Genomic DNA, 54,876 nt, shown 5'->3' with positions numbered 1-54,876 from the left:
GGTGCGACTGCATGCCCCTAGGGCAGCCAGATGAGTCGCGCCCGCAAACAAAGGGACCGCGACCGGACAAGAAGAGGAGAGACCGATGAATCCAGCCAATGAGCCGAGTTTCCGCGACAGTGTGGACCTGATGTTCAATCGCGCGGTCGCGCTGATGGATTTGCCGCCCGGTCTCGAAGAGAAAATCCGCGTTTGCAACGCCACCTACACGGTGCGTTTCGGCGTGCGTCTGCGGGGTCGGATGCATACGTTCACCGGCTACCGTTCGGTCCATTCCGAACATATGGAGCCTGTGAAGGGCGGTATCCGCTATTCCATGGCCGTGAACCAGAACGAGGTCGAAGCGCTGGCCGCGCTGATGACCTATAAATGCGCCTTGGTAGAGGCGCCCTTCGGCGGCTCCAAAGGCGGGCTCTGCATCGATCCGCGCGACTACGATGAACATGAGCTTGAACTGATCACCCGGCGTTTCGCCTATGAGCTGATCAAACGCGACATGATCCACCCCGCGCAGAACGTGCCCGCGCCCGACATGGGCACCGGCGAGCGTGAGATGGCTTGGATCGCGGACCAGTACAAACGCATGAACACCACCGACATCAACGGTGTGGCCTGTGTCACCGGCAAGCCCATCAACGCGGGCGGCATCCAAGGCCGGACCGAGGCGACAGGCCGGGGCGTGCAATATGCGCTCCAAGCCTTCTTCCGCGATCCCGAGGGGCTGAAGAAAGCGGGCCTTTCCGGCAAGCTCGACGGCAAGCGGGTCATCATTCAGGGTCTCGGCAACGTGGGCTATCACGCCGCCAAGTTCCTCAGCGAAGAGGATGGCGCGAAGATCACCGCGATCATCGAACGCGACGGTGCGCTGCACAGCGAAGACGGGCTGAACGTCGAGGCGGTGCATAAGTGGATCGAAAAGCACGGCACGATCAAAGGCTATGCCGATGCGAAGTTCGAAGAGGATGGCGCCAAGTTTCTGGAAGCGGATTGCGATATCCTGATCCCCGCCGCGCTTGAGGGGGTGATCAACCTTACCAATGCCGAGCGTATCAAGGCGCCCCTGATCATCGAGGCCGCGAACGGTCCGGTGACCGCCGGGGCGGATGAGGTGCTGCGCAAGAAGGGCACGGTCATCGTGCCGGATATGTATGCCAACGCGGGCGGTGTGACGGTGTCTTACTTCGAGTGGGTCAAGAACCTCAGCCACATCCGCTTTGGCCGTATGCAGCGCCGCGCCGAGGAATCGCGTCACCAACTGGTGGTGGATGAGCTTGAGCGGCTGAGCGCGGACAAGCAACTGGGTTGGACGCTGAGCCCGAACTTCAAAGAGAAGTACCTGCGCGGCGCAGGCGAGTTGGAGCTGGTCCGCTCTGGCTTGGACGACACGATGCGCACGGCCTACGAGGCGATGGCGCATGTCTGGCACAGCCGCGACGATGTCGATGACCTGCGCACGGCCGCCTATCTGGTCTCGATTGAAAAGGTCGCGGCAAGCTATCACGCCAAGGGGCTTTGAGGGGGCGTATTTCCCTTTAAGTGAACGAAAAAGGGGCGCAGTGCGCCCCTTTTTGCTGACCGGGCCCACGATGGGGGCAGAGGGCGTTTTCGGTGATTGATACTTGCGCTCCAAGTTGCTTGACTGCGGCAAGACCGGGGGAGGCGAATGATGCGATTTTCAGGACTGCGGGTGTTGCGTGAAGGTTTGACCGGCAATCGCGGTTGGACGGCGCAATGGCGCGATCCAGAGCCGCAGGCGGAATATGACGCGGTGATCATCGGCGGTGGCGGGCACGGGCTAAGCACAGCCTATTACCTTGCCAAGAACCACGGCATGACGAATATCGCGGTGCTTGAAAAAGGCTACCTCGGCGGGGGAAACGTCGGGCGCAACACGACCGTGGTGCGCGGCAACTACTTCCTGCCCGGCAATTCCGAGTTCTACAGCCATTCGCTGAAGCTCTGGGAAAGTCTGTCGGAAGAGTTGAACTATAACGTGATGTTCAGCCAGCGCGGGGTGATCACGCTATTTCACTCTGACGCGCAGCGCGATGCCTCGGCCCGGCGCGGCAATGCGATGATCAACCAAGGCGACGATGCGGAACTGCTCGACCGCGAGGGTCTGCGCAAACTGCTGCCCTATCTGGATTACGACAACGGGCGCTTTCCCATCCACGGTGGGTTGCTGCACCGGCGCGGTGGCACCGCGCGCCACGATGCGGTGGCTTGGGGCTATGCCCGCGGCGCGGACCAGCGCGGTGTCGATCTGATCCAGCAATGCGAAGTCACCGGCATCGACATCGAAAACGGCCGCGTGCGCGGCGTGCAGACCACGCGCGGTGCGATCCGGGCCAAGAAGGTGGCGATCGTCACGGCAGGGCGCTCAGGGCAGGTGGCAGCGATGGCCGGGATGCGCCTGCCGATCGAGAGCCATGTTTTGCAGGCCTTCGTCTCCGAAGGGTTAAAGCCCGTGATCGATCATGTGATCAGCTTTGGCATGGGGCACTTCTATATCAGCCAGTCCGACAAGGGCGGTTTGGTCTTTGGCGGTGATCTGGATTTCTATGCCTCCTACGCGCAGCGCGGCAACCTGCCGATGATGGAACATGTGATGGAGGCGGGGATGACCCTGATGCCGATGATCGGCAAGGCCCGCGTGCTGCGCTCTTGGGGTGGGATCATGGACATGACACCCGATGGCAGCCCAATCATCGACAAGACCGAGACCGAGGGTTTGTTCGTCGACTGCGGCTGGTGCTACGGCGGCTTCAAGGCGGTGCCCGCCTCGGGCTATGCGCTGGCGCATCTGATGGCCACCGGGCAGCCCCATGAGACGGCGGCGGGCTTCAGGCTCGACCGGTTCCGTTCGGGCGAAGGTCTGATGGATGAAGAGGCCACCGGGTCTCAGCACAACTTGCACTGAGGGAGGGCCAATATGCGGATCGAATGCCCCATCTGCGGCAGCCGGGATCGGCGGGAGTTCTATTATCGCGGCGATGCCATTGCCTTGGCCCGGCCCGCGCCCGATGCCTCGGATGAGGACTGGGACGCCTATCTGCATCTGCGCGACAACCCGGCGGGAGAGACCCGCGACCTGTGGCAGCATGAGACCGGCTGCGGCGCCTGGCTCGTCGTCACCCGCGATACGGTGACCCATGCGGTGCGGGCCGTGGAATTGGCGTCGGATGTGAAAAGGGCCATGGCATGAGGATTGCAGGGCGCGGATTGATTGACCGGGAGACGCCGGTCAGCTTTACCTTCGACGGGCGGCGCTACGGCGGCTTTGCGGGCGATACGGTCGCCTCGGCCATGCTGGCGAATGGGCAGCGGTTGATGGGGCGGTCGTTCAAATATCACCGCCCGCGCGGGGTGCTGAGCGCGGGCAGCGAAGAGCCGAACGCGCTGGTGACCACCGGCGTCGGCCCCGCGTCAGAGCCCAACTTTCGCGCCACCATGCAAGAGATTTACGAAGGTTTGCAGGTGCGCAGCCAGAACGCTTGGCCGAGCCTCGATCTCGATCTCATGGCGGTGAACGATCTGGCATCGCCGTTCCTCGGGGCGGGGTTCTATTACAAGACCTTCATGTGGCCGCGACATTTTTGGCGGCGCGTTTATGAGCCGGTGATCCGCCGTGCTGCGGGTCTGGGGCGGCTGAGCGGCCAGCCCAATGCGGACGCCTATGAGAAAGCCTATGCCTTTTGCGATCTCTTGGTGATCGGTGCAGGCCCGACGGGTCTGATGGCGGCGCTGGTGGCGGCGCGGGCGGGGGCGGATGTGATCCTCGCCGACGAAGATGCGCTGATGGGCGGGCGGCTGAATGCTGAGAACGAGCGTGTGGATGGTGAGCCGGGCCATGTATGGGCGGCGGGCGTGGTCGCGGAACTCGCGGCGATGGACAATGTGCGGCTGATGCCCCGCACGACGGTGACCGGCGCCTATGACGGCGGCATGTTCGGCGCGTTGGAACGGGTCAACCAACACCGCGCGCGGCGGGGCGAGGGCGCGCCGCTTGAGTGTTTCTGGCGCATCGCAGCCAAGCAATCCATCCTCGCGGCAGGTGCTTTGGAGCTCCCCGTGGCCTTCGCCAACAACGACCGCCCGGGCATCATGACCGCGGGCGCGGTGCGCGCCTATCTCAACCGTTGGGGCGTGGCGCCGGGCAAGCAGGTCGCGGTTTTCGGCAATAACGACGACGCCCATCGCACGGCCCACGATCTGGCCGCGGCAGGCGTGCATGTGGCCGCACTGATCGACAGCCGCGAGGGGGTCAGCCGCGATGGCGCGGATTTCCCGGTGCTGAGCGGGGCGGTGGTCTGCAACACCTCGGGCGGCAAGGAGTTGGAGGCGGTGTCGATCCGCACCGCCGGGGGCGTGCATAAGATACAGGCAGATTGTCTGGCCATGTCGGGCGGCTGGAACCCCTCGCTGCATCTCACCTGCCATATGAACGGGCGACCGACATGGTCGCCTGAGATCCACGCCTTTGTGCCGACCCCCGGCGCGGTGCCGGGAATGCATGTGGCGGGTGCCTGCAACGGCAGCTTCTCGACCCACGGCTGCCTTGCGGCGGGTGTGACGGCGGCAGGGGACGCGTTGGAGGCTTTGGGCCGCAAGCCAGAGCCCATCGATCTGCCGCATGCCGATGACGCGCCCTACCGCCTTGCCCCGCTTTGGGCGGTGCCGGGCAAGGGCCGCGCTTGGCTGGATTTCCAGAACGATGTCTGTGTGAAGGATGTGCAGCAGGCGGCGGCCGAGAGCTTCCGCTCGGTTGAGCATATGAAGCGCTACACGACCCAAGGCATGGCCCCCGATCAGGGCAAGAGCTCCAACGTGGCGGCGCTGGCGGTGCTGGCCGATGCCACCGGGCGCGGCATTTCCGAGACGGGCACGACCACCTTCCGCCCGCCCTATACCCCGGTTGCGATTGCAGCGATGGGCGCGGGTGGGCAGGGCAAGGGCTTTGCGCCCGAACGGCTGACCACCAGTCATGCGGCCAGCCTTGCCATGAACGCCCCGATGGTGGAGGCGGGGCTGTGGTATCGCCCCAGCTATTTCCCGCGCGGGCAGGAGCGCAATTGGCGTCAGTCCTGCGACCGCGAGGTCGGCTTTGTCCGCAGGACGGTGGGCATCTGCGATGTCTCGACCTTGGGTAAAATCGACATTCAGGGGCCGGATGCGGCCAAGCTGCTCGATCTGGTTTATACGAACAAATTCAGCAGCTTGAAGGTCGGTAAGGTGCGCTATGGGCTGATGTTGCGCGAAGACGGTTTCGTCATGGACGATGGCACCTGCGCGCGTTTGGGTGAGACGCATTACCTGATGACCACCACCACCGGCGCTGCCGGTGAGGTGATGCGCCATTTGGAATTCGTCACGCAATGTCTGCACCCCGAATGGCAGGTGCATCTGTCCTCGGTCACCGAACAATGGGCGCAATTCGCCGTGGCAGGGCCGAAGTCTCGCGAATTGCTGAACGGGCTGCTGGAGCAGCCGATCGACAATGACAGCTTCCCCTTCATGGCCTGCGGCGATGTGCGGCTCGGCGGGGTCGCGGCGCGGCTGTTCCGCATCTCCTTCTCCGGCGAACATGCTTATGAGATCGCCGTGCCCGCGCGCTATGGCGCGGCGCTGTTCGACCTGCTCGTCGCGCGGGCCGAAGTGCTGGAGGGCGGCGCCTATGGGATGGAGGCGCTCAACGTGCTGCGGTTGGAAAAGGGCCATATCACCCATGCAGAGATCGACGGCCGCGCCACGGCAGAGGATATCGGCATGGGGAGGATGCTGTCGGATGCCAAGGATTGCATCGGCAAGACCATGTCCGAACGCCCCGGCCTGCGCGACCCAAACCGCGCGCAACTGGTCGGGCTGCGGCCCGTCGGCGCGGTGAAACAACTCACCGCAGGGGCGTTTCTGTTCGAGGCCGGGGCCGAGGCCAGCCGCGAGAATGCGCAAGGCCATACGACCTCGGTCGGCTTTTCGCCGGATGTCGGCACCTTTATCGGGCTAGGCTTCGTCACCCGGGGCCGCGCACGGCATGGGGAGGTGATGCGCATGGTTGACCATCTGCGCGAAATCGAGGCGGAGGTGGAGATCTGCGCCCCGGTCTTTGTGGACCCTGAAGGAGGGCGCGCCCGTGGTTGAATTGAAAGCGCAAACACCGTTCGGCGATCTGCTCCCGCTGCACATCGGTGAGATGACGGTGGCGGCCCGCGATCTGGGCCAGTTGACCGTGCTGGGCGTGTTTGATCCGGCGGGCCTCACCAAGGCGCTAGAGGCCGCCCATGGGGTTGCCCTGCCGGAGCCGCTTCAGAGCACCGCCAAGGGCGATGTCCAATGCCTGTGGTTTGGCCGGGAAGAGGCGCTGCTCGTCGGGCCCGCACCGGATGAGGCGCTTGCGAAACATGCAGCCCTTGTCGATGTCTCGGACGGATGGGCGGTGGCGGAATTGCAGGGGCCGGGGGCCGAGGATGTGATGGCGCGATTGGCTCCGGTGGACCTGCGCGATGCGGCGTTCAAACCCGGCCAGACCCTGCGCAGCCAGTTGCGCGACATGCCCGCCTCAATCACCCGCACTGAGACCGGTTTTCTGCTGATGGTCTATCGGTCGATGACCGCCACTTTGGTGCAGGAGTTGCGCCGCGCTATGGAAGCGGTGGCATCGCGGCGCTAGGTTGTCCGGCAGGGGCCCGAATCCCCGTTTGGCAAACAACGGAGCATAGACATGAACAAAACGATTTTCGCCGCATTGGCCGCGATCAGCATGGCGGTCTCGGGCCCGGCGCTGGCGGCCTCGAAGAAAGAGACGAGCTGCATGCATCAGGCCGCCGTGGTTGCCGCCGTGCAGCAGGCCCGCCTCGACCGCGTGAAAGAACGCCAGGTCCCCGCCGCCGTAAAGGCCAAGGCGACATGGCCCGAGAGCTTTAACACCGCGATTCCGCTGGTGACCCCTTGGGTCTACGAGATGAAGATGCGCGACGTGAAAAAGAACGATCTCGCCGCCGCGTGGAAAGAAATGTGCCTCGCCCAATAGGTTGACCAACGCCGTGCCGGGCAGGGGGCGCTGCTCGGCAACAGGGGCGTTTTACCGCCCGCTGCCGCTCTGCCTCCTCTGGACTCTGAACTGCCCCAGCCGGTATATGAAGCCATGAGCCTGCCCCCCGGATTTTTGGAAGAACTGCGTGACCGCGCCAGCCTGTCTCAGGTGGTGGGGCGCAAGGTCATATGGGACAACCGAAAGTCCAATCAGGGCAAGGGCGACATGTGGGCGCCATGCCCTTTCCATCAGGAAAAATCCGCCAGCTTTCACGTCGATGATCGCAAAGGGTTCTACTACTGCTTTGGGTGCCACGCGAAGGGGGATGCAATCTCTTTCGTGCGCGAGACCGAGAATGTGAGCTTCATGGAGGCGGTGGAGATCATCGCCCGCGAAGTCGGCATGCCGATCCCCAAGCAAGACCCCCGCGCGCAGGCCAAGGCCGACAAGCGCACGCAATTGGCTGAGGTCATGGAGCAAGCGGTGCAGTGGTTCCGCCTGCAATTGCGCACCGGGGCGGCGGGGGCGGCGCGCGATTATCTGGCCAAGCGCGGGTTGTCGGAACAGGCGCAGGCCCATTGGGAGATTGGTTTCGCCCCGAACAGTTGGCAGGGGCTTTGGGATGCGCTCAAATCAAAGGGCGTGGCGGATGAGTCGATCCTCGGCGCGGGGCTGGCGAAACCCTCTTTGAAGGGCGGCAAGCCCTATGACACGTTCCGGGGGCGTATCATGTTCCCGATCCGCGATGCGCGCGGGCGGGCGATTGCCTTTGGTGGCCGCGCGATGGACCCGGAGGATAAGGCGAAATACCTCAACTCGCCCGAGACCGAACTTTTTGACAAGGGCCGCAGCCTTTACAACGTCAAACACGCCCGCGCCGCCGCAGGACGGGGGCAGCCGCTGATTGTGGCCGAAGGCTATATGGATGTGATCGCCCTGCATGGGGCGGGGTTCGAAGGGGCCGTGGCTCCTTTGGGCACCGCGATCACCGAGAACCAATTGCAGATGTTGTGGCGTATCGCGCCTGAGCCGATCATCACGCTGGATGGCGATGCGGCGGGCCAACGCGCGGCGCTGCGCCTGATCGATCTGGCCCTGCCACTGTTGGAGGCCGGGCAGAGCCTGCGTTTCGCGGTCATGCCCGAGGGGCAGGATCCCGACGATCTGCTGCGCGCGCAGGGGGCCGGGGCCTTGCAAAAGCTCTTGGACAACGCCCTGCCCATGGTGCGCCTGCTGTGGCAGCGTGAGACCGAGGGCAAGGTTTTCGACAGCCCTGAACGCAAGGCGGCGCTGGACAAAAGCCTGCGCGAAAAGATCAAACTGATCCGCGACCCGTCGATCCGCAGCCATTATGGGCAAGAGATCAAGGATCTGCGGTGGGAGTTGTTCCGCCCGCAAAAGAAACGGCCCGAATTCCGCCCCGTCGGGGGCAAAGCGCCGGGCAAAGGCAAAGGCGGGAAGGGCGCTGCTTGGGGCGCGCCGCTGGCCCCGCTGGCCAGTACCAAAGCCTCGGCCCTCGTGGCGATGAGCGATGAGCAGGTGGGCATGCATCTGCGCGAGGCGGTGATCCTCGTGGCCCTCGTCGATTGCCCGCAGTTGGTCGAGACCTTCGAGACCGGGTTGGAGGCGATGCGCTGCGATGACCCCGATCACGCGCGGCTGCGCGACCTGCTGCTGCGCTTTGGTCACGCGGGCGAAGAGACGCTGCGCGAGGAGATTTCCTACTCCCTCGGCTGGGAGACACTTGAAAATATGAAGGGGCAACGCCACGTTGCCATCACGCCCTGCATCCGCAATCCCGGCAACGTGGACATGACCCGCCTGACCGTGGCCGAGGAACTGGCCAAGCTGGATGCCGCCCGTGGGCTGAACGAAGAGATTGCCGAAGCCGTCGAAGACCTTAGCGGCCCGGCGGATGAGGGGGTCACCTGGCGTTTGAGCGAAGCGGCCCGTGCCGCCGATCTTGCCCGCCGCAGCGCACAGGAAGAAAGCAACGGGGAATTCGACGTGGGCGACAACGGCATGACGATGGACCGCGATGAGCGCAGCGCATTGGACGCGCTGTTGGGAACGATTAAATATGACAAGTCAAAGGGCCGCGGATGAGCATCGGCGTGGCCCATTTGCAGGACTTTTTGAAAATGCTGGGCAACGGGTTTAAGAATCACCCATAACCCCGCATGATTCGGAAAACCGAATCGTCTGCGGATGATTCGCGCTGACGCGCTGAAGGAGCATGAGATGGCTGCCAAAGATACGAATGACGACGCAAAGAGCAACGATTCAGAGGCCGGCCACTCGCTCGACATGAGCCAAGCCGCCGTGAAGAAGATGATCGGTGAGGCCCGCGAGAAGGGCTATATCACCTACGATCAGCTCAACACGGTGCTGCCGCCCGATCAGGTCAGCTCGGAACAGATCGAAGACGTGATGTCGATGCTCTCGGAGATGGGCATCAACATCATCGAAGACGAGGAAGCCGAAGAGGAAGAGAACAAAGGCTCGACCGAGGTTGCGACCACTGAGTCCAACCGTGATGTGGCGCTGTCTTCGGGCACGTCCGAAAAGCTTGACCGCACCGATGACCCGGTGCGCATGTACCTGCGCGAGATGGGCAGTGTCGAACTGCTGAGCCGCGAGGGCGAGATCGCCATCGCCAAACGGATCGAAGCAGGCCGCAACACCATGATCGCGGGCCTTTGCGAAAGCCCGCTGACCTTCCAAGCGATCACCATCTGGCGTGACGAACTTCTGTCCGAAGACATTCTGCTGCGCGATGTGATCGACCTTGAAGCCACCTTTGGCACGCAGATGGGCGATGAGGAGGAGACCTCTCCGGTCGTCGCCCCTGCCGCCGGGGCCGAGACCAAGACCGAAGAGTCCAAGCCCGAATATGACGCCGACGGCAATCCGATCTCGTCGGACGACGACGATGACGAGGACGAACAGGCCAACATGAGCCTTGCGGCCATGGAAGCGGCGCTGAAGCCTCAGGTTCTCGAAGCGCTCGACATCATCGCGGATGACTATGAAAAGCTCAGCGCGATGCAGGACAGCCGGATTTCGGCCACGTTGAACGAAGACGGCTCTTTCACCAAAGAGCAGGAAGAGACCTATCAGAAGCTGCGGTCGGAAATCGTGCTTTTGGTGAACGACCTGCACCTGCACAACAACCGTATCGAAGCGTTGATCGACCAGCTTTACGGCATCAACCGCCGCATCATGCAGATCGACAGCGCCATGGTGAAGCTCGCCGACCAAGCGCGCATCAACCGCAAGGAATTCGTCGACAACTATCGTGGCTATGAGCTTGATCCCAACTGGATGGAGCGGATGGCTGAGAAGTCCGGTCGGGGCTGGCAGATGTTCATCGAACGCTCATCCGAAAAGGTCGAAGAACTGCGTGCCGACATGGCGCAGGTTGGCCAATATGTCGGCCTCGACATCTCGGAATTCCGCCGCATCGTGCAGCAGGTCCAGAAGGGTGAGAAAGAAGCCCGTCAGGCCAAGAAAGAAATGGTCGAGGCGAACCTGCGCCTCGTCATCTCCATCGCCAAAAAGTACACGAACCGCGGGCTGCAGTTCCTGGATCTTATTCAGGAAGGCAACATCGGCCTGATGAAGGCCGTCGATAAGTTCGAGTATCGTCGCGGCTACAAGTTCAGCACCTACGCGACTTGGTGGATCCGTCAGGCGATCACCCGTTCGATTGCTGACCAAGCGCGCACTATCCGCATCCCGGTGCATATGATCGAGACGATCAACAAGCTGGTCCGCACCGGTCGCCAGATGCTGCACGAAATTGGCCGCGAGCCGACGCCGGAGGAACTGGCCGAGAAGCTGCAAATGCCGCTCGAGAAGGTCCGCAAGGTGATGAAGATCGCCAAGGAGCCGATCAGCCTTGAGACGCCCATCGGCGACGAGGAAGACAGCCAGCTGGGTGACTTCATTGAGGACAAGAATGCCGTGCTGCCGCTCGACAGTGCCATTCAGGAAAACCTCAAGGAGACCACGACGCGGGTGCTCTCCTCGCTCACCCCGCGCGAGGAACGCGTGCTGCGAATGCGTTTCGGTATCGGCATGAACACCGATCACACGCTCGAAGAGGTCGGCCAGCAATTCTCGGTCACGCGCGAACGTATTCGCCAGATCGAAGCCAAGGCATTGCGCAAGCTCAAACATCCGAGCCGCTCGCGCAAGCTGCGCAGCTTCCTTGATCAATAAGCCAAAACGCGGTCCCGGTGGCCGCGTTTTCTTTTGCGGGGCGAGTCTTTGACCTGCCGCCCGCGCCGCTTACATCAAGGGGGTATCCCAAGAAGGTTCCCATGATGCGCAAAACTGTCCTTACCCTTCTTTGCCTTATGCTGCCGCTGCAAGCCGCCGCACAGGCCTACCGGGCCGAGAACCGGCTGATCGTCGTGCCCCTCACCGCGCAGGAGTTCGAGGTGATCGAAGACCACGGCGCGGGTGCGCGTCACATCTGGTGCGCCGCGGCGGAGTTTGCGCAGGACGTGCTGGGCCTTCCGCGCGGGGAGCGGCTATTTATCAAAACGCCCCGCGGTCCGTCGGTCAGCGGTGTGGGCCGTACCGGCGTCGTTTACACCACCAACCCTGAGCGGGTGAGCGGCGACAGGGGGCAATCCTATTCCGTCACGATCAAACGCGCGGGAGAGAACCTGCCCAGCCACCATGCCCGGCAGTTCTGTCTGGATCGCATAATAGAGTTGCGGGATTTCTGAACCGGGCAAGCCGTTGTTTTCACGCGGTGGCGGGCTTATTCTGCGGGTATTGTTACGACGGGTTAATCTCATGCGTTTTCTGCTCGCCAGCTTGTTTCTGACCCTTGGCATCAGCCAAGCCCATGCCCATTGCCACCAGCGCAGCGCCACGGTTCTAACCTGTACGATTGACCATGGGGCGAAGCAGTTGGAGGTCTGCCTCGAAGGGGGAGAGGTGATCTACCGCTTCGGCCCGGCTGACACGGCCAGTCTGACCCTGAGCGCTCCGATCACGGAGGTGGCGCATCAGCCTTGGCCGGGCATAGGTCGCGCCATCTGGGAAAGCACGACCTTTCGGAATGGCGCTTTTACATATGAGGTCCATAGCTCTTTCGACAAACTCGATCAGATCAGCGATGGCGGGGTGACGGTGCGCGAGAATGGGCGCGAGATCGCCTCGCTTTCTTGCGACAGGGGGTCAACGGAACTGGGCCTCTTTGCGATAAGCGACGCGAAAGAGGCGGCAGGTCAATGTTGGGACGCTGAGGCGCAGCACTGGGGAGCCTGCTGAGATGCAGACAGTTTTTACCATTCAAACCCGCGGTCAGGCGCTCTACGAGTTCACGGATGACGTGGCCCGCTGGATTGCGGGGCAGGGGGACGGGCTGCTGACGCTCATGATGCAGCACACCTCGGCCTCTCTGCTGATCCAAGAGAACGCCGACCCGGATGTGCAACGTGACCTCTTGGCCTATTTCGCCCGGCTGGTGCCGCCCGCCGATGCGCCAGAAATGAGCTATCTCACGCATCTGATGGAAGGGCCGGATGATATGCCCGCGCATATCAAGGCCTCGGTCTTGCCGGTGACCCTTAGCATCCCCGTCGCGCGGGGGCGGCTGATGCTGGGCACGTGGCAGGGCATCTACTTGTTCGAGCATCGCGACGCCCCGCATCAGCGGCGCATCGCGGCGCATTTCCGGCCCGACTGACGCCGGACCGGGCAGGGGTCACCCCGTCGGCATCAGGTGAATTTCCCGCACCGCCGCCCGCGCGGGCGCTTCGAGCGCATGCATCACCGCATTCGCCACGTCCTCAGGTTGCAGCTTGTCGGGTTTGGCCCCGTCGAAAAAGGCGGTGTCGACCATGCCGGGTGAGACCACCATGCAGCGGCCACCCCATTCGGCCATCTCATCCGCCAGATTGCCCGCGTAGCCGTGGATAAACCACTTGGTCGCCCCGTAGATCGACCCTTGGATATGACGCCGCCCGGCGGCAGAGCCGGTGACGACATATTGCCCCGTGGTCTTGCGCAGATGCGGCATGGCGGCATGGGCGGTATAGAGCGCGCCCATGATGTTGAGGTCGACCATCGCTTTCCAATCCTGCGGGTCGCCATTCTCTGTCCCCGCTGGGCTGGTGCCGCGCCCGGCATTGGCAAAGGCGGCGTCGACCTGTCCGAAGTGGTCGGCCAGTTTGTCAATTGCCTGTTTCTGCGCGTCGTAATCGGTGGCGTCGCCCACAAGCACGAGTGCTTGGTCGCCAATCTCGGCGGCGAGGTCGTTCAGCTTGTCTTCACTCCGGGCAAAGAGGCCGATGTTCCAGCCCGCCTTGGCGGCGGCGCGGGCGGTGGCGGCGCCGATCCCGCTGGAGGCGCCGGTCAGGAAAAGTGTCTTGGTCATGGTATGCTCCGTTTATAGCCTTCGTTGACCAACGCGGCGGCATGCCGTTGGGTCCATGACACATATTTGAACGCAAGATATAGCTGTGGAAATCTTCTCTACCCAAAACCTCGCGGCTCCCCTATAAGTTTTGACAAGAGGGCCGCGCGCCCCACAAGTGAGGCAGGATGAAGAGGGGGACGGCCGATGCGCTGCCCGTTTTGCGGAAATATCGACACCCAAGTGAAAGACAGCCGCCCGGCCGAGGATCACGTCTCGATCCGGCGCAGACGGTTCTGCCCGGCCTGCGGGGGCCGCTTCACCACCTACGAACGGGTGCAACTGCGCGACCTTGTGGTCATCAAAACCTCCGGCAAGCGCGAGGATTTTGACCGCGACAAGCTGGAACGCTCGATCCGTATTTCCATGCAGAAACGCCCCATTGATCCCGAACGTATCGATCAGATGATCTCGGGCATCGTGCGCCGGTTGGAAAGCATGGGCGAGACCGACATCAGCTCGAAACATATCGGTGAGATCGTGATGGAGGCGCTGGCCCGGATCGACACCGTGGCCTATGTGCGTTTCGCCTCTGTTTACAAGAACTTCCAAGCCGCGGACGATTTCGACAAATTCGTTCAGGAACTGCGGCCCGACGCCCTGCCGGAAGAGTGACCGGCGAGCGGGTGAGCGACGCGCGGTATATGGCGCTGGCGCTGTCCTTGGGGCGGCGCGGGCAGGGCAACGTCTGGCCCAACCCGGCGGTGGGCTGTGTCATCGTGCAAGGCACGCGGATCGTCGGGCGCGGTTGGACCCAGCCGGGCGGGCGCCCCCATGCCGAGCCGCAGGCGCTGGCGCAGGCGGGTGCGGCGGCGCGGGGGGCGACGGCCTATGTCACGCTTGAACCCTGTTCCCACCACGGCAAAACGCCGCCCTGTGCGCAGGCGCTGATCGACGCAGGCGTGGCCCGCGTGGTGATCGCCACGCAGGATGACGACGCGCGGGTCAACGGGCGCGGCATCGCGATGTTGCAAGATGCCGGGACCGAGGTCTCGGTCGGGCTGCACGAAGATGCGGCCCGCGCGGATAACGCCGGTTTTTTCTGCCGCACCGATCTGGGCCGCCCGATGCTGACGCTGAAGCTGGCCAATTCCTTTGACGGGCGCATCGCCACCGGCACGGGCGAAAGCCAGTGGATCACCGACGCCCCCGCGCGGCGGCTGACCCATGCCATGCGCAGCCGTCATGACGCGGTGATGGTCGGGGCGGGCACCGCCCGCAAGGACGACCCGAGCCTGACGGTGCGCGGTCTCGGGCTTGCCCAGCAACCGGCGCGCGTCGTCGTCTCCCGCAGGCTCGACCTGCCGTTGATGGGGCAACTGGCGCGCACGGCGGCTGAGGTGCCTTTGATCCTCTGCCACGGTGCGGATGCCGATCCGGCTTTGGTCAAAGCTTGGGCCGACCTGGGGGCGACGCTGCTGCCCTGTGCCGCACGCGGGGCGCAGTTGGACCCGCAGGATGTGATGCGGCAATTGGCGGCGCATGGTCTCACACGGATTTTCTGCGAGGGGGGGAGCGCCTTGGCCGCCTCGCTTATCGAGGCGGATTTGGTCGACCGGCTGGTGGGGTTTACCGCCGGGCTGGTGATCGGTGCCGAAGGTCTGCCCGGCATTGGGGCGCTTGGCCTGTCGCGGCTGGCCGAGGCCCCGCGCTTTGCGTTGCAATCCAGCCAGCAGATCGGGCCGGACCTGCTGCACGTCTGGCGGCGCAACGCAGCCGATTGAGCGCTATCGCCGCCAGAGGTGGCTCTGGCTGGCAAAGACCCCTTGGAGCTTCGACAGCATTCTATTGCCCAACCCGGCGCGGGGCAGGCGGCCCGCGGCCAGCCGTTCGACGACCACCTCGACGGGGCAGGGCAAGCCGCTGACCGGGTCGCGGTAGCGTGGGTAGTCGATGAGTGCGGCATGGACGAGCCCTTCGAGCGCCGGTGTCGCGCGGCGGCGGGGCGGGACATCGTCCCGGTCCTCGGTCAGCCCCCAGCCTGCGTAGAAAGGCGCGCCCAAGGTCACCACCGGCACCCGGCGGAGGAGCGCTTCGAACCCCAAGAGGGAGGTCATGGTCCAAACCGCGTCGACTTGGCTGAGAAGCGCCACCGGGTCGGCCCGGTGCAGGATCAGATCGGCCTCGCCCGCCTCGGTCGCGCCTTTGCGCAGGCCCGCTTCGACATCAGGGTGGGGTTTGTAGAGGATCACGGCATCCGGGTTTGCGGCGCGGGCGGCGGCCAGCAGGGCCGCGTTGCTGCACACATCGCCCGTGCCGGTGAGGATGGAGGCGTCGTCTTCCACCTGTCCGGGGACGAGGATGCGCCGCCCCGGCGGCAGGTCGGGCGCAGCACCGCCGAGGTTGTATTTGCTGAGGCCCGCCCCGGTGAGCGCCGCGATCAGCGCGCGGGCGCGGGCCAGTTGATCGGGGCGCAGGTCTGCGCGTTTCGCGATCCATTGCTCTAACCGGCTGGGTCCTTGGGGATCGTAGTAAATGCCCAGATCGTCGCAGACCAGCGACAGGGGCGGGACCAGTTCGGCCCCCAGCCCGCGCGAGCGCAGAAACCCGTCCTCGACCCGCAGCGCATCTTGGGGCGCGTCATCGGCCTTGCTGGCCCAGACCATGGCGCGGCGGGGCGGCTTGGGGGTTTCTGCCGGGCCTTTGCGAAAGCGGAGGGGCGTGGTCGTTCCGAAGAACTGTTGCAGCGGGCGGCGCTTCCACAGGCGCATGCCCCATGCGTCCCAGCCGCGATGATCCTCTCGCCATGCGCGGGCCTGCGCGGCGAGGGCGGTGAGGGCCGTCTCGAAACTGCCGAGTTCGTCGCGATAGGGGTCATACCACGTCGGATAGAGGATCATCGCGGCGGCGAAGAGTTGCGCGCGGCTAAGGCGACGCTGGCGGCGTTGGACGGGGAATTCATCCTCCGTCAGCCCCCAACCGGCATAGAAGGGCTGGCCGAAGACACGCGGCCTGTGGCCAGCAAAGATCGCCTCGAACCCCATTTGCGAAGAGACCGTGTAGACACCCACCGCCCCTTCGAACAGTGCCCAAGGGCTGATGGGATCGGTCAGCAGGGTGATCCGGTCGTTGGTATCCTCGGGGCCGTAATGTCCGGCGCGGTAGCCCTGTGCCGTCTCGGGGTGGCTCTTGATGATGACCCGCGCGCCGGGGTGTTCCTCTTGCGCGAAGACAAGCATTTCCAGAAACCGTGCACGATCCGCGCCTGAGGCGGTGACGGAGGCATCGCCGCGGGTCTGGTCGATCACCAGCACATAGCCCGGCTCCGGCGCGGGCATGTCGGGGTCAAAGCCCGCATATTTCGTCAGATGCGCCTCGGCCATCTGTGCCATGCCGCCCCGGGCGCGGTCCAGAAGGGCGGTGTCGTCCAGCGGGTGATGGGCGAGCAGCTCTTCGAGGTCAGAGGGCTGGGCGGGGTCGAAATGCGCCCCCCGGCTGTCGATCAGCAGCCCCAAGGGCGGCTCGCCCGCGCGACCGGGGTGGAGCGAGCGCAGCCATGCGTCCTCCACCCGGATCACCGGCACGCCGCGCTTGGCCGCCACGGCCAGCCCGCGATGCGCGGTGGGGGAGTTGCCCCAGACCGCCACCGCATCATCCGGCCCGGGCAGGCCAAGGCGTAGGGAATGGCCCGAGAGTTGCAGGATGCGCCGCAGGCGGCGCTGCGTCAGAAATCCACCGTTATATACGAAAAGCCGCCGGCTCCTTTCGGGGCCGGCGGCGGGGTATTGGTATGGGTCAGCTTCGAATGCCACCGGGGTGGATCATTCGGTCAGCGAGGTGATGCTATCCGCCGAACCCGCCGTGCCGGTGATGGCCGAGATTACCTTGCTCCACTGGGTGAAGGGCGCTTCGGTCACATAGATCGTGTCGCCGTCGCGGATCACGAAATCGCGGGCCATGAACATGCCGTTGGGTTTGGTCAGGTCGGTGACATAGACCATGCGCTGCGCGCCGGTCAGATCGCTGCGGCCCAGCACCTGTTCGGCGACTTCCTCGGGCTCATTGCGGAACACGAAGACGCCGGTGGGGTCGGCCGAGAGGGGGCTGAGACCGCCCACCTGCGCGATGCCTTCCAAAAGCGAGAGGTTTTGCGATTCAAAGGGCACGCGGGCCTGTCCGCCGGTGGCGCCAAGCGCGGTGAAAGAGCGGGTGTCTTCCTCGACCAAAATCCGGTCGCCCGGCCGCAGGGCGATGTCGAGTTCGGGGTGGTCATAGAGGTCTTGGAACCAAATCTTACCGCGCTGCCCACCACGGATCACGGTGACCTGTGCGATTTCGGGGATGATGGTTACACCGCCCGCGCGTGCCAGCATGGCGGCCAGCGTGCGGGTCGGACGCTCGATCGGGTAGACGCCCTGTGCCCCGATGGAACCGATGAGCGAGACGGTCGAGCCGTCACCGGCGGCGCGGCGCACTTCGACCTGCGGGTCTGGGGTCTGCTCGCCGAGCTTGTTGGTGATGATGCGGCGGATCGCTTCGGGCGTGTTGCCCGCAGCGCGAATGCGGCCCGCGTAGGGGATAAAGATAAAGCCCGCGCCATCGACCTGCACCTCTTCCAGCATGGTGGCCGGGGCGCCTTCGACGCCGAGAAGCGGATCGTCCACGTTTTCATAAACCGTGATGCCAAGGATATCGCCCGGCTGGATAGTGTCGGAACCGACCCGGCCCGCATTCTTGAAGCTTTCCGAAAAGCCAAGCGCCGGGGCCACGGCGGTGGCGCGGGTCACACGGTCATTCACGCTGACGACAAAAGCATCGCCTTCGCGCTGAACAGAGCCTGCATAGATTTGCCGTTTGTTCGGTCCGACCTGCGGCAAGCCACATGATGAGACGACGGCCACCGCCGCCAGCGCTGCGATGGGACGCGCCCACCGGAAAGATACGGATTTCACTGCCCGGTCTCCTCGACCTGAAATATCTGCCTCGAAATCGCCAATTGTTTTGGCGTATTACTTTGCAACTTAGCGCAGCCTAACGAAAAAATCTACAGGCCGGAATGGGTTAACTCAGGTGACGACCCGCAACTGTTGCCGAGGGGCCGCGGTGCCCTGTTCCAGCGCGTCATATGGATCGTCGGGCGCGAGCATCATATCGACCACTTGGCGCAGCAATTGCCGCCGCCCCCGCGCGGCATAGAACCCGCCCGGAACCTGAGAAGTTTCAAGGAGATAGCGGCGGTAGTCCTTATAGGCGCGGTTGTCGGGGCGGCTGGCCGCGGCAAAGAAATCCGGCAAAGGCTGGTCCGACACGAACTCTGGCTGGGAATAAACCGCCCGGCCAAAGACCTTGAGGGGGATGCCACGCCAAAGCACCTGTTGCCCGGCGGTGGAGTTCACCGTGACCGCGCTGCGGGTGTCGTTCAAAAGCTGTGCCAGCTTGCCGCCGCGGACGAAATGCACCCGGTCTGAAACGCCGAAGGCACGCGCCAGCCGTTTGACATCGCGCCGCACGGGGACGCGGCCATCCTCCAACGGATGCGCCTTGATGACGAGGTGATGGTGCTGCGGCGCGCCCTTGGCAAAGCCTTCGATCACCAACTCTAGGAAATCGGCCATTGTGTTGAAGGGCGAATGTTTCTGGAATGAGGAATCATGCTCCAACTGCAGCAGCGCCAGATGGTAGGGAAAGCCGCCCAGCCGGATCTTCAGCGTGGCCAGCAGGCGGTCGGCGGCCAGCACCGGCATCAGCAAGAGCCGCTTGAGGTAGAGGCGGAATTCCTTGGTGACCGGCAGGCTGCGATGGGGTTTGAAATTGCGGTAGTCGCCGTTCCGGAACATCACGAACCAATGGTAAAGCGCGCCGTAGAAGATGTGGTGGCGCATGTCGCCCCAATGGCCGGGGGGCAGGGGCGCTTCCATGTCTGAGCGGGCGAGGGCGGCCTGCATCTGGGGAATGGTCATCTCCATCAGCCGCGAATTGCCGTTCGAGCCGCCGCGCTCATAGGTGACCCAATAGGGCCGCATATAGCCCTCCTCGAAGACATGGACGGTGATGCCACGGCGCTTGGCCTCGGCTACGGCTTCGGCGTGGATGGGCCGGGTGTCGCCGTAAAGCACGATGTCGGTGACCTGCTTGTCGTCCAGCAGACTGGCAAAGACGCCCGGCCAATCCTCGACCCTGCCGCGATAGGGGATGTAGGTCGACGGGTGAAACCAAAAGGCCCGGTCGCCCGCGTTGAAGCCCACACGCCAGACCTCGGCCCCTGCGCGGCGCAGCATCTTGCCCAGACTGTTAAAGAAAGGGCCATGCGGTCCTTGCAGGAACAGGAAGGTTCTGGTCGGGGCGGCGGTCACGGTCATTCTGGTCCTTCGGTGGGCATTTGCCCTCTTAACCACCATATAATAGGGGCGACAATGTGGCGTCACCCGCTCTTGCCTGTGGCGGTGACCGGGTTTACCACTGCGCGGAACCAGCAAAGGAGCCTACCCCATGTTCACCGGCATTATCACAGACGTTGGCACCGTGACCAAGCTGGAGCAGGAAGGCGACCTGCGCGCGCGCATCCAGACCGGCTATGACACCAGCGGCATTGACATGGGCGCCTCCATCGCCAGCGACGGCGTCTGCCTGACCGTCGTGGGGCTGGGCGAGGATTGGTATGAGGTGCAGATCAGCGCCGAGACCGTGGCCAAGACCAACCTCGGCCAGCACTGGCGCGAGGGCAAACGCGTGAACCTCGAACGCGCTCTGAAGGTGGGTGACGAGTTGGGCGGGCATATCGTCTCGGGCCATGTTGATGGCGTGGCCGAGATCATCGAGATGAAAGACGAAGGCGACAGCACCCGCGTGACCCTGCGCGCGCCCGAGGATCTGGCGCGGTTCATCGCGCCGAAAGGCTCGGTGGCGCTGAACGGCACCTCGCTGACGGTGAATGATGTCGATGGCTGCGATTTCGGCATCAACTTCATCCCGCATACCAAGGAGGTGACAACTTGGGGCGATGCAGGCGTCGGCGATCTGGTGAACCTCGAAATCGACACGCTGGCCCGTTACGTGGCGCGTTTGAACGAGATGTGACGCCGCGCCCTTCGGGGCGCGCTCTGGCCAAGCGGCGCGGGTCAGGCTAAGAGCCGGGCAACAGATAGATGGAAGCAGCCGATGCAATTTGACAAACCCGGACCGGTCGAGACAGGGCTGAGCGATGCGATCTCGCCCATCGAAGAGATCATCGAAGACGCCCGCCAAGGCCGCATGTTTATTCTGGTGGATCATGAGGACCGCGAGAACGAAGGCGATCTGGTGATCCCGGCTGAGTTTGCCGATGCCACGGCGATCAATTTCATGGCGACCCATGGGCGCGGGTTGATCTGCCTGCCGATGACGGCGGAGCGGGTAGATCACCTCGGCCTGCCGATGATGGCGGTGAACAATTCCTCGCGGCATGAAACGGCCTTTACAGTCAGCATCGAAGCGCGGGAGGGTGTCAGCACCGGCATCTCTGCCGCCGACCGTGCGCTGACCGTGGCCGTGGCGATCTCGGAGCAATCCGGTTCGGCGGATATCGCCACCCCCGGCCATGTCTTCCCCCTGCGCGCCCGCGATGGTGGCGTGCTGGTGCGGGCAGGCCATACCGAAGCGGCGGTCGATATTTCGCGCCTCGCGGGGCTGCACCCTTCGGGCGTGATCTGCGAGATCATGAAGGACGACGGCGAAATGGCCCGTCTGCCCGATCTGGTGGAATTCGCCGCCGCGCATGGGCTCAAGATCGGGACGATCAGCGATCTCATCACCTACCGCCACAAGCACGACAACCTGCTGGTGGAGCGCGACAGCCGCACCGTGACCTCGGCTTACGGCGGCGATTGGCAGATGCGGGTGTTCTCCGACCAAATCACCGGGACCGACCATGTGGTGCTGACCAAGGGCGACATCTCAACGCCCGAGCCGGTGCTGATCCGCACCCATGCGATCAACGCGCTCGAAGACATCCTCGGCCTTGGCCCCAGCCCTGCGGACGAGTTGCCCCGTGCCATGCAGATCATCGCCGAAGAGGGGCGGGGGGCGGTGGTGCTCTTCCGCGATCCTTACCCGCGCCTCAAACTCGACCCAGAGGATGACGACCGCCCGCGCACGATCAAACGCACCGGTCTTGGCGCGCAGATCCTCTCGACAATGGGGCTGCATGAACTGGTCCTGCTGACCGACAATCCAGACACGCGCTATCTGGGCCTCGACGCCTATGCGCTGGAAATCGTGGGCACCCGGCCCATCACTACGGAGTAATCGCCATGGCATCCGCCGAAGAGCATACCATCCTGCCGCGCCCCAGCTTTGACGAACCGGTGAAGCTGCTGATCGTCGTCTCGCCCTATTACTCGGACATTGCGAACGGCCTTTTAACCGGCGCCAAGGCCGAGTTGGAGGCTGCGGGCGCCAGTTATGAGGTGATCGAAATGCCCGGCGCGCTGGAGATTCCCACCGCCATCGGCATTTCCGACCGGGGCAGCAATTTCGACGGCTATGTCGCGCTTGGCTGCGTGATCCGTGGCGAGACCACGCATTACGAGACCGTCTGCAATGACAGCAGCCGCGCCTTGCAACTGCTTGGCCTGCAAGGGCTTTGCATCGGCAATGGCATCCTGACGGTCGAGAACAAACAACAGGCCGAGGTGCGCGCCGACCCCGAGGGGCAAAACAAAGGCGGCGGCGCGGCCGCTGCGGCCTTGCATCTTATCGCGCTCGCTCGTAAATGGGGCCGCCAGAGCAAGGGCATCGGGTTCAAGCCATTCGGGCAGGACACTTTGATGGCCGGCGACACGGATGGATCAAACATCGCATGACCAGCAACGGGCCTTCGGGCAACCAGAAACGTAAGATGAAGTCGGCCTCGCGGCTCTATGCCGTGCAGGCGCTGTTCCAGATGGAGCATTCCGCGCAGACGGTCGACGTCGTGCGTCACGAATTCATCGACCACCGTTTCGGCGCCGTCTATGAGGGCGACGAGATGCAGGAGGGGGATGTCGATCACTTCTCTCGCGTGCTCGAAGATGCGGTGAACTATCAAGCGCCGATCGACCAGATGGCCAACCGCGCCATCGTCGCCAAATGGGCCATTGCGCGGATCGACCCGACCCTGCGCGCCCTGTTCCGCGCCGCCGGCGCCGAGTTCCGCCATGACGACACGCCGCCGCGCGTGGTGATCAAGGAATATGTCGACGTGGCCCATGCCTTCTTCCCCGATGGGCGCGAGCCGAGCTTTGTTAACGCCGTGCTTGACCATATGGCCCGCGAGGCGCGTCCCGAAGCGTTCTAAACGCGCGGGAAAGTGGCCCCGAGGGGGCCATCTACCACATTGATGTCTTGGGAAAGTGACGGGAACCGCGCCTGCCGCTGCTGTTTTATATTCCCGAGGACCTGTATGTACAGGTGGGCGCCAGGTAACCGAACCAGGGCTCGGACAGAGCCAGCTCCCTCGGATTTGCTTAAGGCCACTGGAATGTAACGTTCACGAACAGGGCAGAACCCGTCGAACCCCGATGTAGGGGCCAAGTGGGGCTGCGGCAAGGGGGCGGAAGTGGATTTGCAAAACTTCTCTGCCCCGCTCAATCTTCGGCGGGGATAAAGCCATAGCGGCGCAATTCTTCGGGCAGCAGCACATAGATTTCATCGGGTGGCGTGACCAGCGCGTGCTGCATCACCATCGGATCAATGCCCATATCATCAAGGTATCGCATCACCTCACCTTGGCCGCGCTGGATGTCCTCCACAGCGACAAAGGCGGGCAGAATCGTGCTTTCGCCAAAGTAATGCTGATGCACCCCGACCGAGGCGCTCTCGGGCACCGTCCGTGTCGCGCCGGCGGCCAGTAGATAGGGGCAGGCGGAATAGCAGATGTCGCCCTCCCGTAGCGCGGTGTTTAGCCCTTCGCGCCGAAGATAGCGGCCGAGTTCCAAAGCATCGCGGACCGATCCGCCGGGGGAATTGAGATAGATTTCCTCGGGCGCGGGCGTCAGTTCGCTCAACTGCTTGATGATCCGCTCCGCATCGCCCGCTTCGATGGCCCCTTCCAGCAGCGCCGCCCGCCCGCCCGAGACGGGGGTGAGCACCAGCCGGTCGGGCAGGGCGGTCTCGGGCATCGGCTGGCCGGGGGTCGGCGCGCGTTCGGGGCGGAAGCGCCGGGTCTGGTCGCCGGGGCGGATCGGCTCGGTCAGTTCCGGGGCGCGCGGGCCTAAGCCCGGCAGGCGCAGCCCTTCCCCCAAGTCCCCCCAGAACAGCAGCACCGCAAGGCCAAGTTGGAAGATCAGCACGCCGATCAGCACCCGCCCGACAATCGGCTTCCGGTGGGAGGCCTCGGCTTCTGGTGGGGTCTCCTCGCTCATGTGCTTTTGATCGATGTGACGGGGCCGGGGGCCGGTTCTTCGGTCGCATCAGCAGCAGGCGGCGCTTCGGCGGCGGGGCGTTTGTGGGCGGGGCTTTCCTGCATCGCCACATCGACATCACGCACGGCGGCCAGCGCGGCGCGCAGTTCTGCAAGGGTCAGCGTGTCTTCGACCGCGGCCCCCTCCCGGCCCGAGCGTATCGCCCCTTGGGTGATGGAGAGGATCAGCACCAGTACGGCGGGCAACAGGTCAATCGCGATGGCCCCGGCCCAAGAGGGCACGAAATTGCGCGCATAAAGGATCACCGCATCGGCGCTGGAGATCGGCGTATAGGTCGTGTCGGCGGCGGGCGGCATGGCCTGCACGTCCTGCGCCGCGCGCTCCAATGTTGCTGCACGTTGGGCCAGCACCTCCAGAACTGAGGTGATCGTCGCGCCTTGCGCGCCGCGTTGCTCTTCGTTGCTGCCGTCAAGCTCAGGCAGCACGACGGAGGCCGCCAAATCCTGCGCCGCGCGTTCCACCAGCGGGGCCACGGAAAGCTGCCGCAACCGGGTGATCAGACCTGCAAGCCGCACGGCCTGTTCGGAAAACTCGACCGAACGCGCCTCGACCGGGCCGGGCTCTACCGTAAGGGCGCGCATCCGGCTGAGGATCTGGTTCCCTTCGGCAAAGGCGTCATTCACCAGCGGGGTCTGGGTGGCGATCTGCGCCTCCAGCGCGCCCAGTTCCGCCGACTTCTGCCGCAGCACCCGGAACACCGCGCCGCGCCCGGCAAGGCCCGACAGGCTGCCAGCCGCCTCTTGCTCGCTCAGGTCCTCAAAGCTCTGTCTGACCCGCGCCACGTCCCGCTCAAGCCCTTGGGCCGACAGGGCAATCTCATGTGTGCGCTCTAACGCGCCTTGGTAGTCTTGCACCGTCTCGGCCAGATGCTGCTCCACTGCCGCCGATCCGGCAAGCGCGGCGGCGTTCAGCCAACTCGACATCGCGATGATCGCCACGGAGCCGAGCCCCATCGCCCCCAAAAGCCCCATCCGCGCGCGTGTGGTACGCACAGCGGGGAAGAGCCTCAGCAGATAGGACCAGAAGACGAAAATCCCTACCGAGACCGCCACCGAATAGGCGATCGCGGCAAAGGCCGACATGGCGCCGTTGTCATCCAGCAGCGACGAGACGCCGAGATAGGTGTAAATGCCCGAGGCCACGGCCAAAACGCCAAGCGCCGTGCCCGAGAATGTATCGAGCCATGTCAGGTGGCCCTCCAATTCACGGGCGTAACGCACCCCGCGCGCCTGCGTCTCACTCATCGGTTCGCGTTGTGCCATGGGCCTCCCTCGCTCTGCTGGGGTGAAGATAGGGGGTCACGGGGGAATTACCAAACTTTCCGGTGCTGCCCCTTGTGGATGTTCATCAAATGTTCATATTTGTCGCCATGATGGAGAATGACATACGACAACTCCAACCCGGCCAATTACTGGCGCGGGGGGTGATGCGGCATTTGGCCGATCTTGGGTTCGCCTCGGTCGAGGAGCTTGTGCCGACGCGCGGTTTGCGGGTCGACGTGATGGCGCTTGGCCCGAAGGGGGAAATTTGGATCGTCGAATGCAAATCCAGTCGCGCCGATTTCATGGGCGACGCAAAATGGGAGGGCTATTTGGAATGGGCCGACCGGTTCTTTTGGGCCGTGGACAGTGATTTCCCGGTAGAACTGCTGCCCGAGGAAAGCGGCCTCATCATCGGTAACGCCTATGGGGCCGAGATTGTGAGGATATGCGATGAGACCAAGCTTGCGCCCGCCCGGCGCAAGGTGATGGTGCAGAAATTCGCGACCCATGCCGCCCGGCGCCTGCATCGCCTACGCGATCCCGACATGGTGCCGAACTGGTCTTGAAAGGGGGCGTGATCTGAGGTCGCTCGTCTATATCGTGGGCGAACCTGCGCGTAGGCGGCTTAGCGCCCTTTTTTGCCCGCGCGGTTCGCGGCGGCCATGATCTCTTCCGCGATTTCGCGGGCTTCTTCCGGGGTGAAATCCATCGGAATTTCAACGCCGCCGCCTTCGACGAAAAGGCGGACCATGCCCTTGTCTGTCGGGCCGATTTGCAGGTTTGCTTCGATGTCGCGTTCGGTGTCGATGCCCATGGGAGCCTCCGGTTTGGTGGGGCTTATCGCTAGCGCGGCATGGGCGGAAAGGCAAGATATCTTGGCGGGTTGCGGCGCAGGGCGGGGGGGCGCGTTGGCCTTAGGTGACGGATGCATCATCACCGTTCTGGAAGAGGGTGTGGTGCCGTTCTGGCGGATCGGGAGATTGCCGCGACGCGCAGCTTGGAGACCGAGGGCGGAATCGCCGTGTCATCCACCCGCGTTTCCCGCATGAGTGCCGATGACACAGGGCGCGCAAAAAATCTGACGGAAACCGGCATTTCTTCTGACTTTGAGGTCTTGCATTCCTCCGCCACGGGCGCTAAATCCGCCCCAGTGCCGCCTTAGCTCAGTTGGTTAGAGCGCTTGATTGTGGATCAAGAGGTCCCTGGTTCGAGACCAGGAGGTGGTACCACCCCCCCATTTCATTCTATCTGCGCTTTGGGCCGAACGGCCTTTTTGCGGCGCGCGGCATGATGCTGCCAACGCGCTGGCACCCTAACCCATGGTAAATTTTAGATTTTCTGGAACGTTCTGTCCGAGCTTTCGTTGTGACCATAGCAAATAACGAAGAGGAGAGAGACATGAAAACGCTTACAGCCAGCACCCTTGCCCTGACACTCGCAGGCACCGCCGCTCTCGCTGAAACGCATATGACCGACCATTTCAACGTCGACAGCATGCAGATGAACGAAATGCGCGGCGATCTGATCCGCTCGCGCGATATCACCGGCGGTGAGATCTACACCCTCAACGAAGCCGGCGACGAATGGAGCCCCAACACGGCCTATAACGAAATTGGCGCCGACTGGAACGAAATTGGTGAAATCGAAGACATCGTTCTGTCCAAAAACGGCCAGATGGTCGGCATCGTGGCCGAAGTCGGTGGCTTCCTCGATATCGGTGACAAACACGTCATGATCTCGACACCCGATGTGAACCTCGTGGCCGTCGATGACCAGACCTACGCCTATGTCACGCGTCTGAGCGAAGAAGAGCTCGAAGCGCTGCCCGGCGTTGACGAAGGTTTCTGGGACTAATTTAAGCGATTAACGCTTAAGTTAAATTCTTGGACCCCGGCGTGTAGCTATCCGCGCCGGGGTTATTCGTGAATGGGCTTAGGCCAGCTTCATCACGATGCAAGTGGTGGAGCCTGTGGCATAAAGCTTGCCATCTTCGACGCCGCGAATCTCTCCATGTGCGACACCGGTCGAACGGCCCACATGATCGGTCACGCCGATGCAGTCGATCTCCATCCCTAAGGGCAGGCCGCGCAGGATATTAATCTTGTATTCCAAAGTGGTATAGACCGAGCCGCGGGGGACTTTTGTCATCACCGCGCAGGCCATCGCTGAATCGAGCAGCGTCCCGTACCAGCCGCCGTGCACCGTGCCCATCGGGTTCGTCATAGCAAAGCTCGGCGCGCCGCGAAAGACGATGCGGCCCTCTTCGACCGAATGCAGCGCATAGCCCATGGTCTGGCCGATGGGCGGGCCGGGGTTGGTGCCGTCGAGAATGGCCTGCATGAACTCCAGCCCCGAAAGCTTGAGCGCTTCGGATTGGGACAAAAGGTCAGCAGGGCTTTGGGCGATGCGGGGCATGGTCTTCTCCGGCAAGTGAATTTCGCCGGAGGATACGCCCGCGCGGGGCAGGGGCAAGCCCCCCTTGCCAGAGGGGCGGCGCTTACGCGACGTCCGAGAGATCGACCTGCGGGGTCACACCGATGGCACGGCAGACGTCGCGGGTGAGTTCCGCGCGGTTGAGCGTGTAGAAATGCAGCGCATCCACGCCTTCGTCGATCAACTCGCTGCACAGTTCGGTGCACATGGCTTGGGCCAGCAGGTCGTGTCGGTCATCGCGGATCGCGGCCTCATAGGCTTGGTCGACCCATTCCGGGACCGGCGTGCCGCATTTGACGGCGAACTTACGGGCCGAGGTCCAGTTCACCACCGGCAGGATGCCCGGCGTGATCGTCTTGTCGATGCCTGCTTTCACACAGGCATCGCGGAAACGTAGGAAGGTCTCCGCCTCAAAGAAGAACTGGGTCAGCGCCTCATCCGCGCCCGCGTCGAACTTGCGTTTCAACCAGTCGATATTGGCCTGTTGGTCTGCCGCTTCGGGGTGGGGGTCGGGGTAGGCGCCCACGCGGATTGTGAATTTGCCGGTTTTCGCCAGCGCCTCGATTAGCTCGCAGCTGTCGGCGAAGCCTTCGGGGTGGGGCACGAACTTGTCGGTGCCCGCTTGCGGGTCACCGCGCAGGGCGACGATGTCTTTGATGCCCGCTTCGCCGAATTTATCGGCCACGTCGAGCGTCTCTGCCCGGCTGGCGCCGACGCAGGTCAGGTGGCCTGCGACGGGCAGGCCCGAGGTGCGGTGCAGCACATGCGCCGAATCATGGGTGAGATCGCGCGTGGTGCCACCCGCGCCGTAGGTGACGGAGAAGAAACGCGGCGCCAGCGGGGCCAATGCCTGCGCCGCATCCCACAGTTTGAACGCCGCGCCAACGGTGCGGGGCGGGAAGACTTCGAAGGAAACGGCAGGCGTGGTCATTGAGAGATCCTTTTGGCGGTTTCACGTCTTGTCTCACATCTAGGCTTGTGAGACAAACTCATAACATTCATCTTGAACATGAGTAATGCCTCAAATGCACATTGAGTTCCGTCACCTGCGCACAATCAAGGCCATCCACGAGGCGGGCGGTTTGGCCCGCGCGGCGGATCAGATGAATATCACGCAATCGGCGTTAAGTCATCAGGTGAAGGGGTTGGAGGATCAGGCGGGGGTCGAACTCTTTGTGCGGCGCTCGAAACCGTTGAAGTTATCGCCCGCCGGGCAGCGGCTGTTGAAGCTCGCGCAGCAGGTCTTGCCGCAGGTCGAAGCCTTGCAGGACGAGTTTTCGGGTCTGCGGGCGGGCAGCACGGGGCGGATGCATATTGCGATCGAGTGTCACGCCTGTTTCGAGTGGCTCTTCCCGGTGTTGGAGCAGTTCCGCCGCCATTGGCCGGATGTGGATGTCGATATCCGCCCCGGTCTCGCCTTCGACGCGCTGCCTGCGCTTTTGCGGGAAGAAGTTGATCTGGTGGTCTCCTCGGACCCTGAGGAACTGCCGGGCGTCGAATTTGTCGAGCTGTTTGATTACAATCCGGTTTTCGTGGCCTCGCAGAACCACCCGCTGGCCGAGAAACCCTTTGTCGAGGCGGCTGATTTTCGCGGGGAGACGTTGATTACCTATCCGGTGGAGCGGGCCCGGTTGGACGTGTTCAGCCAGTTGCTGATCCCCGCCAAGGTCGAGCCTGCGGCGATCCGGCAGGTGGAACTGACGGCGGTGATCTTGTTGCTGGTGGCGTCAAACCGCGGGATCTCGGTCCTGCCGGATTGGGTGGTGCGGGAGGTGAAATATTCCTCCGATTACGTCACGCGGCCTTTGACGGCCGAGGGGATCACGCGACGGCTTTATGCGGCAGTGCGGCGGGATGACCTGGGCAAACCGTTTATGGATGAGTTGCTAAAGCTGGCCGGGCAGGAGGCGCGGAAGTTGCAGCGGGCCTGAGCGATGGCCCGGCGCCTGCGGCTTGGCTCCGGGCGGGGTGGGTGAACGCGTCGTTCCACAAGGCGGAACGACGCATTCCAAAGCTTACTTCACCTTAACGATAGCCTTGCCGGTGTTCCCGCCGTTCAGCATGTCGATAAAGGCCTGAGGTGCATTCTCCAGCCCTTCGGTGATGTCCTCTTTCACCTTCACGCGGCCATCGGCGACCATCGGCGCCACTTCGCGCTGGAACTTCGGCATCTGGTCCCAGTGGTTCGAGATGATGAAGCCGCGCACGGTGAGGAAGTTCACCAAAATCGTGCGCCATAGCCGCGGCGCGGTGAGGCCAGCGCCTTCGGCATCGGCACCCAGTCCGCCCGCGTTATACCATGCGATCATGCCGCAAAGCGGGATCCGGCCATGGGGGTTCATCAGCGGCAGCACCGCATCCAGCACCTTGCCGCCGACGTTTTCGTAATAGATATCAATGCCATCCGGTGCGGCCTCTTTCAGGGCGGTGCGCAGGGATTTGGCATCGTCATAGGCGCGGTGATCAAGGCAGACGTCAAAGCCGAAATCGCGGGTGGCGATCTCGCATTTCTCGGCTCCGCCTGCGATGCCCACAGTGCGCAGCCCTTTGGCCTTGGCCAATTGCCCCACCATTGAGCCGACGGGGCCGGTGGCCGCGGCCACGACGAGGGTCTCGCCTTCTTTCGGTCGGCCGATGTCGTTCAAACCGTACCAGCCGGTCAGGCCGGGCATGCCCAGCACGCCGAGCGAGGCGGTGATCGGCACGCCTTCGGCATCGACCTTCTGACATTGTTTCGCCGGGGCGACGCCATGGGTGGCCCAGCCGAAGGCGCCAAAAGCAAAATCGCCCTCGGCAAAGCTTGGGTCATTGGAGGCGATCACCTTGCCCACGCTGCCACCTTCCATCAGCCCGCCGATCGGCACAGGTTCGGCATAGGATTTCGCATCGTCCATCCGGCCCCGCATATAGGGGTCGAGCGACATGTAATGCACTTCGACCAGAATTTCGCCGTCGCCCGGCTGCGGGATATCCGCCCTTTCAAGGCGGAAGTTCTCGGGTGTCGGTGCGCCATCGGGGCGGGAGGCGAGGACGATTCTCTGCATCTGGTCGGACATGGGGTTTCCTTCGTGCTGGTTGCTACAGCGTCCAAGGTGTTCCCTCGCGCTCTGAATGCAACCCGTGAGGTGCGCAAGAATCAATAAGCGGTGCAGGTTTCTGCCCCCTTGGCAATTGCGCTCTTGCGCCCTATACGTCCCGCCTTATCCATCAAAGGGCGCGAACAATGATCGGCAGTGCGAATCTCAACATCATGATCAAGGCGGCACGCAAAGCGGGGCGTGCATTGGTCAAGGATTTCCGCGAGGTCGAGAACCTTCAGGTCTCGGTCAAAGGCGCGGGCGATTTCGTGACCAAGGCCGACATCGGCGCCGAGAAGATCATCAAAGACGACCTTATGGGCGCGCGCCCGACCTATGGCTGGCTGGCCGAAGAGGGCGGCGAGGAAGAGGGCCAAGACCCGACCCGTCGCTGGATCGTCGACCCGTTGGATGGCACCACCAACTTTCTGCACGGTCTGCCGCACTGGGCCATCTCCATCGCGTTGGAGCATAAGGGCGAGATCGTCGCCGGTGTGGTCTTTGACCCCGCCAAGGATGAGATGTTCTTTGCCGAGAAGGGCACCGGAGCTTGGATGAACGAAGGCCGCCTGCGGGTTTCGGGCCGTCACCGCATGATCGAGTCGATCTTTGCCACGGGTCTGCCTTTCGGGGGGCGTGCCGATCTGCCTGAAACGCTCAAAGATTTGGGCCGCCTGCTGCCCGTCTGCGCCGGTGTGCGCCGCTGGGGCGCGGCATCGCTCGATCTCGCCTATGTCGCCTCGGGCCGTTACGATGGCTTCTGGGAGCGTCGTTTGAAGCCATGGGATGTGGCCGCGGGCATGTTGATCGTCAAAGAGGCCGGTGGCCTTGTCGAGCCGATCCGCCCTGAGCGCAACATCCTGCAACATGGTGAGATCATCTGCGCGAACGAGCCGATCTATTCGACCTTCGCCAAGACGATCCGCGGCTGATCACTCGATCGCGACCGTCTGGCGCAATGCGCCGGTCAACTGGTCAAAGATCAGGATCTCATCCGCATCCGTCACCACCGCATACCAGCCGCGCCCTTGCGTAAATGCTTGGGCGCTGCTGCCATCCGGCAGGGTGATGCTGCGCGGCATGGTCGGGCCTTCATCGCTCAGGCGGGTGACAAGCACGAAGATCAGCACTAGAACCCCGCCAATCATCACGACGGTCAAGACCGTCACCATCCGCCGCAGAAACCGCAGGTTCGCCGGTTCATCAGGGTTGTCCGTGTCCATGTCTCACCGCCGCATTGATTTCATTCTGAACGATAGCCCGCCCGCCCGTCTTGATAAGGCGCTGGCCCGCGATGTGCCAGAGGAAGCGAACCTGTCGCGCACCCGTTTGGGGCGTTTGATCACCGAGGGCGCCGTCACGCTGGACGGTGTCGTGGTCCAAGACCCCCGCGCCAAAGTGGCCGAAGGGCAGGCGGTGCAGATCACGGTCGAAGAGGCGGCGGAAAGCCACATCCTGCCCGAGGACATCCCCCTTTCGGTGGTCTTTGAGGATGACGAACTGATCGTGATCGACAAGCCCGCGGGCATGGTGGTGCATCCTGCGCCGGGCTCGCCCTCCGGCACCCTGGTCAACGCATTGCTGGCGCATTGCGGCGATGACCTCTCTGGTGTGGGCGGAATGAAACGGCCCGGCATCGTGCACCGGATTGATAAGGATACCACTGGTCTGCTCGTCGTCGCGAAGTCTGATGCGGCGCATCACGGGCTGGCGGCGCAGTTCGAGAAACATACCGTCGAGCGTTATTACCAGACCCTCGTCTATGGGGTGCCGGATGCCAATGACCCGCGCCTGCGGGGCGTCAAAGGCGCGTCCTTCGAGGCGGGGAATATCCTGCGGATGACCACCCAACTGGCGCGGCACAAGACCGACCGCCAGCGGCAGGCGGTGCTGTTTCAGGGCGGGCGGCACGCGGTGACCCGCGCCCGCACGGTTGAGCGTTTTGGCACCCCGCCGGTGCTGGCGCTGCTGGAATGCTGGCTTGAGACGGGTCGCACGCATCAAATCCGCGTGCATATGTCCCACGCGGGCCATGGTTTGGTGGGGGATGCGACCTATGGCGGGCGGCGCAAGCTGGCCAAGACGGCCTTGCCTGAGGCCACCGCCGAAGCAATCCGTGCCTTCCCCCGCCAAGCGCTGCACGCCGCCGTTCTGGGGTTCGAACATCCGGTGACTGGTGAGAACCTGCGTTTTGAGGCACCCCTGCCGCCCGATATGGCCGCCCTGTTGGACCTGCTGCGCGACGGCCCCACCGCCCCATCGGCGTGACCCCGCCGCCCCGCGGAACCGCCTAAGGATCGGTTACGTTTTGTTCACAGAAACTGTGCAGTCATGAACAAAAGCGTGAATGCTTCTGTCTTGAAAGCACGAAGGGGGCCGCCCATATTGCATGTTAAGCGAAATAACATAGGCCCCGATTAAACTGGGGAAAGGGACAAGACATGGCAAATTATGCAAATCTGCCCGCACCAACGCCCGAAGGCGGGCTGAACCGCTATATGCAAGAGATCCGCAAGTTCCCGCTGCTGGAGCCTGAGGAAGAATACATGCTGGCCAAACGCTGGGTCGAAGAACAAGACACCGAAGCTGCGCATAAGATGGTCACCTCTCACCTGCGCCTCGCGGCGAAGATCGCGATGGGCTACCGCGGCTATGGATTGCCACAGTCCGAGGTGATCTCGGAAGCGAACGTCGGCCTGATGCAGGCGGTGAAACGTTTCGATCCTGAGAAGGGCTTCCGCCTTGCCACCTATGCGATGTGGTGGATTCGCGCCTCGATTCAGGAATATATTCTGCGGTCGTGGTCGCTGGTCAAGCTCGGCACGACGTCGGGTCAGAAAAAGCTGTTCTTCAACCTGCGTAAGGCCAAGAACAAGATTGGCGCGCTGGAAGAGGGCGATCTGCGCCCCGAAAACGTGAAAGAGATCGCGACCCAGCTTGGCGTGACCGAGGATGAGGTCGTCTCCATGAACCGGCGGATGTCGGGCGGGGATGCCTCGCTCAACGCCACTGTCGGGTCCGAAGGCGAAGGCACGATGCAGTGGCAAGATTGGTTGGAGGATGAAGACGCCGACCAAGCGGGCGACTATGCCGAGCGTGACGAGTTGGAGACCCGGCGTGAGATGCTGGCGGAGGCTTTGGACGTGCTGAACGACCGCGAGAAGGACATTCTGACCCAGCGTCGCCTCTCGGATGAGACGGTCACGCTCGAAGACCTCTCGGCGCAATACGATGTCAGCCGCGAGCGGATTCGCCAGATCGAAGTGCGCGCCTTCGAGAAGCTGCAAAAGCGGATGCGCGATTTGGCGAAGGAAAAGGGCATGTTGGCGGCCAGCTAACGGCTGAACCAGATGATGCAGAAGGCCCCGCTTCTTTGAAGCGGGGCTTTTCTTTATTAGCTTCGAGGTTCGACAAGCTGGCTTTCGAGCCTTGCGACTTCTTCGAAACAGGCGCCGATCGTGCCCGACTGCATCGCCCGGGCAGCGGCTTGCAGCACCGCCCGCAGATGCACGATCTGAGGTTCCGGCGCGGTGTCGAAATCACGCAGGGACCATCTGATCAGCCGCCAATAGGCCGCGCGAAAGGCGTCGCTCAGGATCGGATTTTCGATCATCTCCGATAGGGCGTCCAAAAGCCGGGCGCGGATGTCGAAAAAGGCCTCAGCATTGTCCAGCGGGGCGAGGTCCATCATGCCCAGAATCCCGGCGAGCGACATGAAGTGCGCCGGTGGGGCGGGGGAGGGCACTGCACATTTGCCGGCCGCTTCGATAATCGCCACAGCCGCGCGGATGTCATCCGCGCGCATGGGCGCGTCCAAAGGGGTCACGACAGACCCCACGCCGGATTTCACGGCGATCATGCGTTCATAGGCCAAACGTTGCAACGCTTGCCGGATGGGCGTGCGGGACACACCGAAACGCTGGGCGAGGGCCACCTCATGCAGCATGCCGTCGGCGATATTGCGGTTCAGGCAGATGTCCGTCCGAAGCGCCTCTGCAATCGCCGCGCTGGATTTGACTTGGGTAGACATTGCCCGGCATCCTTCGTCTGTTCGGTTTTACCTATTTAACATGTATACAGGTGGCCTTGCTGTTACTCAAATTCTATGGATGTTTTTATGTCTCGTGATGTGCCTTTTTTCGATATTGAAGCGACCTCGATACGCGCCGTTATCCCCACCCCCCGCGGCGGGCATTTGGCGATGACGGGTTTTCCGGGGCTGTTGGCCCATGTGGATGGCAGCGCTTACCTCGATCCTCAACAGATGCGGGAAACCTTGGAAGGCCTGCGCGCGGCTGGGGCGCGTGAGTTGCTGGTTCTTACCGAGAAGGCCGAGCTTCCTGACGGAGCTTTTCCCCTGATTTCAAAGGCTTCACAGTCTCTTGGTTTAAGGCTCTCCTTCGCGCCGATCAAAGATTTCAGCGTCCCTTGCAACAGATTCCTAACCGAATGGCCCGCACACCGGGCGCGCATTGAGGCGGCGCTAGAGGCGGGTGAGACAGTCGCCCTTTCCTGCCAATACGGCGCGGGGCGCAGTGGGCTGATCGCGGCGTGGTTGCTGATCGGGGCCGGAATGCCCGCCGCGGAAGCCATCGCCTTGGTGCGCAGCCATTTCCCCGAAGCGATCGAAAACCAGCTTCAGGAGAACTGGCTGCTAGAGGTCGAAAAGGAGAGGTAGATCGCCCTTTCGCACAGGAGGTGTGAAAAAAGTTTGGTGAATTATACGTTTGCCCCATTGTCGGCAAGTTCTTGCCCCATTTCTGCCACAATTGAGCCCGACAACATGTATACAGGTTGGGCAGAGGCGGCACCTCAGGGAACGCAAAGGCCCATAGAAAGGGAAGATAAGCGACCAGACGATTAGGAAGAGGATCAGATATGCCAAGCCGCTCCACCGCGCCAGAAACACCCGGCCCCATCACGTCCCTCAATGCAGGGGACATTCTCCGCCGCAAACGCAGCTATGATCCCGTCACCGTTGGTCACCCGTCCGATGAATGCCCCGTCACACTTACCATCTGCGACGCCCGATTTCACAGTGTACACTATGCCCGCGACTTTGGCCGGGTCGAGGCGATGGTTGAAGTGACCTATACCTGCCATCCCGCCGCCATGCCGCAAAGGGTCTACCTGCGCACCAGCGTTCCGCTGCGCCCTGCCGGCCAGCGACAAGAGCTTCGCCGACGGCTCATTCAAAGCGCCGTCACCCTGTCCACCCTGCTAAACCGCTTGAATGGAGGAGATACGACCCTGCGTGCTGCTTGACTCACAGCCCAATGCCTAGCAACTGCACCCCCTTTTGGGGGTGTTTTTTTGTTTGCGCGACCCCATCTAATTACCCTTGGGGCGAGGGCCATATCCCGGGTGAAGCCGTGACAAGCCGCCGCTGCGCCCCATATCTATGAAGTGAACCGCATGAGGAGGGCGCAACATGGCAGGTGGATGGACACGCGATGGCGCGGTGAGCGAGCAGATCGAAGCCTCCATTTCTGACGAATTGGCGCGGCTAAAAGCACGCCGCGCGCCGGTGGGCGAGAGCCGCACCCATTGCGCGGAATGCGAAGAGCCGATTCCAGAGGCGCGGCGCATGGCGCTGCCGGGGGTGAAGCTTTGCATCGACTGCGTGCGGGAACGAGACGGGCAGGCGCAGATGCGCGGCGGAATTAATCGGCGAGGCTCGAAAGACAGCCAGTTGAAGTGACCTCAAGGCCGTTCTGCCCGCCGTCTGCGGCGAAGGGAGCGCCAGCGCCGAAATAGCCGCACATCCATCGCCGCCACCATGAGGCCAAGCGGCAGCATCCAGAAGCCGAGGATCGGCAAGAACCCGAGGATGCCGCCGCAGATGAGCAGCAGGCCGAGCGCAAATCTAAACCCGGGCGGCACCCGCCGCTGAATCCAGACAAAGAAGGGGGCGAACCTTTCTTTCATGCGCTCGGCGCGGGACATCAGTCCTCCATCGCTTCCAATTCATCGATCATGTCAGAGATCATCGACAGGCCCTTGTCCCAGAATGCCGGGTCGCTGGCATCAAGGCCAAAGGGGGCGAGCAGTTCTTTGTGGTGCTTCGATCCGCCCGCTTTCAACATGTCGAAATACTTCTCTTCAAAGCCCTCTTCACCATCCGCGTAGACGGCGTAGAGCGCGTTCACCAGACCGTCGCCAAAGGCATAGGCATAGACGTAGAAGGGCGAATGCACGAAGTGCGGGATATAGGCCCAGAAGGTCTCGTAGCCCTCCATGTATTCGAAGGCCGGCCCGAGGCTTTCGGCCTGAACGCTCATCCACAGCGCGTTGATGTCGTCGGGTGTCAGCTCCCCGCCGCGGCGCGCCTCATGCAATTTGCACTCGAAGTCATAAAAGGCGATCTGGCGCACGACCGTGTTGATCATATCCTCGACCTTGCCCGCCAGCAGCACCTTACGCTCGGCTTGGGTCTGCGCCTTGTCGAGCATCTTGCGGAAGGTTAGCATCTCGCCGAAGACTGAAGCTGTCTCGGCCAGTGTCAGCGGGGTGGAGGAGAGCATTTCGCCCTGATCGGCGGCCAGCACTTGGTGCACGCCGTGGCCCAACTCATGCGCCAGCGTCATCACGTCGCGCGGTTTGCCGAGGTAGTTCAGCATGACGTAAGGGTGCACGTCCGTCACCGTGGGATGCGCGAAGGCCCCGGGCGCCTTGCCGGGTTTCACGCCCGCGTCGATCCAGCCCTTGGTGAAGAAGGGCTTGGCCAGTTCGCCCATGCGCGGATCGAAGGCGTTGTAGGCCTCCATCACGGTCGCTTCGGCCTGCGCCCAGTCGACCACCTTGGGGTCTTCCATCGGCAGCGGCGCGTTGCGGTCCCAGACCTGCATCACATCAAGGCCCAGCCATTTGCGCTTAAGCTCATAATAGCGGTGGCTCAGCTTCGGATAGGCTTCGACCACCGCGTTGCGCAGCGCCTCGACGACCTCGGGTTCAACGTGGTTGCTGAGGTGACGGCCTGTCTGCGGCGTCTCCATACCCCGCCAGCGGTCGATGACCTCTTTCTCCTTCACTTGCGTGTTGTGCACGCGGGCAAAGGTGCGGATGTTGCGGCCCAGCACATTGGCCAACTCGCGCGCACCGGCCTCGCGCTTGGCGCGGTCAGGGTCGGTCAGCAGGTTCAGCGTGCCTTCGATGTTGAGCGTCTCGCCCTCGACCTCGAACTCCAGCCCCGCGATGGTCTCGTCGAACATCCGCTCCCAAGCGTCGCCGACGACGCCGAGATCGTGCAGGAACTTCTCCATCTCGTCCGACAGCTGGTAGGGCTTCATCGCGCGGATGCGGTCGAAGACGGGCTTGTAGCGCGCAAGATCGGGGTTCTCGTCCAGCAGTTTGGCGAGGTGATCGTCGGGCAGCTTGTTGAGCTCCAGCGTGAAGAACACCAGCGGCGTGGTGTAATCGGTGATCTTCTCCTGCATGTCGGACATGAACTTGGCCCGGCCCGCGTCGGTGGTCTGCTGGTAGTAGCGCAGGCCCGCGAAGGACATGATGCGCCCGGCGACCTGATTGATTTTCTCGTTGCGCAGCACGCAGTCGAGCAGACCCTTGGCATCCAGCGCGGCCAGATTGCCTTCGTAATCGGCGGCGAAGCTGGCGCAGGCTTCCTCCAGCCAGTCGAGGTCGCGTTTCAATTCGGGCGCGTCCTCACTGGTATAGAGATCGCTCAGATCCCATTCCGGCAAATCGCCAAGGTCTTTGCCCCCGGCGCTGGCGTTGGCATCGTGAAGCGGGAAGGGAAGCTGAAACATCGGTGTACCTCATTTGCGTTTCGTCACATCTATGCCTCCGGGCGGGCCGGAACAACCTATCCGTAGATGCGCAGCATTTCTTTCAGATCGTCGAGGGTGTTGGCCTCTTGCAGCGGCTTGTCCTTGCGCCAGCGCAGCATCCGCGGAAAGCGCAGGGCGACGCCGGATTTATGGCGCGGGCTGGGCTGGATGCCCTCAAAGGCGATCTCGAAAACATGGTGCGGCGTAACCTGCCGCACCGGGCCGAAGCGCTGCTGCGTGTTCTTGCGCACCCAAGCGGTGATCTGGCGGAACTCGGCATCGGTGAGGCCGGAGTAGGCCTTGGTGAAGGGCACCAGATCGTTGCCGTTCCAGACCGCGAAGGTGAAATCGGTAAAGAGGTTCGCGCGGCGGCCCGAGCCCGATTGCGCGTAGATCATCACCGCGTCGATGGTCAGCGGGTCGAGCTTCCATTTCCACCAGTCGCCCTTTTTGCGGCCCGAAAGATAGGGGCTGTCGGCGCGTTTCAGCATCAGCCCCTCGGCCTGCGCCTCACGCGCCGTTTCGCGCAGGGTGGCGAGTTGATCCCACTTGGTGAATTGGTGTTGGGGAGAGAGACGCACGGGTGCGTCTTCGGGCAAATCGGCGGCGGCTTCTTCCAGCAGCGCACGGCGCTCGGCAAAGGGGCGGTCGCGGATGTCTTCGCCCTGCCATTCCAGCAGGTCGTAGGCGTGCAGCACGACAGGGGCTTCTTTCAGCAGCTTTTTCGGCACCGTCTTGCGTCCGATGCGGGCTTGCAAAGCATTGAAGGAGGAGGGGAATTCCGCCCCCGGCTGCCAGACCAGCAATTCGCCGTCGAGCACGGTGCCCGGCGGCAGGTGATCGGCGGCGCGGGCCAGTTCGGGGAAACGGTCGGTCATCAACTCCTCGCCGCGCGACCAGACGAAATAGTCGCCGTCGCGCAGGATGAGCTGGCCGCGGATGCCGTCCCATTTCCACTCGGCCCGCCAATCGCTCGGATCGCCCAAGCCTTCCGGCCCGTCCTCCAGCGCATAGGCGAGGTAAAAGGGGTAGGGGCGCGAGGCGTCGGCGCTGGCGTCCTCGGCCTCGATCAGGCTGTGCCATGTGACGTCGTCGGGGTGCCAATTGCCCATCAGGCGGTGCGCCATCTCCGCCTCGGGCCGACCAGTGGCGCGCGAGAGGGCGCGGGTCATCAGCTTCTGGCTGATGCCGATGCGAAAGCCGCCGGTGATGAGCTTGTTGAAGAGGAACCGCTCGGTGCCGCCGAGTTGCTGCCACGCCGAAAGCACGAATTCCTTGCGCGCCGTGTCGTCGACATCCTTCAGCCCGCGCAGGGCGTTGATCCACGAGGTGAGCGTGCCGGTATCCTCGCTCTCGACCGGTGGCAGGACCAGCGCGATGGTCTCGGCCAGATCGCCGACGATGGCGTAGCTGTCCTCAAAAAGCCACAGCGGCACGCCGGATGCCTCGGAAGCCCATTCGCGCAGGCGGGTCGTGGTGACGGCGCGTTTCGGGCGGCGGCCTGAGAAGAGCGCCACGGTCCAGAGCCGGTCGTCCTCGGCGGCCGTAGTGAAATATTCGGCCAGTGCTGCGACCTTCACCGTGGTCTTGGTGGTCTGGTCGACGGCGTTAAAAAGCGCGGCAAAATCCTTCATTCGCTGTCGCCTCCGTCGCCTTCGAACTGGGTCGGTACGACTTCGGCGTTCCAGCCCTGATCGTTCAGGTATCGCGTGAAGATGTCGGTGTAACCATGCGTGACATATATGTTTTCCGCGCCGGTCTCGCGAATCGCCCAGAGCAGCCCATGCCAATCCGCATGGTCCGAGATGACAAACCCCCGGTCGCCCGCCCGCCGCCTGCGCACCCCGCGCAGCGCCATCCAGCCCGAGGCGAAGGCGCTCTCCTGCGCGCCAAAACGCCGCGCCCATTGGCTACCGAGCGCAGAGGGCGGGGCCAGCACCAGCGCGCCGGGATGCTCCTTGGGGTTAAGCTCGGGCGTGACCAGCGTGGTCTCGGGCAGGGTGATGCCTTGGCCGCGCAGCACCTCGTTGGTGTTCTCCACCGCCGTGTGGGTCAGGATCGGGCCGATCTCGGGGTCGAGCATCGACAGCAGCCGCTGTGCTTTGCCCAGCGAATATGCCCCGAGGAATGCGGTCTTGCCCGCCGCCTTGCAGCCCGCCCACCAGTCGTTGATCTGTGCGGCCACCTCGGCCTGTGGGGCCCAGCGAAAGACCGGCAGGCCAAAGGTGCTCTCGGTGATGAAATGGTGGCAGCGGACCGGCTCGAAAGCCTCGGACATGCCATCGTCGATCACCTTGTAATCGCCCGAGGCGACCCAGACCTCGCCACCGACCTCAACCCGGATCTGCGCGCTGCCGGGGACATGGCCCGCGGGGTGGAAGGAGACCGTGGCCCCGCCGATCTGGCGCGTCTCGCCATAGGCGATGCCCTCGATGGCGATCTCGCCCAACCGGTGGCGCATAACGGGGAGCGCAGCATGGGTCGCCAGGTAGCTGCCCATCCCGTCGCGGGCGTGGTCGGCGTGGCCATGGGTGATCAGCGCCCGGGCGACGGGGCGCCAGGGGTCGATGTAGAAGTCACCGGCGGCGCAGTAGATGCCGTTTTCGGTGAAGCTGAGGACGGGTTCGCGTGTCATCCAAAGCAAACTAGGCGGCGCGGGCCGATTGCACAGGAAAATGACGCGGACGCGAGGTTAAGGCGCGGCGTTAACCGGTGATATTGCCTAGATAGAGCTTTTCCAGTCCGTCGAAGATCGGATTGCGCAACTCGGGCCTCTCCAACAACACCTCATGCTCGCCGCCCGGTACGATCTCAAGCCGCCCGCCTTTCCACTGCGCCATGCGCTTGTGGATGCGGTCGGTGGCGACGATGCGCTCGTTGCTGCCAAGGTAGGTGACGCAGGGAATGTTGGGCGCCGAGCGTCCGGCGAGGTGTTTGGTCTCGGCCAGTGCCTCGCGCAGCCAGACGAAGCTCGGGCCGCCGAGGCTCAGCTCCGGATGGGCGGCCAGTTGATCGCGCATCATGTCGTACATCTGCGGATCGGTGGTCAGCAGGTTGTCCTCGAAAGGGGCGATGGCAGGGTAGGCTTCGATCTTGGTGCCCGGGGGCAGGCGGTGGCCCTGTCCGACCCGCGGCATGAACTGCGCCAAGGACCATGCGAGCGCGCGCAGATGCGGGACGACATAGATGCCCCACATCGGGCCGGTGAAGGCGACGGCCTGCACCGGCAGCCCTTCCATCACGGCACGCAGGCCGATGCAGCCGCCCATGGAGTGGGCCAGCAGGAAATAGGGGCGCGGCAGGTTCAGGCTGCGCGCGGCGCGCAGCATGGCGGCGACGTCTTTCTGATAGTCGCTGAAAACATCCACATGACCGACGCGCGCGTCGGGCAAAAGCCGATCCGACAGTCCCTGACCGCGCCAGTCGATCGCCATGGTGGCAAGGCCGCGCCGCGCGAAATCGGCGGCGCAAAGCCCGTATTTCTCGATATATTCGGTCCGCCCGGGAAAGAGCAGCACCGTGCCCCGCGCGCCTGCGCAGGGCCAATGACCCAGCCTGATCCGCTTGCCATCCGATGTCTCGGCCCAATGGGCTTGGCCCCCTTCGGGGCCGGGGGCGATATCGGTGTAAAGCGGCGCCGGGTCCAGATGCATCAGCCGAGAACAGCGGCGAGCTTCATCGCCATGCCCATGTCGCCGTCGATCTTGAGCTTGCCGGTCATGAATGCGGATGTGGGGTTGGTGTCGCCTTCGAGGATGGATTGGAAGGTTTCGGCATCCGCGCTCAGCGTCACGTCGGCCTCTTCGTCCGCCGCGCGGGCGCCGTTTTCGTCCATCATCACGGTGCCTTCACCTTCGATGTCGAACTTGGCCGTGCCGTCAAAATCGCTGCCGGCCAGCTTTTCGTTCAGCACCACTACCGCTTCGTTCACAATATCGCTCATCGCTCGCCCTTTTTTGGCATTTGGCCCCGCTACGTCTGGAATTGCGGCGGCAGCCTGTTACATTCAGTTTTGTTATGCGCATCATACCCGTCAACCTCAAACATACCGTTGCGGCAGTTGGTAGCTTTGTGTTGCTTGCGGGCATGGCCGTGGCCGAAATGGCCCCGCCCGAGCTTATGCAAAAGCTGCGCGAGGCCCCGGCGGAGGAGGCTCCCAGAATTGCCCATGAGATCGAAGCGCATTGGCAGCGCTCCGGTTCGGCTGCGATGGATTTGCTGCTGACGCGGGGGCGGGAGGCGATGGCGGATGGCGATGCACGTTTGGCGATCGAGCATTTGACCGCGCTGACCGATCACGCCCCCGGATTCGCCGAAGGGTTTCATGCGCGGGCGCAGGCCTATTACGGGGCCGACCTCTATGGCCCCGCGTTGGATGATCTGGAGCGGACGCTGGCGCTGAACCCCGACAATTACAACGCGATTTTCGGCCTTGCCGTGATGATACAGGAGTTCGGAGATCTGGGCCGCGCGGCCGCACTTTACCGCAAGACGCTCGCCCTCAACCCGCACCACGAAGACGCCCTCGCGGCCCTTGAGGGGCTGCGCCGGGACGGCATCGGGCGCGAGCTTTAATTCAAGGATAGACAGGTGGCAGGCAACAAGCGCGTCGTGGCCGTTCTCGGCCCGACAAATACCGGCAAGACGACCTATGCAATCGAACGGATGCTGGCCCATCGGACCGGGGTGATCGGCCTGCCGCTGCGGCTTTTGGCGCGCGAGGTCTATGACCGGATCGTCAAGGCGCGCGGCCCCTCGGTGGTCGCGTTGGTCACGGGCGAAGAGCGGATCGTGCCGCCGCGCACGCAGTATTGGGTGTGCACTGTCGAGGCGATGCCGCAAGAGATGGGGGCGGACTTCGTGGCCATTGATGAGATCCAGCTTTGCGCCGATCCCGAGCGCGGCCACGTCTTTACCGACCGTCTGCTGCGCGCGCGCGGCCTGCATGAGACGCTGTTCATGGGGAGCGATACCATGCGCGGCACCATCGCGGCGCTGGTGCCGGGGGTCGATTTCATGCGCCGCGACCGGATGAGCGAATTGATCTATGCAGGTCAGAAAAAGATAAGCCGAATGAAGCCGCGCAGCGCAATTGTCGGCTTCTCGGTTGAGAATGTATATGCCATCGCCGAGCTGATCCGCCGCCAAAAAGGCGGTGCAGCGGTGGTGATGGGCGCACTCTCTCCGCGCACGCGCAATGCGCAGGTGGCGATGTATCAGAACGGAGAGGTCGACTATCTGGTTGCGACCGATGCCATCGGCATGGGGCTGAACCTCGACGTTGATCATGTGGCCTTCTCGGCGCTCAGTAAGTTTGACGGGCGGCGGATGCGGCCCTTGGCCCCGAATGAACTGGCCCAGATCGCGGGGCGGGCAGGGCGCGGGTTCAAATCCGGCACTTTTGGCACCACCGGGGACGCGCCTGCGCTGGACGATCACGTTGCCCGCGCGATCATGGATCACAACTTCACCCCGCAGAACAAGATCAACTGGCGCAACCACGCTCTGCAATTCGGCAGCATTGACCGCCTGATCAAAACGCTGGAAATGCCCCCCGAAGACGAGCGGCTGGTCAGGGCGCGGGAATCCGACGACCTGCGCGCGCTCAAGGCACTGGCGCAGGTGGATGAGGTGTTCGCCCGGGCCACGGATGGCGCCTCGGTGCGGCTTCTTTGGGATGTCTGCCGCATTCCTGATTTCCGCGGCATCAGCCATGCGGAACATGCCGGTCTGCTCGAAACCATTTTCAACGATCTGCACCAGCGCGGATATATCCCCGACGATTGGCTCGCACGACAAATCAAACGAATTGATCGAACCGATGGCGACATTGATGCGTTGTCCAAACGACTCGCGTTTATCCGCACATGGACCTACGTTGCGCAGCGCAAGGGCTGGACAAAGGACGAAAGCCATTGGCGCGACACGACGCGTGTCGTAGAAGACCGCTTGTCGGACGCTCTGCACGAGCGTTTGACGCAAAGATTTGTAGATCGGCGCACGAGTGTATTGCTGCGCCGGCTTGGACAGAAGGAAGCCATGGTGGCCGATGTAAACGAGACCGGTGAAGTCACCGTTGAAGGTGAATTTGTAGGCAAGCTGGACGGGTTCCGCTTTCGGGTGGACAAGGGCGCGGGTGCGGCTGAAGACAAAACGGTGAAAACCGCCGCATTGCAGGCCTTGGCTCCGCAGTTCCATCTGCGCGCCGACCGGTTCTACAACGCCCCAGACACCGAGATTGATTTCACCGAACAGGGCGGCCTCATGTGGGGTAGCGCTGCGGTGGGCAAACTGACCGCTGGCAGCGACGCGCTGAAGCCGCAGGTCGAAGTCTTTGTCGACGATATCGCCGGGCCTGAAGTGGCGGAGAAGGTGAAACGCCGCCTCCAGCACTTCATCGACCGCAAGGTCGCGGCCCTGTTCGAGCCGCTTTTGGGGCTGAGCAAGGATGACACGTTGACCGGTCTGGCCCGTGGCTTTGCTTTCCAACTGGTTGAGAATTTTGGCATTCTGCCCCGCGCCCAGGTGGCCGAGGATGTGAAGGCGCTGGATCAAGACGCCCGTGGTGCGCTGCGTAAACATGGCATTCGTTTTGGACAGTTCACCATCTTCATGCCGCTGATGCTCAAACCCGCGCCGACACGTCTGCGTCTGGTGCTGTGGTCGCTGGCCAAAGGGCTGAACGAATTCCCAGAATCCCCCCCGCCCGGTCTGGTGACCATCCCGGTCGAAGCCGAAGCGCTAGCCGGGGCCGACACCATGTCGGGCTACCGCAACGCCGGCAAACGCGCGATCCGCATCGACATGCTGGAACGTCTCGCTGATATGCTGCGGGCCGAAGATTCGCGGGGCGGGTTCGAGGCCAAGCCGGACATGCTGTCGATCACCGGCATGACGCTTGAGCAATTCGCCGACCTGATGGAAGGGCTGGGCTACAAGGCCGAGAAGGATGAGCGGACCAAGGTGAAACCGGTCGATGTGGTGATGCCCAAAGACGGCAGCCATGACGCGATGGACCCTTCCGCCGATACAGTGGTGCCCGAGAAGCTCGACAGCGATCTGCCCGGTGACGACGCAGCCGACAAGCCGATCATGGATGTCGCCGCCGAGGAACCTGCAGGCGGTATCATCGAAACCCCTTCGGATGAGACCAACCCCGATGACCGCCCTGCGGATGTGGCGCAGATGCCCGACGATGGCATCGCCCCCATGGCCGATGTGGCCTCCGACGAGCCTGAGATCGACACCAACATCCCCGAAGTGCCGGCGGAAGAAATTCCGCAGGGCACCGCGCCCGACGCCGATGTCGCCGGGCCGGAGATGGAGACCTATTACATCTTCACATGGGCCCGCAGCCCGCGCGGCAATGGCGGTGGCAACCGTCGCGGCGGGGAGCGCAATCAAGGGCAGGGCAAGCCGCGTGGCAAACCTGCCAAGGCCAAGGGGCGCAAGCCCGGCGGGGACAAAGGCGGCAAGTCGCAGAACTTCTCTGCCCGTCCCCCGCGTAAGGAAAAGCAGATCGACCCTGACAATCCCTTTGCCGCCGCGCTGATGGGGCTGAAGGACGACAAGTAAGTGGAGGCGGGCGCGAAACTGCGGCTGGACAAATGGCTGTGGCACGCCCGCTTTTTCAAGACCCGTTCGCTCGCTGCCGCGCAGGTGGCGGGCGGCGCGGTTCGGATCAACGGCACGCCGACGCAGAAACGCGCCAGCAACGTCGGCCCCGGCGATGTGCTGACCTTTTCGCATGGCGACCATGTGCGGGTGATCCGCATCGAGGCGATCGGCCATCGCCGCGGCCCGGCCCCCGAAGCGCAGACGCTCTACACCGATCTGTCCCCGCCGCAGCCCAAATCAAAGGACAGACAGCCCGAAAATCCCGGTTTTGAGGGAAAGGGCCGCCCGACCAAGCGCGACCGCAGGCAGCTTGATCTTTCTAAGGCGCGCCACCTTGAATGATCCCGCGCCCCGGTTTAGCTAGTCCCTCACATATCCAGCCAGAGTTTCCGCATGACCTATATCGTGAATGACGCCTGCATCGCTTGCAAATACACCGACTGCGTCGAGGTGTGCCCGGTGGACTGCTTCTATGAAGGCGAGAACATGCTGGTGATCCACCCCGATGAATGCATTGATTGCGGCGTTTGCGAGCCCGAGTGCCCCGCTGATGCGATCCGCCCGGACACCGAGCCGGATATGGAAAAATGGGTGGAGTTCAACCGGAAGTATTCCGAACTTTGGCCTGTCATCATCACCAAGAAAGACCCGCTGCCCGAAGCGGAAGAGATGGATGGCAAAGAGGGCAAGATGGAGCTCTTCTCCGAAAAACCGGGCGAGGGCGGCTAAGGCACGGCGATTCGCGCTTTGTTGCGCCTCTGTGACCTCAACTTTGCGTGTTAACCCGCTGAATTGACCGGGAAAGCGCCGATGGCGGCTTGGGGGCGCTTCCGAAAGCCGTGATTCTGTGCTATAGTGTCTTCAAGCTGTAACACACGAGCCTGATAATGTTTCGACCCTGCTGCCAAGGTTGACCTCACATTTCTAACTCAAACGCACCCGAACGCAGACCGCTCAGGCTGCGCTTCGCATGCGTTTTACGTGCTGTTCAGGTGTCTGAGTTAATGGCGGGGCTTCCCCCGCGCGCCAAGGAGCGATCTATATGACCAAATCGAAAAAGCTTGATTTCCGCCCCAATGAATTCGTCGTCTACCCTGCGCATGGCGTCGGGCAGATCGTCTCGATTGAGGAGCAGGAAGTTGCCGGCATCGCGCTGGAGCTCTTCGTAATTTCCTTTGAAAAAGACAAGATGACCCTGCGGGTGCCGACCCATAAGGCGACCGAAATCGGCATGCGCGCCCTGTCGACACCCGATGTGATCAACCACGCGATGAAGACGCTCAAGGGCAAGGCCAAGGTCAAGCGCGCCATGTGGTCCCGCCGCGCGCAGGAGTATGAGCAAAAGATCAACTCCGGCGATCTGATTGCCATTGCCGAGGTGGTGCGCGACCTGCACCGCACCGACGACCAGCGCGAGCAGAGCTATTCCGAGCGTCAGCTTTATGAAGCGGCCCTTGAGCGCCTGACCCGCGAAGTGGCCGCTGTTTCGGGGGGCGATGAACTCGCTGCCGCAAAACAGGTTGGCGACGTGCTGGAAAGCCGTGTGGCCGCTTAAGCGGTGCACAATTTAAGATAAGGCCGCGTCCCTTCCGGGGGCGCGGTTTTTTTATGGAATGGCCTGCCAGCCGTAGGCCATCATCTGGCAACCGATCAGCAGGGCGATCTCGGTCACCTGTTGGGTCGCACCCAAAACATCGCCGGTCTGCCCGCCGATCTTGCGTTTGGCGATCTGGCGGACCACCAGCGCGGCAAGCAGCGCCAAAACGGTCAAGCGCCATGCGGAATAATCCGGCGCCAGCACGATCACGACCACGCCGATCAGCACCGCCACCGCTGTCGCCAATTCACCGGGGCGGCCCGTGCGGTCAGACAGCCCGTCGCGGCGCGCAGTGGGCAGGCTGTCCATCACCCAGACCATTGCCGCCCGCGATCCGCAGGAGGCGACGACCAGCGCCCAGATCAGCGCCTCATCCGTGATCAATTCGCTGATGAGATACCAACGCAGCAAAAGCGACAGCACCAGCGCCACGACGCCATAGGTGCCGATCACGCTGTCTTTCATGATTTTCAGGCGCTTTTCGCGGGTCCAGCCGCCCCAGAATCCATCGGCGCAATCGGCAAGGCCGTCTTCATGCATCGCCCCGCTTAGCATCACCAGCGTCAGTAGCACGAAGGCGGCCACCAGCGGCGGCGTGGCGCCCAGGCGCGTCAGCGCCACACCGACGGCCCCGGCAATCAGCGCCAGCACGATCCCGACCAAGGGATAGGCCCAAGCGCTGCGGGCCGGGGGGCGGTGCGGCTCGGTCGGGAAATGGAAATGCGGCAGGGGCAGGCGGGTCAGCAGGGCAAAGGCCACGGCGATGTCGCGGGGCCGGAAGGCCTGCCTCAGGGCGGTGATGTCGGGAATGGCCATTATTTCGCCCCTTCGGCACTTTCAGCGCCGACAGGCTAAGGCTAGAAACGATTGAATATCAATCCGCAAAGGGCCGCATATGAACACGTCTTTCGCCAGTCTTACCGAATTTCGCAGCCTGCTGCGTGCGATGCCCGCCTGCGACGATGCGGCGATGGCAGAGGCGCGGGCCCATGACGCCATGCTGACCAAACCCCCCGGCGCGCTTGGCCGGTTGGAGGACCTCGCGGTCTGGTATCGGGGCTGGCGCGGCGGTGCGCGGGCCGAGATCGCCGCGCCCCAGATCATCGTGTTTGCAGGCAACCACGGGGTCGCCGCGCGGGGCGTTTCAGCCTTTCCGGCAGAGGTGACGGCGCAGATGGTGTCGAACTTCGAACAGGGCGGGGCGGCGATTAACCAGATCGCGCGGGTCAATGGCGCGAGCCTCGACGTGGTGCCGCTGTCCTTGGACAGGCCCACCCAAGATTTCACCGTCGCGCCTGCGATGGCGGAAGACGAATTCGTCGAGGCGCTGCGGGCGGGCTGGGAGGCGGTGAATCCCGAGGCCGATCTGCTTGTCGTGGGTGAGATGGGCATCGCCAACACCACCTCGGCGGCGGCACTTGCCACGGCGCTTCTGGGCGGCGGGGCGGAGTTCTGGACCGGGCGCGGCACCGGGGTGGATGACGCGGGCTTGTCACTGAAGACCGAGGTCGTGGCCGAGGGTGTCGCCCTGCATGCGGACAAGGGCGATGGGCTAGAGCAGCTGCGCCGCCTCGGGGGGCGGGAATTGGCCGCGATGGCCGGAGCTTTGGCGCGGGCGCGGGCCTTGCGCATCCCGGTGATCCTCGACGGGTTCATCTGCTGTGCCGCCGCGCTCAGCCTCGCGCGCACGGCACCCGGCGCGCTGGATCACTGCGTCGCGGGGCATCTCAGCGCGGAAAGCGGTCACCGGCGGCTCTTGGGCGCGTTGGACAAGGAGCCGCTGCTGGAGTTGAACCTGCGTCTGGGGGAGGGCTCTGGCGCGGGCTTGGCGATTGGCATCCTCAAGACCGCGCTCGCCTGTCACGCGGGCATGGCCACCTTCGCCGAAGCGGGCGTCAGCGACGCATAGGGCGGTGCGGGTGGCCCCCCGAAGGGGCTGCCCGGTTCAGGCGCTTTCGTTGCCCTTGTCTTCGCCAAGGTTGAGAAAGGCGGTCTCCAAATCCTTTTGCAACTCCTTCGCCCGGGCCACATAGGCGGCGTTCTGCGAAGGCGGCACATCGGGCCGCCATAGCGCCGCCAATTCGCGGACCGAGACCCGGTCGTGGGCGTAGAAGAGCTTTTGCGCCTCATTGGCCTCGAAATCCGAAAGCCCCATATTTTCTAACACATAGCGCCCGGCCCGAAGCGAGCTGTCGAACATTTCGCGCACGATGTCATTCGATCCGGCCTGATAGTGGCGATAGACCTCCTCGCGGTCGCGCGCGCGGCTGACGATATGCAGGTTCGGGTTCTCTTTGCGCGCGTAGGAGATCAGAGAGACCGCCGATTTCGGATCATCAAGGGCCACCACCAAGACGCTGGCGTCTTGCAGCCCCGCTTTGCGCAGGATGTCGGGCCGCGTCGGATCGCCCAGAAACCCCTTAAAGCCAAAGCGCCGCATGACGGCGATGGTCTCGGGGTTATGGTCCAGCACGACGGTTTGAAACCCACTGGCTTGGACCATCCGGTTCACCATCTGGCCAAAGCGCCCGACGCCCGCGATGATCACCGGACCGCTGCTGTCGATCTCATCGGCGATGACAGGGCCGCCGTCGTCAAGGCGTCGGCTGATCAGGTCGTGCAGGATGAAAAGCAGCGGCGTGATTAGCATGGTTAGGGCCACGACCAGCAAAAGCGTCTCGCCAATCGGGTCGGGAATGACGCCGGTGGCGAGGGAAAAGCTGACCAGCACAAAGCCAAATTCCCCGGCCTGCGCCAGCGCCAGCGTGAAAAGCCAACCGTCGCGGCCTTTGAGGCGGAAGAGGCGGCCCAGTACCATCAGGATCAGCGCTTTGACGATGATAACCAACAGCGCCATGCAGATCAGGATGAGCGGTTTTTCGAACAGCAGAACAAAGTTGATGCCCGCCCCCACGGTGATGAAAAACAGCCCCAAGAGCAGCCCCTTGAAGGGTTCGAGGTCGGTTTCCAACTCATGGCGGAACTCGCTGCTGGCCAGCACCACGCCCGCCAGAAAAGCGCCGAGCGCGGGCGACAGGCCGACCACGGTCATCAGCGAGGAAATCCCCACCACGATCAGCAGCGCCAGCGCGGTATACATCTCGCGCAGCTTGGCGAGGTGGATGTAGCGGAACACCGGGCGGGTCAGGTAGATGCCTACGAGGATGATCGCGGCCACGGCCCCGATGGTGACCAGCGTAACGCCCCAGCCCGGCAGGCTTTGCACGAAGGTCTGCGCGGCATGGGCGACCTCCCCGGCATGGCTGCCCTCGGCCCCGTGATGGGCATTCTCCACCGCCTCAGGGTCGAGCGAGATTGACCCATCAGGCAAAAGCCCGCCCGGAATGCCCGTGGCGAGCAACGGCAGGAAGGCGAGGATGGGGATCACCGCGATATCCTGCGTCAGCAGGACAGAGAAGACGGAGCGCCCGCCTTGGGTTCGCATCAGCCCCTTTTCCGAAAGGGTTTGCAACACGATGGCCGTCGAAGACAGCGCCAGTGTTAGCCCGATTGCCAGTGCCACGCGCCACGGCTGGTCGTAAGCCATGGCGATGGCCATGAGCGCCGCGGTCGACAGCAGCACCTGCAAGCCCCCCAAGCCCAGCAGGCGGTGGCGCATGTCCCAAAGCGCGCGCGGCTCCAACTCCAGCCCGATCAAGAAGAGCATCATCACAACGCCGAATTCCGCGAAATGCTGCACGTCCTTCGTCTCGGACCCGACGAGGCCCAGCACCGGCCCGATCAGAATGCCCGCCGCCAGATAGCCCAGCACCGACCCCAGCCCCAATCGCGCGGCGATGGGCACGGCAATCACCGCGGCGGCCAGATAGACGGAGGCTTGGAACAGGAAACCTTCCATTGCGGTCCTCTTTCAGCGTCAGGTGGGCAGCGGCCCGTCCTGTTTCAGTTGATCCATGACAATCTGGCTATGCACCCGGCTCACGGCCTGATGGGGCAGAAGAACGTCGTGAATGAGCCTGTTCAGGCTCGGCAGATCGTCACAATAGACCCTCAGGAGGTAGTCTGCATCCCCCGTCATCGTCCAAGCGCTCACAATCTCGGGACGGGTGGCCATGAGCCGGGCAAAGCTCGCCGAATGTTCCGGCCCGTGGGTGCCCAGATGGACCTGCACGAAGCCCTGCACGTTCAGCCCCATCCGCACCGGATCAAGCCGCGCGTGATAGCCGCGAATGTAGCCTTCGGCCTCTAACCGCTGACGCCTGCGACCGGCTTGGCTGGGGGAGAGGTTGAGCGTCTGGCCCAATTCCTGCGCCGTGAGGTGGGCGTTCTTTTGCAGCGCCGTTAGCAGCCGCCTGTCGATCTCGTCCAACATGGTGCGCGAACTCCGCATAATTTTCACCCAGTATGCGGTAGATGCGCGAAGATGGCCAGATCAATGCCTGCATACGCGCAATTCGCGCGGCGGTTGCGGCGTAGACTGGGGCAAATCCCAAAGCAGAGGAGACTGACATGGGCCCTTTCCCGCATGACGCCCCGAAATCGCAGATCACGGCAGAGAACCCCGCCGGCACCGATGGTTTCGAGTTTGTCGAATTTGCCAGCCCCGACCCGCAGGCGCTGCGCGATGTCTTCACCAAAATGGGCTATGCCCATGTCGCCAACCACAAGACCAAGAAGATCGAGCTTTGGCAGCAGGGTGACATCACCTACGTCCTGAACCACGACCCCGAGAGCTTTGCCGCGCGTTTTGTCGAAGAACACGGCCCCTGCGCCCCCTCCATGGGCTGGCGCGTGGTGGATGCGCATAAGGCGCTGGCGCACGCGGTGGCCAATGGTGCCGAGGAATACAAGGGCGATGGCAAGGTGCTCGACGTGCCCGCGATCATGGGCATCGGCGGCTCGCTGATCTATTTTGTTGATCAGTATTACGACACTTCGCCCTACAACTGGGAATACGACTGGATCGCCACATCCAAGCCCGAAGGCGTGGGGTTCTACTACCTCGATCACCTCACGCACAACGTGCACAAGGGCAATATGGACGTCTGGTTCAAGTTCTACGGCGACCTGTTCAACTTCCGCGAAATTCGATTCTTCGACATTGAGGGCAAATATACGGGCCTTACCAGCCGGGCGCTGACCTCGCCCTGCGGGCGCATTCGCATCCCGATCAACGAAGACCGCGGGGAGACTGGGCAGATCGTGGCCTATCTCAAGAAATACAACGGTGAGGGCATCCAGCATATCGCCGTCGGTGCGCGTAACATCTATGACGCCACCGATGCGATTGCCGACAATGGGCTGAAGTTCATGCCCGGCCCGCCCGAGACCTATTACAAGATGTCGAAAGAGCGGGTGACCGGCCACGAAGAGCCGCTGGACCGCATGCAGAAACACGGCATCCTGATCGACGGCGAAGGCGTGGTCGACGGGGGCGAGACGCGCATCCTGTTGCAGATTTTCTCGAAAACCGTGATTGGGCCGATCTTCTTTGAGTTCATCGAACGCAAGGGGGACGATGGTTTCGGTGAGGGCAACTTCAAGGCGCTCTTCGAATCGATCGAGCAAGAGCAGATCGACAATGGTGAGCTTGAGGCCACCTAGTCAGAAGTACATCCGGGGGAGGGAAAAGGGGCGCTGCGGCGTCCCTTTTTTGTGGTGTGACCTAGTTCGGCATCTTCAGCACGACGTTCCGACCCCGGCGCACATAGCGCAACTCGCTGTCGCCGATGGCCGAGACGCGGCCGCCGTCGATCCGGTCGCCGACCTCAACCTTTTGATAGCGCCCATTGCTGAGCCGAACCAGAGCGCGGCGGTTCGAGGGCTTGCCATAGACGCCGATCAGATTGACGTCGCGCAGGTTGATCGCATTCTTCACCGTTGCCTGTTTCGCCACGGAGGTTTTCGATGGAAAGCGCGGTTGGACCGCTTTGGGCGCGACGCTCGCGACCTGTGCAGGCGCGGCCCGGCGGGCGGCGCGTTTCACGATCCGGTCGAAATTGCGGGGCCGCGTATCGGGGCGGCGCGACTGGGTTGTGGCCTGTTTCGTCGCGTTTTGGATTGCGGGCGGCGTGGCGAGGGCGGCGGCGACCGCGCCACTGGTGTCGATGACGGCAACCTCGGGCTCAGGCGTGGCAGCGGCGAGCGCTTCCTGAGCGATTTCTTGAACGGATTTGGGCCGCAGTTGCGGGCGCAGATCGGCCAGTTCGGACCGTGTCAGCCCGCCAAGCTGGGCGCGTTCGGTCGTCTCTGCCAAATCGTCGGGGCGCGGACGGGGGCGGACCTCGGCCAAGGCGCTGTCGACCTCGGACTCAGCCGGTTCGGCGTCTGGCCGGGTCAGAGTGGCGGGGGGCTGCACGGCGGGGCGTCCGAGGTAGACCAGATGGCCATCGGGGCTGAGCGCCCCCTGCGCCGTAGGTTTGACCAAGCCGCGCGCGTCCAGCGCAAAGCGTGTGCCCGCCGCCGCCGGAGAGCTGACCGCGCCGGGGGCAATGTCGGTGCCGAACCCATCGGCGGGCGGCAGGGCCACGGCGTCTGTCGTGCTGCTGATCGGGTCGATGCTGGTGAGGTAGAGATCGTCGATATCAATCGCCGCTGCCGGGGCCGGGGGCACGTCCGGGGCGCGGGCCCAGATGCCGGTGGTGGCATATTTGGCGTCGATCTCGGCCTCGGTCATCTCTGACAGCGGGCGCGGCTCAGGGTCGCGAAGCGCGTCGAGCACGGCACCGTCTTCGTCCGTCAGACCGGCGTCCAAGGCGGCGGTTTCGATCGCGTCAGGCTCTGCCGGTTCGGGGGGCAGCACGGCGATGTCATTCTCGATTTCAGGGGGTTCCGCAGGGGCCAAGGCTTCGGCTGTGCTGCGCGGGCTGCGGTCGCCAAAGAGCCGCGAAAGCGCGCTGCCCTCGTCGAGGAAGATCGAGGCCCAAGCCGCGACACCGGCCAAGAAGACCAAAAGCGCCGCCGTCAGGATCAGGCCAAGGAAGCGCGGCTTGCCGCCGACTTCGTTCCGGCGGCGCGCGCCGAAAACGGTCATCCGCTCGGCCTCTGATGCCGGGGTGGCCGCGGCGGGGCTGGCAGGGGCGGTCCGGCGGTCTTTCGACGCTTTCGGTTTGCGTCGGCTGAGGAAGGTGCCGGTCGAGGTGGTCGCCTCAGGCGTCAGCGAGCTGCTGTCGGGCTGGGGGGCTGCGGCCTCCGTCGCGGCGGCGGCGGTGGCCGGTTCGACGGGCATCTGCGGCGCAAGCGGGGCCGCAGCGGGCGAAGGCGCGCCGACGGGCAGGGAGGCTGTGCTGGGGGCGGG

The 54,876-nt window shown here is 63.4% G+C and carries 54 protein-coding genes, 1 tRNA gene, 1 other RNA gene and 1 pseudogene; 34 read left to right on the top strand and 23 right to left on the bottom strand.

The genetic code is table 11. From position 1 onward, the window contains the following. Positions 1–85 precede the first annotated feature (85 nt). The 11 genes from J7392_RS21365 (at position 86) to J7392_RS21315 (ending at position 12,737) form a co-directional block, all read left to right on the top strand. Entirely contained in the window at positions 86–1,516 is a 1,431-nt protein-coding gene (locus tag J7392_RS21365; RefSeq protein WP_209219333.1) for a Glu/Leu/Phe/Val dehydrogenase, read from the top strand. A gap of 150 nt (positions 1,517–1,666) precedes the next feature. Next, complete coding sequence (locus tag J7392_RS21360; RefSeq protein ID WP_209219332.1) at positions 1,667–2,920, top strand: sarcosine oxidase subunit beta family protein; 1,254 nt, start codon at positions 1,667–1,669, stop codon at positions 2,918–2,920. 12 nt (positions 2,921–2,932) lie between these two features. After that, positions 2,933–3,205: a sarcosine oxidase subunit delta gene (locus tag J7392_RS21355; protein ID WP_067264779.1), complete on the top strand. Its 273-nt coding sequence runs from the start codon at positions 2,933–2,935 to the stop codon at positions 3,203–3,205. Next, the gene (locus J7392_RS21350; protein WP_209219331.1) at positions 3,202–6,138 is read left to right on the top strand and encodes a sarcosine oxidase subunit alpha family protein; all 2,937 of its coding nucleotides are present in this window, start codon (positions 3,202–3,204) and stop codon (positions 6,136–6,138) included. Before J7392_RS21355 ends, J7392_RS21350 begins: the two co-directional genes overlap by 4 nt. Then, positions 6,131–6,667: a sarcosine oxidase subunit gamma gene (locus J7392_RS21345; protein ID WP_209219330.1), complete on the top strand. Its 537-nt coding sequence runs from the start codon at positions 6,131–6,133 to the stop codon at positions 6,665–6,667. The genes J7392_RS21350 and J7392_RS21345 overlap by 8 nt, the downstream gene beginning before the upstream one ends. A 51-nt stretch (positions 6,668–6,718) precedes the next feature. Continuing rightward, positions 6,719–7,027, top strand: a complete 309-nt coding sequence (locus tag J7392_RS21340) for a hypothetical protein (RefSeq protein WP_209219329.1) — start codon at positions 6,719–6,721, stop codon at positions 7,025–7,027. 114 nt (positions 7,028–7,141) lie between these two features. Then, positions 7,142–9,136: a DNA primase gene (dnaG, locus tag J7392_RS21335; protein ID WP_209219328.1), complete on the top strand. Its 1,995-nt coding sequence runs from the start codon at positions 7,142–7,144 to the stop codon at positions 9,134–9,136. 135 nt (positions 9,137–9,271) lie between these two features. After that, a complete protein-coding gene (gene rpoD / locus J7392_RS21330; protein WP_067264850.1) occupies positions 9,272–11,254 on the top strand; it encodes an RNA polymerase sigma factor RpoD in 1,983 nt (660 codons plus the stop codon). Positions 11,255–11,355: 101 nt separating this feature from the next. Then, positions 11,356–11,769, top strand: a complete 414-nt coding sequence (locus J7392_RS21325) for a hypothetical protein (RefSeq protein WP_247744698.1) — start codon at positions 11,356–11,358, stop codon at positions 11,767–11,769. A 70-nt stretch (positions 11,770–11,839) separates the two neighbouring features. Beyond that, on the top strand, positions 11,840–12,319 hold the full coding sequence (locus J7392_RS21320) for a hypothetical protein (RefSeq protein WP_209219327.1): 480 nt from the start codon (positions 11,840–11,842) through the stop codon (positions 12,317–12,319). 1 nt (position 12,320) lies between these two features. After that, positions 12,321–12,737 (top strand): secondary thiamine-phosphate synthase enzyme YjbQ, encoded by a 417-nt coding sequence (locus tag J7392_RS21315; protein ID WP_209219326.1) that lies wholly within the window; start codon positions 12,321–12,323, stop codon positions 12,735–12,737. An 18-nt stretch (positions 12,738–12,755) separates the two neighbouring features. Here J7392_RS21315 and J7392_RS21310 read toward each other — a convergent pair whose 3' ends face one another. Continuing rightward, complete coding sequence (locus tag J7392_RS21310) at positions 12,756–13,427, bottom strand: SDR family oxidoreductase (RefSeq protein ID WP_209219325.1); 672 nt, start codon at positions 13,425–13,427, stop codon at positions 12,756–12,758. A 186-nt stretch (positions 13,428–13,613) separates the two neighbouring features. On the opposite strand from J7392_RS21310, the gene nrdR reads away from it, so the two are divergent. Both nrdR and ribD read left to right on the top strand, forming a co-directional pair. Continuing rightward, complete coding sequence (gene nrdR / locus J7392_RS21305) at positions 13,614–14,081, top strand: transcriptional regulator NrdR (RefSeq protein ID WP_067264800.1); 468 nt, start codon at positions 13,614–13,616, stop codon at positions 14,079–14,081. Positions 14,082–14,110: 29 nt separating this feature from the next. After that, positions 14,111–15,190: a bifunctional diaminohydroxyphosphoribosylaminopyrimidine deaminase/5-amino-6-(5-phosphoribosylamino)uracil reductase RibD gene (gene ribD / locus J7392_RS21300; protein ID WP_209219381.1), complete on the top strand. Its 1,080-nt coding sequence runs from the start codon at positions 14,111–14,113 to the stop codon at positions 15,188–15,190. A 3-nt stretch (positions 15,191–15,193) separates the two neighbouring features. On the opposite strand, the gene J7392_RS21295 is transcribed toward ribD, so the two are convergent. The 3 genes from J7392_RS21295 to J7392_RS21285 form a co-directional block, all read right to left on the bottom strand. Next, positions 15,194–17,218, bottom strand: coding sequence for a capsular polysaccharide biosynthesis protein (locus tag J7392_RS21295; protein WP_209219324.1), 2,025 nt, complete (start codon positions 17,216–17,218; stop codon positions 15,194–15,196). A gap of 9 nt (positions 17,219–17,227) precedes the next feature. After that, positions 17,228–18,358: a polysaccharide biosynthesis/export family protein gene (locus tag J7392_RS21290; RefSeq protein ID WP_197470901.1), complete on the bottom strand. Its 1,131-nt coding sequence runs from the start codon at positions 18,356–18,358 to the stop codon at positions 17,228–17,230. 114 nt (positions 18,359–18,472) lie between these two features. Next, complete coding sequence (locus tag J7392_RS21285) at positions 18,473–19,765, bottom strand: capsular biosynthesis protein (protein WP_209219323.1); 1,293 nt, start codon at positions 19,763–19,765, stop codon at positions 18,473–18,475. A 130-nt stretch (positions 19,766–19,895) separates the two neighbouring features. On the opposite strand from J7392_RS21285, the gene J7392_RS21280 reads away from it, so the two are divergent. From J7392_RS21280 to nusB, 4 genes are all read left to right on the top strand, one after another. Continuing rightward, positions 19,896–20,483 (top strand): riboflavin synthase, encoded by a 588-nt coding sequence (locus J7392_RS21280; protein ID WP_209219322.1) that lies wholly within the window; start codon positions 19,896–19,898, stop codon positions 20,481–20,483. Positions 20,484–20,564: 81 nt separating this feature from the next. Further along, positions 20,565–21,689, top strand: a complete 1,125-nt coding sequence (gene ribB / locus J7392_RS21275; RefSeq protein WP_209219321.1) for a 3,4-dihydroxy-2-butanone-4-phosphate synthase — start codon at positions 20,565–20,567, stop codon at positions 21,687–21,689. A gap of 5 nt (positions 21,690–21,694) precedes the next feature. Beyond that, positions 21,695–22,246: a 6,7-dimethyl-8-ribityllumazine synthase gene (locus J7392_RS21270; RefSeq protein WP_209219320.1), complete on the top strand. Its 552-nt coding sequence runs from the start codon at positions 21,695–21,697 to the stop codon at positions 22,244–22,246. Then, complete coding sequence (gene nusB, locus J7392_RS21265; RefSeq protein WP_067264814.1) at positions 22,243–22,719, top strand: transcription antitermination factor NusB; 477 nt, start codon at positions 22,243–22,245, stop codon at positions 22,717–22,719. The genes J7392_RS21270 and nusB overlap by 4 nt, the downstream gene beginning before the upstream one ends. A 58-nt stretch (positions 22,720–22,777) precedes the next feature. Here the strand turns inward: nusB and ssrS are convergent. The 3 genes from ssrS to J7392_RS21250 all read right to left on the bottom strand — a co-directional run bounded on the left by ssrS (position 22,778) and on the right by J7392_RS21250 (position 25,107). Next, positions 22,778–22,932, bottom strand: a non-coding RNA gene (gene ssrS, locus J7392_RS21260) — 6S RNA. 76 nt (positions 22,933–23,008) lie between these two features. Continuing rightward, positions 23,009–23,785: a hypothetical protein gene (locus tag J7392_RS21255; protein ID WP_209219319.1), complete on the bottom strand. Its 777-nt coding sequence runs from the start codon at positions 23,783–23,785 to the stop codon at positions 23,009–23,011. Beyond that, positions 23,782–25,107: a hypothetical protein gene (locus J7392_RS21250; RefSeq protein ID WP_209219318.1), complete on the bottom strand. Its 1,326-nt coding sequence runs from the start codon at positions 25,105–25,107 to the stop codon at positions 23,782–23,784. The genes J7392_RS21255 and J7392_RS21250 overlap by 4 nt, the downstream gene beginning before the upstream one ends. Before the next feature lie 89 nt (positions 25,108–25,196). On the opposite strand from J7392_RS21250, the gene J7392_RS21245 reads away from it, so the two are divergent. Beyond that, on the top strand, positions 25,197–25,673 hold the full coding sequence (locus J7392_RS21245) for an MmcB family DNA repair protein (RefSeq protein ID WP_247744697.1): 477 nt from the start codon (positions 25,197–25,199) through the stop codon (positions 25,671–25,673). 59 nt (positions 25,674–25,732) lie between these two features. Here J7392_RS21245 and J7392_RS21240 read toward each other — a convergent pair whose 3' ends face one another. Further along, a complete protein-coding gene (locus J7392_RS21240; protein WP_209219317.1) occupies positions 25,733–25,921 on the bottom strand; it encodes a DUF6324 family protein in 189 nt (62 codons plus the stop codon). A 338-nt stretch (positions 25,922–26,259) separates the two neighbouring features. Between J7392_RS21240 and J7392_RS21235 the strand changes: the two genes are divergently transcribed. Continuing rightward, positions 26,260–26,336, top strand: a tRNA-His gene (locus J7392_RS21235). A gap of 169 nt (positions 26,337–26,505) precedes the next feature. Further along, entirely contained in the window at positions 26,506–26,961 is a 456-nt protein-coding gene (locus tag J7392_RS21230; RefSeq protein ID WP_209219316.1) for a PRC-barrel domain-containing protein, read from the top strand. 78 nt (positions 26,962–27,039) lie between these two features. Here the strand turns inward: J7392_RS21230 and J7392_RS21225 are convergent, their stop codons facing one another. Together J7392_RS21225 and J7392_RS21220 are read right to left on the bottom strand one after the other, a co-directional pair. Continuing rightward, positions 27,040–27,522 (bottom strand): PaaI family thioesterase, encoded by a 483-nt coding sequence (locus tag J7392_RS21225; protein ID WP_209219315.1) that lies wholly within the window; start codon positions 27,520–27,522, stop codon positions 27,040–27,042. Positions 27,523–27,604: 82 nt separating this feature from the next. Then, positions 27,605–28,471, bottom strand: coding sequence for a methylenetetrahydrofolate reductase (locus J7392_RS21220; protein WP_209219314.1), 867 nt, complete (start codon positions 28,469–28,471; stop codon positions 27,605–27,607). Positions 28,472–28,565: 94 nt separating this feature from the next. On the opposite strand from J7392_RS21220, the gene J7392_RS21215 reads away from it, so the two are divergent. Then, positions 28,566–29,471, top strand: coding sequence for a LysR family transcriptional regulator (locus J7392_RS21215; RefSeq protein WP_209219313.1), 906 nt, complete (start codon positions 28,566–28,568; stop codon positions 29,469–29,471). 84 nt (positions 29,472–29,555) lie between these two features. Here J7392_RS21215 and J7392_RS21210 read toward each other — a convergent pair whose 3' ends face one another. Further along, entirely contained in the window at positions 29,556–30,596 is a 1,041-nt protein-coding gene (locus J7392_RS21210; protein ID WP_209219312.1) for an NADP-dependent oxidoreductase, read from the bottom strand. Between the two features lie 167 nt (positions 30,597–30,763). Between J7392_RS21210 and J7392_RS21205 the strand changes: the two genes are divergently transcribed. Then, positions 30,764–31,549 (top strand): inositol monophosphatase family protein, encoded by a 786-nt coding sequence (locus J7392_RS21205; protein WP_067264836.1) that lies wholly within the window; start codon positions 30,764–30,766, stop codon positions 31,547–31,549. Here J7392_RS21205 and J7392_RS21200 read toward each other — a convergent pair whose 3' ends face one another. Further along, complete coding sequence (locus J7392_RS21200; protein ID WP_209219311.1) at positions 31,550–31,840, bottom strand: DUF6476 family protein; 291 nt, start codon at positions 31,838–31,840, stop codon at positions 31,550–31,552. On the opposite strand from J7392_RS21200, the gene J7392_RS21195 reads away from it, so the two are divergent. After that, positions 31,839–32,885, top strand: a complete 1,047-nt coding sequence (locus J7392_RS21195; protein WP_209219379.1) for an RluA family pseudouridine synthase — start codon at positions 31,839–31,841, stop codon at positions 32,883–32,885. The two genes, J7392_RS21200 and J7392_RS21195, sit on opposite strands and share 2 nt — an antisense overlap. A 173-nt stretch (positions 32,886–33,058) precedes the next feature. Continuing rightward, positions 33,059–33,955, top strand: a complete 897-nt coding sequence (gene rpoH / locus J7392_RS21190; RefSeq protein ID WP_209219310.1) for an RNA polymerase sigma factor RpoH — start codon at positions 33,059–33,061, stop codon at positions 33,953–33,955. Positions 33,956–34,011: 56 nt separating this feature from the next. Here the strand turns inward: rpoH and J7392_RS21185 are convergent, their stop codons facing one another. Continuing rightward, positions 34,012–34,647, bottom strand: coding sequence for a GntR family transcriptional regulator (locus J7392_RS21185; protein WP_209219309.1), 636 nt, complete (start codon positions 34,645–34,647; stop codon positions 34,012–34,014). Positions 34,648–34,734: 87 nt separating this feature from the next. Here J7392_RS21185 and J7392_RS21180 point away from each other — a divergent pair, with 87 nt between their 5' ends. The 3 genes from J7392_RS21180 (at position 34,735) to J7392_RS21170 (ending at position 36,318) form a co-directional block, all read left to right on the top strand. Further along, a complete protein-coding gene (locus J7392_RS21180; RefSeq protein ID WP_209219308.1) occupies positions 34,735–35,295 on the top strand; it encodes a dual specificity protein phosphatase family protein in 561 nt (186 codons plus the stop codon). Between the two features lie 200 nt (positions 35,296–35,495). Beyond that, the gene (locus tag J7392_RS21175; RefSeq protein WP_209219307.1) at positions 35,496–35,882 is read left to right on the top strand and encodes a hypothetical protein; all 387 of its coding nucleotides are present in this window, start codon (positions 35,496–35,498) and stop codon (positions 35,880–35,882) included. Between the two features lie 166 nt (positions 35,883–36,048). Continuing rightward, on the top strand, positions 36,049–36,318 hold the full coding sequence (locus J7392_RS21170) for a DksA/TraR family C4-type zinc finger protein (protein WP_067262455.1): 270 nt from the start codon (positions 36,049–36,051) through the stop codon (positions 36,316–36,318). A 2-nt stretch (positions 36,319–36,320) separates the two neighbouring features. Here the strand turns inward: J7392_RS21170 and J7392_RS21165 are convergent, their stop codons facing one another. From J7392_RS21165 to J7392_RS21140, 6 genes are all read right to left on the bottom strand, one after another. Beyond that, complete coding sequence (locus J7392_RS21165; protein ID WP_067262457.1) at positions 36,321–36,563, bottom strand: hypothetical protein; 243 nt, start codon at positions 36,561–36,563, stop codon at positions 36,321–36,323. Further along, a complete protein-coding gene (locus J7392_RS21160; protein ID WP_209219306.1) occupies positions 36,563–38,383 on the bottom strand; it encodes a M3 family oligoendopeptidase in 1,821 nt (606 codons plus the stop codon). Before J7392_RS21160 ends, J7392_RS21165 begins: the two co-directional genes overlap by 1 nt. Positions 38,384–38,439: 56 nt before the next feature. Beyond that, positions 38,440–40,038 carry an ATP-dependent DNA ligase gene (locus J7392_RS21155; protein ID WP_209219305.1) on the bottom strand — a complete coding sequence of 533 codons (1,599 nt, stop codon included), beginning with the start codon at positions 40,036–40,038 and terminating at the stop codon, positions 38,440–38,442. Then, positions 40,035–41,039, bottom strand: coding sequence for a ligase-associated DNA damage response exonuclease (locus J7392_RS21150; RefSeq protein WP_209219304.1), 1,005 nt, complete (start codon positions 41,037–41,039; stop codon positions 40,035–40,037). The genes J7392_RS21155 and J7392_RS21150 overlap by 4 nt, the downstream gene beginning before the upstream one ends. A 70-nt stretch (positions 41,040–41,109) precedes the next feature. Next, on the bottom strand, positions 41,110–42,057 hold the full coding sequence (locus J7392_RS21145; RefSeq protein ID WP_209219303.1) for an alpha/beta hydrolase: 948 nt from the start codon (positions 42,055–42,057) through the stop codon (positions 41,110–41,112). Beyond that, on the bottom strand, positions 42,057–42,347 hold the full coding sequence (locus J7392_RS21140) for an SCP2 sterol-binding domain-containing protein (RefSeq protein ID WP_067262473.1): 291 nt from the start codon (positions 42,345–42,347) through the stop codon (positions 42,057–42,059). The genes J7392_RS21145 and J7392_RS21140 overlap by 1 nt, the downstream gene beginning before the upstream one ends. Positions 42,348–42,421: 74 nt before the next feature. On the opposite strand from J7392_RS21140, the gene J7392_RS21135 reads away from it, so the two are divergent. The 5 genes from J7392_RS21135 to J7392_RS21115 all read left to right on the top strand — a co-directional run bounded on the left by J7392_RS21135 (position 42,422) and on the right by J7392_RS21115 (position 47,576). Beyond that, positions 42,422–42,979, top strand: coding sequence for a hypothetical protein (locus tag J7392_RS21135; RefSeq protein ID WP_209219302.1), 558 nt, complete (start codon positions 42,422–42,424; stop codon positions 42,977–42,979). A 15-nt stretch (positions 42,980–42,994) separates the two neighbouring features. Further along, positions 42,995–45,979 carry a helicase-related protein gene (locus J7392_RS21130; RefSeq protein WP_348540722.1) on the top strand — a complete coding sequence of 995 codons (2,985 nt, stop codon included), beginning with the start codon at positions 42,995–42,997 and terminating at the stop codon, positions 45,977–45,979. After that, positions 45,980–46,363 (top strand): RNA-binding S4 domain-containing protein, encoded by a 384-nt coding sequence (locus J7392_RS21125; protein WP_209219301.1) that lies wholly within the window; start codon positions 45,980–45,982, stop codon positions 46,361–46,363. A 51-nt stretch (positions 46,364–46,414) separates the two neighbouring features. After that, a complete protein-coding gene (gene fdxA / locus J7392_RS21120; RefSeq protein WP_067262482.1) occupies positions 46,415–46,750 on the top strand; it encodes a ferredoxin FdxA in 336 nt (111 codons plus the stop codon). A gap of 313 nt (positions 46,751–47,063) precedes the next feature. Next, positions 47,064–47,576, top strand: coding sequence for a CarD family transcriptional regulator (locus J7392_RS21115; protein ID WP_007120274.1), 513 nt, complete (start codon positions 47,064–47,066; stop codon positions 47,574–47,576). Between the two features lie 51 nt (positions 47,577–47,627). On the opposite strand, the gene cobS is transcribed toward J7392_RS21115, so the two are convergent. Beyond that, positions 47,628–48,434, bottom strand: coding sequence for an adenosylcobinamide-GDP ribazoletransferase (gene cobS, locus J7392_RS21110; protein WP_209219300.1), 807 nt, complete (start codon positions 48,432–48,434; stop codon positions 47,628–47,630). Between the two features lie 79 nt (positions 48,435–48,513). Here cobS and cobT point away from each other — a divergent pair, with 79 nt between their 5' ends. Continuing rightward, complete coding sequence (gene cobT / locus J7392_RS21105) at positions 48,514–49,527, top strand: nicotinate-nucleotide--dimethylbenzimidazole phosphoribosyltransferase (RefSeq protein ID WP_209219299.1); 1,014 nt, start codon at positions 48,514–48,516, stop codon at positions 49,525–49,527. Between the two features lie 36 nt (positions 49,528–49,563). On the opposite strand, the gene J7392_RS21100 is transcribed toward cobT, so the two are convergent. Beyond that, positions 49,564–51,477, bottom strand: coding sequence for a monovalent cation:proton antiporter-2 (CPA2) family protein (locus J7392_RS21100; protein ID WP_209219298.1), 1,914 nt, complete (start codon positions 51,475–51,477; stop codon positions 49,564–49,566). 18 nt (positions 51,478–51,495) lie between these two features. After that, positions 51,496–51,951: an Lrp/AsnC family transcriptional regulator gene (locus tag J7392_RS21095; RefSeq protein ID WP_209219377.1), complete on the bottom strand. Its 456-nt coding sequence runs from the start codon at positions 51,949–51,951 to the stop codon at positions 51,496–51,498. Positions 51,952–52,088: 137 nt separating this feature from the next. Here J7392_RS21095 and hppD point away from each other — a divergent pair, with 137 nt between their 5' ends. Then, a complete protein-coding gene (gene hppD, locus J7392_RS21090) occupies positions 52,089–53,183 on the top strand; it encodes a 4-hydroxyphenylpyruvate dioxygenase (protein WP_209219297.1) in 1,095 nt (364 codons plus the stop codon). Between the two features lie 61 nt (positions 53,184–53,244). Here hppD and J7392_RS21085 read toward each other — a convergent pair. Further along, positions 53,245–54,876 (bottom strand): annotated as a pseudogene (locus J7392_RS21085) (hypothetical protein); the annotation flags it as partial.

The organism is Sulfitobacter sp. R18_1, assembly GCF_017743915.1.
Taxonomy (GTDB): Bacteria; Pseudomonadota; Alphaproteobacteria; order Rhodobacterales; family Rhodobacteraceae; genus Sulfitobacter; species Sulfitobacter faviae.
The sequence above is the reverse complement of the archived record's forward strand: the minus strand, read 5'-3'. Positions and strand labels throughout refer to the sequence as shown.

Bases quoted from the DNA above. Each gene is read 5' to 3' on its own strand.
- J7392_RS21365 (WP_209219333.1), top strand. From the start codon at position 86: ATGAATCCAGCCAATGAGCCGAGTTTCCGCGACAGTGTGGACCTGATG.
- J7392_RS21360 (WP_209219332.1), top strand. From the start codon at position 1,667: ATGCGATTTTCAGGACTGCGGGTGTTGCGTGAAGGTTTGACCGGCAAT.
- J7392_RS21355 (WP_067264779.1), top strand. From the start codon at position 2,933: ATGCGGATCGAATGCCCCATCTGCGGCAGCCGGGATCGGCGGGAGTTC.
- J7392_RS21350 (WP_209219331.1), top strand. From the start codon at position 3,202: ATGAGGATTGCAGGGCGCGGATTGATTGACCGGGAGACGCCGGTCAGC.
- J7392_RS21340 (WP_209219329.1), top strand. From the start codon at position 6,719: ATGAACAAAACGATTTTCGCCGCATTGGCCGCGATCAGCATGGCGGTC.
- dnaG (WP_209219328.1), top strand. From the start codon at position 7,142: ATGAGCCTGCCCCCCGGATTTTTGGAAGAACTGCGTGACCGCGCCAGC.
- rpoD (WP_067264850.1), top strand. From the start codon at position 9,272: ATGGCTGCCAAAGATACGAATGACGACGCAAAGAGCAACGATTCAGAG.
- J7392_RS21325 (WP_247744698.1), top strand. From the start codon at position 11,356: ATGATGCGCAAAACTGTCCTTACCCTTCTTTGCCTTATGCTGCCGCTG.
- J7392_RS21320 (WP_209219327.1), top strand. From the start codon at position 11,840: ATGCGTTTTCTGCTCGCCAGCTTGTTTCTGACCCTTGGCATCAGCCAA.
- J7392_RS21315 (WP_209219326.1), top strand. From the start codon at position 12,321: ATGCAGACAGTTTTTACCATTCAAACCCGCGGTCAGGCGCTCTACGAG.
- J7392_RS21310 (WP_209219325.1), bottom strand. From the start codon at position 13,427: ATGACCAAGACACTTTTCCTGACCGGCGCCTCCAGCGGGATCGGCGCC.
- nrdR (WP_067264800.1), top strand. From the start codon at position 13,614: ATGCGCTGCCCGTTTTGCGGAAATATCGACACCCAAGTGAAAGACAGC.
- ribD (WP_209219381.1), top strand. From the start codon at position 14,111: ATGGCGCTGGCGCTGTCCTTGGGGCGGCGCGGGCAGGGCAACGTCTGG.
- J7392_RS21285 (WP_209219323.1), bottom strand. From the start codon at position 19,765: ATGACCGTGACCGCCGCCCCGACCAGAACCTTCCTGTTCCTGCAAGGA.
- J7392_RS21280 (WP_209219322.1), top strand. From the start codon at position 19,896: ATGTTCACCGGCATTATCACAGACGTTGGCACCGTGACCAAGCTGGAG.
- ribB (WP_209219321.1), top strand. From the start codon at position 20,565: ATGCAATTTGACAAACCCGGACCGGTCGAGACAGGGCTGAGCGATGCG.
- J7392_RS21270 (WP_209219320.1), top strand. From the start codon at position 21,695: ATGGCATCCGCCGAAGAGCATACCATCCTGCCGCGCCCCAGCTTTGAC.
- nusB (WP_067264814.1), top strand. From the start codon at position 22,243: ATGACCAGCAACGGGCCTTCGGGCAACCAGAAACGTAAGATGAAGTCG.
- J7392_RS21255 (WP_209219319.1), bottom strand. From the start codon at position 23,785: ATGAGCGAGGAGACCCCACCAGAAGCCGAGGCCTCCCACCGGAAGCCG.
- J7392_RS21250 (WP_209219318.1), bottom strand. From the start codon at position 25,107: ATGGCACAACGCGAACCGATGAGTGAGACGCAGGCGCGCGGGGTGCGT.
- J7392_RS21245 (WP_247744697.1), top strand. From the start codon at position 25,197: ATGTTCATATTTGTCGCCATGATGGAGAATGACATACGACAACTCCAA.
- J7392_RS21240 (WP_209219317.1), bottom strand. From the start codon at position 25,921: ATGGGCATCGACACCGAACGCGACATCGAAGCAAACCTGCAAATCGGC.
- J7392_RS21230 (WP_209219316.1), top strand. From the start codon at position 26,506: ATGAAAACGCTTACAGCCAGCACCCTTGCCCTGACACTCGCAGGCACC.
- J7392_RS21225 (WP_209219315.1), bottom strand. From the start codon at position 27,522: ATGCCCCGCATCGCCCAAAGCCCTGCTGACCTTTTGTCCCAATCCGAA.
- J7392_RS21220 (WP_209219314.1), bottom strand. From the start codon at position 28,471: ATGACCACGCCTGCCGTTTCCTTCGAAGTCTTCCCGCCCCGCACCGTT.
- J7392_RS21215 (WP_209219313.1), top strand. From the start codon at position 28,566: ATGCACATTGAGTTCCGTCACCTGCGCACAATCAAGGCCATCCACGAG.
- J7392_RS21210 (WP_209219312.1), bottom strand. From the start codon at position 30,596: ATGTCCGACCAGATGCAGAGAATCGTCCTCGCCTCCCGCCCCGATGGC.
- J7392_RS21205 (WP_067264836.1), top strand. From the start codon at position 30,764: ATGATCGGCAGTGCGAATCTCAACATCATGATCAAGGCGGCACGCAAA.
- J7392_RS21195 (WP_209219379.1), top strand. From the start codon at position 31,839: ATGTCTCACCGCCGCATTGATTTCATTCTGAACGATAGCCCGCCCGCC.
- J7392_RS21200 (WP_209219311.1), bottom strand. From the start codon at position 31,840: ATGGACACGGACAACCCTGATGAACCGGCGAACCTGCGGTTTCTGCGG.
- rpoH (WP_209219310.1), top strand. From the start codon at position 33,059: ATGGCAAATTATGCAAATCTGCCCGCACCAACGCCCGAAGGCGGGCTG.
- J7392_RS21185 (WP_209219309.1), bottom strand. From the start codon at position 34,647: ATGTCTACCCAAGTCAAATCCAGCGCGGCGATTGCAGAGGCGCTTCGG.
- J7392_RS21180 (WP_209219308.1), top strand. From the start codon at position 34,735: ATGTCTCGTGATGTGCCTTTTTTCGATATTGAAGCGACCTCGATACGC.
- J7392_RS21175 (WP_209219307.1), top strand. From the start codon at position 35,496: ATGCCAAGCCGCTCCACCGCGCCAGAAACACCCGGCCCCATCACGTCC.
- J7392_RS21170 (WP_067262455.1), top strand. From the start codon at position 36,049: ATGGCAGGTGGATGGACACGCGATGGCGCGGTGAGCGAGCAGATCGAA.
- J7392_RS21165 (WP_067262457.1), bottom strand. From the start codon at position 36,563: ATGTCCCGCGCCGAGCGCATGAAAGAAAGGTTCGCCCCCTTCTTTGTC.
- J7392_RS21160 (WP_209219306.1), bottom strand. From the start codon at position 38,383: ATGTTTCAGCTTCCCTTCCCGCTTCACGATGCCAACGCCAGCGCCGGG.
- J7392_RS21155 (WP_209219305.1), bottom strand. From the start codon at position 40,038: ATGAAGGATTTTGCCGCGCTTTTTAACGCCGTCGACCAGACCACCAAG.
- J7392_RS21150 (WP_209219304.1), bottom strand. From the start codon at position 41,039: ATGACACGCGAACCCGTCCTCAGCTTCACCGAAAACGGCATCTACTGC.
- J7392_RS21145 (WP_209219303.1), bottom strand. From the start codon at position 42,057: ATGCATCTGGACCCGGCGCCGCTTTACACCGATATCGCCCCCGGCCCC.
- J7392_RS21140 (WP_067262473.1), bottom strand. From the start codon at position 42,347: ATGAGCGATATTGTGAACGAAGCGGTAGTGGTGCTGAACGAAAAGCTG.
- J7392_RS21135 (WP_209219302.1), top strand. From the start codon at position 42,422: ATGCGCATCATACCCGTCAACCTCAAACATACCGTTGCGGCAGTTGGT.
- fdxA (WP_067262482.1), top strand. From the start codon at position 46,415: ATGACCTATATCGTGAATGACGCCTGCATCGCTTGCAAATACACCGAC.
- J7392_RS21115 (WP_007120274.1), top strand. From the start codon at position 47,064: ATGACCAAATCGAAAAAGCTTGATTTCCGCCCCAATGAATTCGTCGTC.
- cobS (WP_209219300.1), bottom strand. From the start codon at position 48,434: ATGGCCATTCCCGACATCACCGCCCTGAGGCAGGCCTTCCGGCCCCGC.
- cobT (WP_209219299.1), top strand. From the start codon at position 48,514: ATGAACACGTCTTTCGCCAGTCTTACCGAATTTCGCAGCCTGCTGCGT.
- J7392_RS21100 (WP_209219298.1), bottom strand. From the start codon at position 51,477: ATGGAAGGTTTCCTGTTCCAAGCCTCCGTCTATCTGGCCGCCGCGGTG.
- J7392_RS21095 (WP_209219377.1), bottom strand. From the start codon at position 51,951: ATGTTGGACGAGATCGACAGGCGGCTGCTAACGGCGCTGCAAAAGAAC.
- hppD (WP_209219297.1), top strand. From the start codon at position 52,089: ATGGGCCCTTTCCCGCATGACGCCCCGAAATCGCAGATCACGGCAGAG.